At 67.4% G+C, this 48,592-nt stretch carries 45 protein-coding genes; 30 read left to right on the forward strand and 15 right to left on the reverse strand.

The genetic code is table 11. The annotated features are described in order from the left end of the window. Positions 1-441, forward strand: a 441-nt coding sequence (locus FHD68_RS02760; RefSeq protein WP_139085126.1) for a phosphopantetheine-binding protein, incomplete at its 5' end; no start/stop codon positions are given. Between the two features lie 35 nt (positions 442-476). On the opposite strand, the gene FHD68_RS02765 is transcribed toward FHD68_RS02760, so the two are convergent. Next, a complete protein-coding gene (locus FHD68_RS02765) occupies positions 477-1,472 on the reverse strand; it encodes a glycosyltransferase family 2 protein (protein ID WP_127899509.1) in 996 nt (331 codons plus the stop codon). A gap of 58 nt (positions 1,473-1,530) precedes the next feature. On the opposite strand from FHD68_RS02765, the gene FHD68_RS02770 reads away from it, so the two are divergent. Next, positions 1,531-2,214, forward strand: coding sequence for a P-loop NTPase family protein (locus tag FHD68_RS02770; protein ID WP_045983632.1), 684 nt, complete (start codon positions 1,531-1,533; stop codon positions 2,212-2,214). After that, positions 2,215-3,654 (forward strand): GumC domain-containing protein, encoded by a 1,440-nt coding sequence (locus tag FHD68_RS02775; protein ID WP_127899510.1) that lies wholly within the window; start codon positions 2,215-2,217, stop codon positions 3,652-3,654. Between the two features lie 56 nt (positions 3,655-3,710). On the opposite strand, the gene FHD68_RS02780 is transcribed toward FHD68_RS02775, so the two are convergent. Both FHD68_RS02780 and epsE read right to left on the reverse strand, forming a co-directional pair. Next, on the reverse strand, positions 3,711-4,907 hold the full coding sequence (locus tag FHD68_RS02780) for a calcium-binding protein (RefSeq protein WP_164871483.1): 1,197 nt from the start codon (positions 4,905-4,907) through the stop codon (positions 3,711-3,713). A 205-nt stretch (positions 4,908-5,112) separates the two neighbouring features. Further along, on the reverse strand, positions 5,113-6,291 hold the full coding sequence (epsE, locus tag FHD68_RS02785; protein WP_139085129.1) for an exopolysaccharide biosynthesis GT4 family glycosyltransferase EpsE: 1,179 nt from the start codon (positions 6,289-6,291) through the stop codon (positions 5,113-5,115). Between the two features lie 177 nt (positions 6,292-6,468). Between epsE and FHD68_RS02790 the strand changes: the two genes are divergently transcribed. Further along, positions 6,469-7,737 carry a glycosyltransferase family 4 protein gene (locus FHD68_RS02790; protein ID WP_205963225.1) on the forward strand — a complete coding sequence of 423 codons (1,269 nt, stop codon included), beginning with the start codon at positions 6,469-6,471 and terminating at the stop codon, positions 7,735-7,737. A 57-nt stretch (positions 7,738-7,794) separates the two neighbouring features. Here FHD68_RS02790 and FHD68_RS02795 read toward each other — a convergent pair whose 3' ends face one another. Beyond that, the gene (locus FHD68_RS02795) at positions 7,795-8,475 is read right to left on the reverse strand and encodes a sugar transferase (RefSeq protein ID WP_045983629.1); all 681 of its coding nucleotides are present in this window, start codon (positions 8,473-8,475) and stop codon (positions 7,795-7,797) included. A 409-nt stretch (positions 8,476-8,884) separates the two neighbouring features. Next, positions 8,885-9,724, reverse strand: coding sequence for a glycosyltransferase family 2 protein (locus FHD68_RS02800; protein WP_127899513.1), 840 nt, complete (start codon positions 9,722-9,724; stop codon positions 8,885-8,887). Positions 9,725-9,846: 122 nt separating this feature from the next. Here FHD68_RS02800 and FHD68_RS02805 point away from each other — a divergent pair, with 122 nt between their 5' ends. The 5 genes from FHD68_RS02805 (at position 9,847) to FHD68_RS02825 (ending at position 15,542) form a co-directional block, all read left to right on the forward strand. Beyond that, positions 9,847-10,530, forward strand: coding sequence for a 4'-phosphopantetheinyl transferase family protein (locus FHD68_RS02805; protein ID WP_139085132.1), 684 nt, complete (start codon positions 9,847-9,849; stop codon positions 10,528-10,530). 756 nt (positions 10,531-11,286) lie between these two features. After that, positions 11,287-12,360 (forward strand): sensor histidine kinase, encoded by a 1,074-nt coding sequence (locus tag FHD68_RS02810; RefSeq protein ID WP_127899515.1) that lies wholly within the window; start codon positions 11,287-11,289, stop codon positions 12,358-12,360. Positions 12,361-12,409: 49 nt separating this feature from the next. Beyond that, entirely contained in the window at positions 12,410-13,996 is a 1,587-nt protein-coding gene (locus FHD68_RS02815; RefSeq protein WP_127899516.1) for an FAD-NAD(P)-binding protein, read from the forward strand. 77 nt (positions 13,997-14,073) lie between these two features. Further along, positions 14,074-14,499, forward strand: a complete 426-nt coding sequence (locus FHD68_RS02820) for a CopG family transcriptional regulator (protein WP_045999747.1) — start codon at positions 14,074-14,076, stop codon at positions 14,497-14,499. Continuing rightward, complete coding sequence (locus tag FHD68_RS02825; RefSeq protein ID WP_167550352.1) at positions 14,499-15,542, forward strand: extracellular catalytic domain type 1 short-chain-length polyhydroxyalkanoate depolymerase; 1,044 nt, start codon at positions 14,499-14,501, stop codon at positions 15,540-15,542. Before FHD68_RS02820 ends, FHD68_RS02825 begins: the two co-directional genes overlap by 1 nt. Before the next feature lie 40 nt (positions 15,543-15,582). Here FHD68_RS02825 and FHD68_RS02830 read toward each other — a convergent pair whose 3' ends face one another. Continuing rightward, complete coding sequence (locus tag FHD68_RS02830) at positions 15,583-16,248, reverse strand: YciE/YciF ferroxidase family protein (protein WP_127899518.1); 666 nt, start codon at positions 16,246-16,248, stop codon at positions 15,583-15,585. Between the two features lie 88 nt (positions 16,249-16,336). Continuing rightward, complete coding sequence (locus tag FHD68_RS02835) at positions 16,337-16,927, reverse strand: phosphatase PAP2 family protein (RefSeq protein ID WP_127899519.1); 591 nt, start codon at positions 16,925-16,927, stop codon at positions 16,337-16,339. Between the two features lie 207 nt (positions 16,928-17,134). On the opposite strand from FHD68_RS02835, the gene FHD68_RS02840 reads away from it, so the two are divergent. Beyond that, positions 17,135-19,543 (forward strand): AI-2E family transporter, encoded by a 2,409-nt coding sequence (locus FHD68_RS02840; RefSeq protein ID WP_127899520.1) that lies wholly within the window; start codon positions 17,135-17,137, stop codon positions 19,541-19,543. Here FHD68_RS02840 and FHD68_RS02845 read toward each other — a convergent pair. The 4 genes from FHD68_RS02845 to FHD68_RS02860 are packed head-to-tail and all read right to left on the reverse strand — an operon-like array spanning position 19,525 to position 24,815. After that, a complete protein-coding gene (locus FHD68_RS02845) occupies positions 19,525-20,661 on the reverse strand; it encodes a glycosyltransferase (protein WP_240542560.1) in 1,137 nt (378 codons plus the stop codon). The two genes, FHD68_RS02840 and FHD68_RS02845, sit on opposite strands and share 19 nt — an antisense overlap. 26 nt (positions 20,662-20,687) lie before the next feature. Then, the gene (locus tag FHD68_RS02850) at positions 20,688-21,656 is read right to left on the reverse strand and encodes a glycosyltransferase family 2 protein (protein WP_127899521.1); all 969 of its coding nucleotides are present in this window, start codon (positions 21,654-21,656) and stop codon (positions 20,688-20,690) included. After that, complete coding sequence (locus FHD68_RS02855) at positions 21,653-22,813, reverse strand: glycosyltransferase (RefSeq protein ID WP_127899522.1); 1,161 nt, start codon at positions 22,811-22,813, stop codon at positions 21,653-21,655. The genes FHD68_RS02850 and FHD68_RS02855 overlap by 4 nt, the downstream gene beginning before the upstream one ends. Beyond that, complete coding sequence (locus tag FHD68_RS02860) at positions 22,806-24,815, reverse strand: HAD-IIB family hydrolase (protein WP_127899523.1); 2,010 nt, start codon at positions 24,813-24,815, stop codon at positions 22,806-22,808. Before FHD68_RS02860 ends, FHD68_RS02855 begins: the two co-directional genes overlap by 8 nt. Between FHD68_RS02860 and FHD68_RS02865 the strand changes: the two genes are divergently transcribed. From FHD68_RS02865 to FHD68_RS02925, 14 genes are all read left to right on the forward strand, one after another. Then, entirely contained in the window at positions 24,814-25,044 is a 231-nt protein-coding gene (locus tag FHD68_RS02865) for a hypothetical protein (protein ID WP_127899524.1), read from the forward strand. The two genes, FHD68_RS02860 and FHD68_RS02865, sit on opposite strands and share 2 nt — an antisense overlap. Positions 25,045-25,134: 90 nt before the next feature. Next, the gene (locus tag FHD68_RS02870) at positions 25,135-25,380 is read left to right on the forward strand and encodes a BufA1 family periplasmic bufferin-type metallophore (RefSeq protein ID WP_369799420.1); all 246 of its coding nucleotides are present in this window, start codon (positions 25,135-25,137) and stop codon (positions 25,378-25,380) included. 56 nt (positions 25,381-25,436) lie between these two features. Continuing rightward, positions 25,437-26,282 (forward strand): MNIO family bufferin maturase, encoded by an 846-nt coding sequence (bufB, locus tag FHD68_RS02875; protein WP_127899526.1) that lies wholly within the window; start codon positions 25,437-25,439, stop codon positions 26,280-26,282. Continuing rightward, positions 26,272-27,018, forward strand: a complete 747-nt coding sequence (locus FHD68_RS02880) for an HvfC/BufC N-terminal domain-containing protein (RefSeq protein WP_164871484.1) — start codon at positions 26,272-26,274, stop codon at positions 27,016-27,018. The genes bufB and FHD68_RS02880 overlap by 11 nt, the downstream gene beginning before the upstream one ends. Next, positions 27,015-27,419, forward strand: a complete 405-nt coding sequence (locus FHD68_RS02885; RefSeq protein WP_127899528.1) for a DoxX family protein — start codon at positions 27,015-27,017, stop codon at positions 27,417-27,419. Before FHD68_RS02880 ends, FHD68_RS02885 begins: the two co-directional genes overlap by 4 nt. Before the next feature lie 77 nt (positions 27,420-27,496). Next, positions 27,497-27,637 carry a hypothetical protein gene (locus tag FHD68_RS18870; protein WP_164871485.1) on the forward strand — a complete coding sequence of 47 codons (141 nt, stop codon included), beginning with the start codon at positions 27,497-27,499 and terminating at the stop codon, positions 27,635-27,637. A 25-nt stretch (positions 27,638-27,662) separates the two neighbouring features. Continuing rightward, positions 27,663-28,040, forward strand: a complete 378-nt coding sequence (locus FHD68_RS02890; protein WP_164871486.1) for a sigma factor-like helix-turn-helix DNA-binding protein — start codon at positions 27,663-27,665, stop codon at positions 28,038-28,040. Next, positions 28,037-28,681 (forward strand): NrsF family protein, encoded by a 645-nt coding sequence (locus FHD68_RS02895; protein ID WP_127899530.1) that lies wholly within the window; start codon positions 28,037-28,039, stop codon positions 28,679-28,681. The genes FHD68_RS02890 and FHD68_RS02895 overlap by 4 nt, the downstream gene beginning before the upstream one ends. A 1,061-nt stretch (positions 28,682-29,742) precedes the next feature. Next, a complete protein-coding gene (locus FHD68_RS02900) occupies positions 29,743-30,444 on the forward strand; it encodes a FadR/GntR family transcriptional regulator (RefSeq protein ID WP_198143093.1) in 702 nt (233 codons plus the stop codon). A gap of 22 nt (positions 30,445-30,466) precedes the next feature. Beyond that, positions 30,467-31,975 carry an ABC transporter substrate-binding protein gene (locus tag FHD68_RS02905; RefSeq protein ID WP_127899531.1) on the forward strand — a complete coding sequence of 503 codons (1,509 nt, stop codon included), beginning with the start codon at positions 30,467-30,469 and terminating at the stop codon, positions 31,973-31,975. 54 nt (positions 31,976-32,029) lie between these two features. Continuing rightward, the gene (locus FHD68_RS02910) at positions 32,030-32,977 is read left to right on the forward strand and encodes an ABC transporter permease (protein ID WP_045999735.1); all 948 of its coding nucleotides are present in this window, start codon (positions 32,030-32,032) and stop codon (positions 32,975-32,977) included. Then, the gene (locus FHD68_RS02915) at positions 32,974-33,834 is read left to right on the forward strand and encodes an ABC transporter permease (protein WP_045999734.1); all 861 of its coding nucleotides are present in this window, start codon (positions 32,974-32,976) and stop codon (positions 33,832-33,834) included. The genes FHD68_RS02910 and FHD68_RS02915 overlap by 4 nt, the downstream gene beginning before the upstream one ends. Before the next feature lie 17 nt (positions 33,835-33,851). Then, positions 33,852-35,633: a gamma-glutamyltransferase family protein gene (locus tag FHD68_RS02920; protein ID WP_139085135.1), complete on the forward strand. Its 1,782-nt coding sequence runs from the start codon at positions 33,852-33,854 to the stop codon at positions 35,631-35,633. Between the two features lies 1 nt (position 35,634). Further along, complete coding sequence (locus FHD68_RS02925; protein ID WP_208863732.1) at positions 35,635-37,437, forward strand: ABC transporter ATP-binding protein; 1,803 nt, start codon at positions 35,635-35,637, stop codon at positions 37,435-37,437. Here the strand turns inward: FHD68_RS02925 and FHD68_RS02930 are convergent. Both FHD68_RS02930 and FHD68_RS02935 read right to left on the reverse strand, forming a co-directional pair. Continuing rightward, the gene (locus tag FHD68_RS02930) at positions 37,434-38,000 is read right to left on the reverse strand and encodes a pyridoxamine 5'-phosphate oxidase family protein (protein ID WP_127899534.1); all 567 of its coding nucleotides are present in this window, start codon (positions 37,998-38,000) and stop codon (positions 37,434-37,436) included. The two genes, FHD68_RS02925 and FHD68_RS02930, sit on opposite strands and share 4 nt — an antisense overlap. Further along, a complete protein-coding gene (locus FHD68_RS02935; protein WP_127899535.1) occupies positions 37,997-38,956 on the reverse strand; it encodes an acetamidase/formamidase family protein in 960 nt (319 codons plus the stop codon). The genes FHD68_RS02930 and FHD68_RS02935 overlap by 4 nt, the downstream gene beginning before the upstream one ends. Positions 38,957-39,088: 132 nt before the next feature. Between FHD68_RS02935 and FHD68_RS02940 the strand changes: the two genes are divergently transcribed. Together FHD68_RS02940 and FHD68_RS02945 are read left to right on the forward strand one after the other, a co-directional pair. Further along, positions 39,089-40,903 carry a methyl-accepting chemotaxis protein gene (locus tag FHD68_RS02940; protein WP_127899536.1) on the forward strand — a complete coding sequence of 605 codons (1,815 nt, stop codon included), beginning with the start codon at positions 39,089-39,091 and terminating at the stop codon, positions 40,901-40,903. Positions 40,904-40,992: 89 nt separating this feature from the next. Then, positions 40,993-42,282, forward strand: coding sequence for a PQQ-dependent sugar dehydrogenase (locus tag FHD68_RS02945; protein WP_139085138.1), 1,290 nt, complete (start codon positions 40,993-40,995; stop codon positions 42,280-42,282). Positions 42,283-42,369: 87 nt separating this feature from the next. Here the strand turns inward: FHD68_RS02945 and FHD68_RS02950 are convergent, their stop codons facing one another. After that, positions 42,370-43,761: a ferredoxin reductase family protein gene (locus FHD68_RS02950; protein ID WP_164871487.1), complete on the reverse strand. Its 1,392-nt coding sequence runs from the start codon at positions 43,759-43,761 to the stop codon at positions 42,370-42,372. 121 nt (positions 43,762-43,882) lie between these two features. Here FHD68_RS02950 and FHD68_RS02955 point away from each other — a divergent pair, with 121 nt between their 5' ends. Beyond that, positions 43,883-44,611, forward strand: coding sequence for a cytochrome c oxidase assembly protein (locus FHD68_RS02955; protein ID WP_127899538.1), 729 nt, complete (start codon positions 43,883-43,885; stop codon positions 44,609-44,611). Next, positions 44,608-45,120: a CopD family protein gene (locus tag FHD68_RS02960; protein ID WP_198143092.1), complete on the forward strand. Its 513-nt coding sequence runs from the start codon at positions 44,608-44,610 to the stop codon at positions 45,118-45,120. The genes FHD68_RS02955 and FHD68_RS02960 overlap by 4 nt, the downstream gene beginning before the upstream one ends. Positions 45,121-45,128: 8 nt before the next feature. On the opposite strand, the gene FHD68_RS02965 is transcribed toward FHD68_RS02960, so the two are convergent. Further along, positions 45,129-45,653, reverse strand: a complete 525-nt coding sequence (locus FHD68_RS02965; RefSeq protein WP_045983237.1) for a DUF2231 domain-containing protein — start codon at positions 45,651-45,653, stop codon at positions 45,129-45,131. Positions 45,654-45,704: 51 nt separating this feature from the next. Between FHD68_RS02965 and coxB the strand changes: the two genes are divergently transcribed. Both coxB and FHD68_RS02975 read left to right on the forward strand, forming a co-directional pair. Further along, positions 45,705-46,361 carry a cytochrome c oxidase subunit II gene (gene coxB, locus FHD68_RS02970; RefSeq protein WP_240542561.1) on the forward strand — a complete coding sequence of 219 codons (657 nt, stop codon included), beginning with the start codon at positions 45,705-45,707 and terminating at the stop codon, positions 46,359-46,361. A 47-nt stretch (positions 46,362-46,408) separates the two neighbouring features. Beyond that, the coding region (locus FHD68_RS02975) for a cytochrome c oxidase subunit I (protein ID WP_139085142.1) at positions 46,409-48,592 on the forward strand (2,184 nt) is incomplete at its 3' end.

Below are 48,592 nucleotides of genomic sequence, written 5' to 3' on the forward strand. Positions count from 1 at the left end.
CCGCCCGCGGCCCGGGTCGCACCGCCGGCACCACCGCCCGTTGCGGCCGCCACGCCGGTCCCCGCCCCGGCGCCCGAGGTCAACGACCTGCAATCGCGGATCGGCCAGATCATGGCCCGCATCCTGGGCCTGCCCGAGGTTCGCGCGGATGACAACTTCTTCCAACTGGGTGGGCACTCGCTGCTGGCGGTGCAGCTGCACCGGACGATCCGGGACGAGCTGGCAGTAACGCGCAGTTCGATCACGGACATCTTCCGGTTCCCGGTGCTGCGTGATCTGGCCGCGCATCTGGGCGGAACACGGGCCACGCCCGCGACCCCTGCACCGGTGGCCGCTGCCCCCTCGCCCACGCCGGATGCGGTCCAGCCCGCCGCAGCGGGCGACATGATGGCCGCACGCCGCGCTCTGCGCGCGCGCATGCGACCCACGGGCCAAAACTGACACGGCATATGTCGGCCGGGGAACCGGCCGACGACCTACTTGTATTCGATCAGCGCGCCTCGGCGGTTGCGCAGCCGGTTCAGGTGGAACTGGGCCACGCCCATCGCCTCGGGGAACTTGCCCATCAGGGTATAGACCGCCCGCTTGCGTCCCAAGCGCCGCGACAGGCGTATCGCCTGCAACGGATAGACCAGCAGCAGCGCCAGCAACACCGGATGCACCAGCAGCGCGCCAAGAACCGCCACCACCGGCAGGATCAGGCCCCAGATCAGGGCGCGCCGGGTCTCGGCGGTCCAGTGTCGTTCGGGGGGCGCGCCATGCAGGGCCGCACCTTCCGCAAAGGCATGCCCCGCGCGCTTGCTGCGCCGCCACCACTGCCCGAACCGGGTGATGTCCGCGTCATGCAGCGTCATTTCCACCGGCAGCCGGCGAATGCGCCACCCGGCCGCCCGCAGACGGACGCACATCTCTGGCTCCTCTCCGGCGATCAGCGATTCGCGGAAACCCCCGACGGCGGCGATCGCATCATGGCGAATCAGCATGTCGCCGCCCACGGCGCGGGCGTCGCCGACCGGCGTGTCCCATTCCAGGTCGCACAGCCAGTTATAGACCGATCGTTCGGGATAAAGCTCCCTGCGCCGTCCGGCGACAACCGCCAGTTGGATATCTGCCTGCAGGGCCGGGACGGCGGCAGGCAGCCATTCCGGCTGCAGCATGCAATCGCCGTCGATGAACTGGACGAATTCGGTCTGGTCGGCGGCAATGGCTTTCAACCCTGCATTGCGGGCCCGCGCCGCGGTGAATGGCAGGCCCATATCCAGGTGCACGACCTGAACGCCCATCGCCTGCGCAAAATCCGCGCTGCCATCGGTCGATCCCGAATCGACATAGACAATCCGGGACAGCTGCTGCGACAAGGCGCGCAGACAGGCCTGAAGGCGCGCTCCCTCGTTCCGTCCGATGACGATCGCGGTGACGGGATAGTGCGGAAGGGAGCTGTCGGAATGTGCGGACAAGTCGATCTGCTTCATGCAATGTGCCCGATGATATGATACGAAACGGCGTCGAGACGGAAGAAAGAATTTGAGAATGGACGGTACCAGCGCCCGCAGGCACGACCATCTGAAGGCATGGTCGGCATTGCCCCAGATCGAGATGCCGCAAAAGGCCGCACTTCGCGCATTGATCGCGGACGATCACGGGTCGGAACGCAGCAGGTCCTACGACCTGCTGCGGACGCGGATGCTGCCCGAGGTGACCGAACGCGGCTGGACGCGCATCGGCGTCAGCCAGGCCAGTCCGGGCCCGGCATCGTCGCTGACCGCGCTGAACCTGGCCTTGTCCGAGGCACGCCGACCGGACCGCCACGTCCTGTTGATCGATCTGGACATCGCGCATCAACCGGTGCTGGCCCGGTTCGGCCAAGCCGGGGCGCCCGCCGGTCCGCTGTTTCGCGCCTGCACGGTGACGCCGCGGCTTGCCTTTGCCACCGTGCAGGCCGCGCCCGACCTGGCCGCGATCACGTTGCTGTCGCCGCAGTTCCAGCAGGCCCTGTCCGAGATGATCATGGGGATGGCCGCGGATGTCACCATCCTGCACCTGCCCCCTTGCCTGTCCGACGATGCCGGCCTGGCGGCGCTGCCGCTGGTCGACACGGTCTTGCTGACGATCGACGGACGCCGCGACACGGCGGCCGATCTGCGCCGCTGCGAGGCGCATGTCACCCGTCATTGCCCCGTGCTGGGGCTGTTTCTTCATAACGCCGAGGCTTGAATGGGACCGATTGTCGGAATACGCGAATTCATCGGGATGCTGTCGCGCCGGGGACCGGTGATGGCCGCGCTTCTGGTCGTTTGCGTGCTGGTCGCGCTGGCACAGGCGCTGGCGCTGCCCCGGGCGTTTGAATCGATCGCCGTGCTGCAGGTCCAGCCGACCGTCCTGACCGGCGGCGTCGACAGCGGCGACACCGCCACCCGCCTGCGCACCATCGAACAGCGGATCATGGCCCGCAACAACGTGCTGGACATGATCGACCGTTTCAACCTCTACGACGACACGCCGCTGAGCGAGGATGAAAAGGTCGCGCAGTTCCGCCAGGATGTGCGCGTCAACTTCGTCGCGGGCGTCACTGCCTCTGCCGGCGCGATGGAGGAGGTGTCCGCAATCCAGGTGACGGCGCAGACCGGCACCGCCGCCGGTTCCGCCAATCTGGCCAATGACATCGTCGACCAGATCCAGACCGGCAACCTGAGAGAGCGCGACCAGCGATTGAGCGAGCTGATCGGTACGCTGGAGACGCAGGACCGCCGCGCGCTTGAGGCGATTGCCGCGATCGAGGCCGACCTGGCGGCCTTCCGCACGGAAAACACTGACCGGATGCCTGAGAACCTGGAGTTTTTGGCCGCAGAGCAGACCCGCCTGGAAGGCCAGCGGACCGAACTGATCCGCTCCCTGCAGGCGTTGGAACGCGAGCGCCTGGCGCTGGAGGTGGGGACATCCGAACTGGGCCGCCAGGAACCGCTGGCCCAGCAGCTCCGCATCCTGGAGGTCGATCTGGCCCAAGCCCGGCGCACGCTGGCCCCGAACCACCCCGAAGTGCAGCGCTTGGAGGCGCAGATCGACGCCCTGCGCGAAGGCGATGGACAGCAGATGTCGGTCGGCCAAAGCCGCCAGATCGACCTGATCCGGCAGCAGGAGGAGTCGCTACAGCTGGAATTGGCAGCGATCGACCGCCGCCTGCCGATGATCGCCGCGAATGTCGCGGGCATTCCCGAGGTGTCGGAGACGATGGCGGACTATACCCGCCGGCTTGCCGCGCTGGAGGTACCGCGCATGGCCATTGCCGAACGCCTGTCGCAGGCGCGCCTGGACCAGAGCCTTGTGACCAGCGACTATGGTCAGCAGATGATCCTGCTGGAGAGTGCGACCGAGGCGGAATACCCGCTCAGTTCGGGCCGCAAGCGTCTGGCAATGCTGGGTGTCGTCCTGGGGTTGGGTCTGGCGCTGTTGTCCGGCTTCCTGCTGGAGGTGCGACGCCCTGTGCTGCGGACGCAGGCCATGGTGACGAAGTATCTGGGCGTGGCCCCGATCGCGTCTATCCCGTTCCGGCCGACGGCTCGGGAGCAGGTGGTTCAACGGACTCGAAATGCCGCCAGCTTCGTGATCCTGATCGCCGGTGTCGTGGTCGGGGTCATCCTGGTGCTGAACCGCTAGTGTTCTGCGCGCATCGGCCCGGATCGGGGCCGATGCGCGCAGATCGTGTCATGACGTCAGATGAAATCGAAGACGTCGTGCAGCAGGACAGAGTCGCCGCCGCCAAAGTTCAGCAGCGTGCCATCGCGGACCTCCGTCGCGGAATAGCGGCGACCGCCCAGATCCAGGACGTCACGACCCGTCTCGAACCCGTAGACGGTATCGGCATCGTCACCCGCGCGGAAGATCAGCACGTCACGATCGCCATCGCCGTTGTTGCCGTCGCCGATCCAGATGCTGTCATCGCCCTGACCGCCCCGGACCGTGTCCTTGCCCATCGATCCGTCCAGCGTGTCGTCACCGCTGCTGCCGGTCAGACGGTCATGGCCCCACCGGGTGTTGAAGTTCACGCCGTCGCCGCTGTCGGACACTCGCGCCCGCGATGCATCGATGACGTCATTGCCCGAATGGGTCCAGCCCAGTTCGAAATTGACGAAGCGCAGGCTGGCGTCACCGCCAATAGTGGTGCTGGCATTGCCCGAGAATGCGCCGTTCGACAGCACGCGGTCAACGGTGACGGTAACGCCTTCGATGCCGACATCCTCGTTATGGCCCCAGATGTCGCCGCGCTTGATCCAGATGTTGATCAGGTCGTCGCCTGCCCCGCCGTTGATCGTGTCATGGCCGGGGTTGTGATTGGCATCGCCATTGCCCCACCGGATGTTGTCCTGGCCCGCGCCACCGTTGATCCGGTCGTTGCCCGTGCTGGAATGGATGAAGTCGTTGCCGGCGCCGCCGTTGATCGTGTCGTTGCCCGACCCGCCGTCCAGCACGTCGTCATAGCGCGATCCGGCGATGCGGTCGTTCCCCGCCCCGGTGAAGATCGATACGCCATGGCCGGGCTTGCCGCCGCCGACGGTGTTCATGGATGCATTCGCCGCGGAGACGATGTCGTTGCCGGCAGTGCCATGGATGCGCTCTATGCCGGTGAACTCCACCCGTTCGCTCCCGATCCGGGCCACGCCGTCCTCGGTCGACCGAAGGGAGATGCGGGCACCTGCGCTGCCTTCCAGAAACAGCCTGTCGCCCCCGGGATTGCCGGGCGTATAGGGGTTGGCATCAAAGCGTTCGCTGCCGGTACCGCCGTGATAACGGTCATTGCCCATGCCCGGCCGCCAGTAGAACGTATCCAATCCTCCAAGACCCCAGACTTCGTCTGACTGCCCGCTGCCACGCATGGCGTCGTCGCCATTCGATCCTCTGATTGTCGGCATCCCTTGATCCCATTCATGTTGCCCGATGTACGGCAGCATTATGCGATCAAGATTAAGGCTTTATTATCCCCAACTGAAAAGGTTCCCTATCAGCAGCAAGATTTTGCAATTGCCGTATTACCTTGAGCGGATCCCCGCATTTGTGCAGGCGTATCACGTAATTTTTGGGGTTGGCAGCGATTTCCCGCTTGTCTTTCTGCCAATGCTACTTTTGCGCTTCTGCGATCCGACTCAGAAGCAACCGCGCGTTTGTTTGATGGTCGAACGAACCCAGGGCGGACTGGCGGGCCGCTTGGCCCATTGCGCCAGCAAATTCCGGGTCCGACTGCAGCCGGCGCAGCCGGTCGACGATGGCCGCAACATCGCCTTGCGGGACCAGAAATCCATCAACGCCGTCGCGAATCATGTCACCCGTTCCGCCGATTCGCGAACAGATCACCGGCAGGCCGCAGGCCATCGCCTCCATCACCGTGACCGGGGCCGCTTCGCCCTGTCCGATGGATGACAGGGCCAGCGCGTCGACGCTGCGCAGCAGATCCAGCACACGCGATTCGTCCAGCGACCCCATCATCTGGACCTGGTCCTGCAGGCCGAGCCTGTCGATTTCGGCCAGGATCGCGTCCCGTTCAGGGCCGTCCCCTGCGATGCGATAGGCGATGGAAATGCCCTGCTGCCGCAGCTGGGCCATTGCCTGCAGGAAGAACCGGTGGCCCTTCATGTGGTTCAGACGGGCCACCGTTGCGACGGTGAAATCCTGCCCCGGCGCACGATGCGACGGGGTGAAGCGCGCACAATCGACGCCCATCCAGATCACCGGGTTCGGGGTCGCGGGGCTGACCTCTGCAATCTGCTGCGCCAAGGGCCGGGTCACCGCGGCGACAAAGCTGGCACGTGCCATCTTGGCGGCATGGTCCATGCCATAGACCGGCAGATCCCCATGCAGCGTCAGGCTGTAGGTCAGGTCGCCCAGGATCGCAGCCAGTGCACCCAGATGCGCGGCATTGGCGCAGGAATGAATATGCAGGTGCCGCACATCGTGGCGTCGCGCATCCTGGACCAGATCTGCCGCCGAGGGAAGCAGCGCCAGCAGACGCAGCCTGCCGGCGATCGACGTCTGCGACAGGCCCGCCAGATAGGCCACCGCACGCGCGGTACGGACCGGATGCGCCAGCAGACGCTGCACCGCACCGATGCGGGGTGGAAACAGGTAGGTCGTGCGCGCCGCGGCCTGTTCGGCAAAGGCATGGGGGCACGACCCCGCGGGCGGGCGGCGCGTCGAATACAGGCGGACGGGCGTGCCAGCATCCTCGATCGCGCCGATCTCTCTCCAGAAGAACGCATGGGTCTGCGACGGAAATTCGGGAACAACATAGCCCAGTGCCAAGATCGCGTCTCCCTGCTGCCCGCGCGAAGCCCGTTGCCGCTATCCACAGCGCGGGACTGTAAAAATCGGTGCAATCTTTCGATCAGGCCGATGGCCTAGACCGTCCGAGTCGGCTAGTGTTTCCCTGTTGTCGGCCATCGCCCCGGCGCGTTCAAGATCTAGCGAAGAGGCCTCTGGATGTCCCTGTCTCGACCACGGGTCCTGGTGATCGCCGAAGCGGCCAACCCGGAATGGGTCTCGGTCCCGCTGGTCGGCTGGTCGCTGGCCGCGGCGCTGCATCGCCAGACCGACGTGCATATCGTCACCCAGATCCGCAATCGCGACGCTTTCCTGCGCGCCGGCATGGTCGAAGGTCGCGACTTTACCGCCATCGACAGCGAGGCGGTCGCTGCCCCCATGTACCGCGCCGCCGAGGTTCTGCGCATGGGCAAGGGTCGCGGCTGGACTACTGTCACCGCCATCGCCGCCCTGAGCTATCCCTATTTCGAACGCCTTGTCTGGAAGCGTTTCGGAGATGACATCCGTGCCAAGCGGTTCGACATCGTGCATCGCGTCACGCCGCTGTCGCCCACCACGGCCTCAACCCTGGCGCCCAAGGTGGCGGCGGCAGGTGTGCCCTTCGTGCTGGGGCCGCTGAACGGCGGCGTGCCCTGGCCCAGGGGCTTCGATGCGGAACGCCGGCGCGAACGCGAATGGCTTTCCTATGTCCGCGGCATCTACAAGCTGAACCCGCAGCTGCGCCGCACCCATGCGGCCGCGGCACTGATCATTGCCGGATCGCGCCACACCGCCAGCGAGATCCCCGAGCGCTTTCAGGACAAGGTCGTATGGCTGCCCGAAAACGCCATTGATCCCAGGCGCTTCAACCTGATCGCGCCACAGGACACGACGTTGCCCCTGCGCGCCTGCTTTGTCGGTCGGCTGGTGCCGTACAAGGGGCCGCACATCCTGCTGGACGCGATCGCACCCTTTGCGCGGTCAGGTCAGATGGTGCTGGATATCATCGGAGAGGGGCCGATGCTGCCCGAACTGACGGCGCAGGCCGACAGCCTCGGCATTGCCGACACGGTGACATTCCACGGCCACCTTCCCCACCAGCACGTGCAGCAGATCCTGGCCGCCGCAAACCTGCTGACTTTCCCCTCGATCCGCGAATTCGGTGGCGGGGTGGTGCTGGAGGCGATGGCCCTGGGCGTCGTCCCGATGGTCGTCGACTATGCCGGACCCGGAGAGCTGGTGACGGCCGAGACGGGTTTCGCCATCCCCCTCGGGACCCGCCAGCAGATCGCGGCGCGGATGGAACAGGCGCTGGCGGACGTGTTGCACGACCCGACGCGGCTGACCACGATGGCCGCGGCCGCCCGGCGGATGGTGCAGGATCACTATACCTGGGATGCCAAGGCCGCGCAGATTATCGCGATGTACCGGGATGTGCTGAAACCCTGACGAAAGCGCCCACCATCCGGGGGGATGGTGGACCTTCTTGTCACGACGAGGCGGAGATCAGCACCCGGTGCAGCGGGCAACGACCTGGAAGGTGCGGATGATTGTGGACACGTCCAGCGCCAGGCTGATTTCCCGAGAATAGCGTTCGTCGAACACCGCACGGGTCGCAAAGGTCGATCCGTTGCGGACCGAGACCTGCCACAGGCCGGTCAGGCCGGGGCGGTGCGCCGCGTAGTAGACGCCCGGGTACAGGACGCGCTGTTCGGGCATCATCGGACGGGGACCGACCAGGCTCATGTGGCCCAGGATCACGTTGATCAACTGCGGCAGCTCGTCCAGCGAGCTCTTGCGCAGGAACGCACCGATCTTGGTGACGCGCGGATCGTTGCGCAGCTTCTGATCGGCATCCCACTCTGCGCGGGCGGCGGGGTTCGCCGCCAGATGGGCCTCCAGCAGCTGATCTGCCTGGGGCTTCATGGTGCGGAACTTGTACAGGCGGAACGATCTCCACCCGCGGCCAAGACGGTTCTGCGTGTAGATCGGCGACCCGCCGTCCAGCATGACTGCCAGCGCGACCAAGACCATGACCGGGATCAGGAACGGCAGCGCAAGCAGGATCAAGGACAGGTCAAGCAGACGCTTGCCACCGTTATCATACACTTTAGGAAGTTCGATCCCGGCGACCGGGTTGGTGGCCTGCGAGGAGCCGAGCTCGTGGCCGTCATTCGACTGTAGCATCTGCGTATCTCCGCACTCGTGACAAAGAAATCGATAAACTTTTAACTAAAGGTCCCGGCGAACCGTCGCGAAGGCCCATGGGCCGCTTCTATCCAACGCACCAATATAGATACAAGTTGTACAAAAAGATGGTCCGTCGCTGCGGTTTCACCTTTTGATTTAAGGGCCGGTGCGATTTTGCACGCTAAGGTTGTGAATCACGGGTGTTTTCACCCGCATGACAGCATTTGACGCCCAAGTTTTCACGGGTTCCGTTAAAACGGCCCGAATGTTGTCCAAAAAGTCAAATTCTGGATCAATTCAATTTGATCTATTAACCAACATATAAGATCGGCCTTGGGGCACACTCCCTGCGGGTGTGCTCAGGCGGCCATCGCATTCCTGCAACCGGAAGATGCGCAGGGCCGCGTTAGCGGCCGCGATCCCAACCCTGCGATGGGCGGCCAAGGCGGACCGCGACGGTGACCGTCGCGTAAACTGCGAACCCGACCGGATCGGTCAGGCCGAGCCGCAGCATACGACCCAGGGACGGGCGGTCGCCCGATGCGTTCTGCTGCAAGTCGGGATAGCGCTCCGCCAGCTGCGCGGTCCCCGCATCCTGGCGCCGGCGAACGCGGATCAGGCGGCGAAACCCTTCCGTGATGGGCCAAGCGTACGGAACCTCGACCCGCGTCCGTTCGGCCGGGGAAAAGTTCAGCCGTGCGAACCCGTCGTCAGCGATCACAGGCGGAAACTGGTCCCACCGCGCGCGCCCTTCTGCGTTCATTGCGAACAGGCCAGCCCCCGTCACGCCGGTGACCACGAAAGGAAGCTTTTGCCAAAACCCCGCATAGGCCCGCGACAGCAGGTTCCGGGCCGGCGGCACGGTCAGCCTGGCCCCCGCATAGCGCGCAACCGGCCCCGACAGGGCGGTATGCAGCGCCTCGATCATGCCCGGTCCGATCACCACATCGGCATCCAGATAGATGCGCATTCCACCGGTCGCCGCGGCGTCGCCCATGTTCAGTGCGGCGATCTTGTTCCCGATGGCGGTTTCCAGCACCAGGACCTGCCAGCCCGCCGTCGTCAGGGCGGGCGCGGCATCGCGGGCCAGTTGTGCAGTGGCATCTGTACAGCCATTCGCGATCACGACGATCTGATGCGACACGCCGGGCACAAGACGTTGCGCACACAGCCCGCGCAGACAGGCGCCGATCCCGGCTTCCTCCTGATGGGCGGGCAGGATGACGCTGATACCATCATTATCCATCGCAGTGATCCCTACCCATGCCCCGTGCCTTCGCCTTATCGCCCGTGGGTTGCGCTCTGGCAATGCCGACGATGCGGCCGTATCCTATTGCCGCGAACCCCGCCGCGGGCTTAGATCGGACCATGAAGATGGAGGAAAAGACCAGTGTCGCGCAGGCGATCCGGGCGATGCTGCCGCAGCGCGTCGGACTGGCCGTGTGCGATATCGACGTCCCGCAGCCGCCTCTCTGGCCGGAAGAGGCGGCGGCGGTACGGCGCGCGGTCCCCTCGCGCATCCGCGAATTCACTGCGGGCCGCGCGGCCGCACGGCTGGCCATGACCGATATCGGCCTGATACCTGGCGCCGTCACCACGACCGCGGCGCGGGCCCCGGCCTGGCCGCCGGGCCTGTCGGGCAGCATCACCCACACAGCGCGGATCGCCGCGGCCGTCGTGTCGCGGCAAGCGGATTGGCCGGCGATCGGCCTGGATCTGGAGCGGGCGGAGCCGATGTCGGACGACATGGCGGAACTGATCCGCCACCCGTTGGACAGTGTTGATCCAGTGCTTTCCGAACCACTGGCAGCGACACTGCTGTTCAGTGCCAAGGAAGCTGCGTTCAAGGCCCAGTTTCCACTGACCGGGTTGTGGATCGACTATTGCCAGGCGCCGCTGACCATCACGGCCGACGGTTTCACCCTCAGCGTGCAAGGCGTCCCCTTGAGCGGCGGCTGGCGACGTGCAGGCGAACTGTTCGCAACAACGGTCCTGATAGGGAGGGAGCATGCCGACGCATTGAGGCTAGGCGAAGGCATTTGGAGTGTCTGACGCGCAGTCTGAAACTCCAATATTGTTCTATGACATTGAGGGGAAACAGTGATCCAGCAGGGCGATCTGCTAATAAACAATATCTGTAATTTTATCGCATTTTTGTTGACAATTGATGAAAACACATCTTCAGACTATTAGAATTGAAGTTTCTAAATTGCCAAAAACTCTTTGCATGCTGTTCACTTCATCGAGGAAGCCACGCCACGCAATTTCAAACCGCTATTGTATCGCGCTAAGGACTAATTTGTTTTACGACGCTTGGGCGCCTGGATACCGTTACGTCCACTGACATCGCGGCCAACCAAAAAATCGGCTTTTAGTCTCGTCGATGCTGTCGATTTGTGATGATCGGGTCTGGCCCGCGCAGTCGGGCCGTAAGATCTTACGCGTCTGCGAAGGCTGGCCTTTTGGGTTGACCAAGCCGTGGCGGCTGGCGCTCCTCAATCCCGGCAGCGTCGAGATGATATGACGGATTACCCTTTGAATACTTTACCTTAAAAGATTTCGGAGAAATCGCTCTGCTCATGAGAAATGCCGCCAAGCACCCCCCTATGGCGGATCTGATCGACACGTTAACCCCATGCCGTTGAACCGCGGCCTCGCCGCGCTGACCATCCTTACAGCGGCTGCCGTACCGACAATCCAAAAGGTCCGTCAAACATCAGTCATTTCTGCCATTTTCCACCGCATTATTCTTGCTAAGGTGCGGATGCTCCGGCATTGGCCAACCGCGGGGACAAGACGGGAGATGACGTGACGAACGCTGCAGCGCCTGACCGCCGGACGCTGTCCGACAAGCTGATGCAGGGGCTGGGCGCGGCGCTTCTGGCCCGCAGGTCTCTGCGCCATCAGGTGGTGTTCGCCCTGTCGGCGATCGTGCTGTCGACTGCGCTGCGCTTTGCGTTGAACGATGCGCTGCCGCCCGGATTTCCGTTCCTGACCTTCTTTCCCGCCGTCATGCTGACGCTGGTTTTCTCGTCGCTGCGGTCCGGATTGGCCGTGGGCGTGGCCTGCGGGGTCATCGCGTGGTATTTCTTCATCGAACCGGTGCGCAGCCTGGCCATCACGCCGGGAGCTATCGTTGCGCTGCTGCTCTATGCGCTGATCATTGCCACGGACGTGGTGTTCATCACCGCCGCCGGTCGGGCCCTGGAACAGCGCATGGCCGCCGAACAACGCGCCAACGCGTTGGCGACATCACGCAGCCTGATGTTCTCTGAACTGCAGCACCGGATCTCGAACAACCTGTCCACGGTCGCGGCGCTGCTGCGCCTGCAGTCCCAGCTGGTCGCGGACGAGACCGCGCGCCAGGCGCTGGTCGCGTCGCAGACCCGCATCCGGTCGATATCGCTGTTGCAGCGGCGGCTGCATTCACCGGACCTGCAAACGCTGGACGCGGCCGAATACCTGCGCGAGGTGCTGCATGACGTGGTGGAGGTCACGGGCGCAGGCGACGTCGATCTGGACTTCAGCGCCGACAGCCTGCCGCTGCCGCATGACACGGCCGTCCCTTTGGGTCTGATTGCCAGCGAACTGGTGATGAACGCCATCGAACACGGCGCCCCCGAAGGCCGCAACACGGAGATCACCGTCAGGCTGACCGTCGACGCGGCCACCCCTGACGGACGCATCCCCGCGACGCTGCGCATCGTGGACCACGGCCCTGGCCTGCCCGAAGGCTTCGATCTGGAGACGTCGGACAGCCTGGGGCTGATCGTCGCACGCCAGTTCGCGACGGCGCTGAACGGCCAACTGACGCTGGCGAAAGGCAAGGACGGCGGCACGGTGGCGCGGCTGGACTTCCTGATCGACCCGACCAGCATTTGATGCCGGAACGGACGCCCACGGGCGGCGTTTCGAACCCATGGACACACATATGACCGCCAGGACCATCGCGATCGTCGGCACCGGCCCGACCGGCATCTATACGCTGCTGCACCTTCTGGACACTGGCCTGCCGCTGGCGGTCACGCTGTACGAAAAGGGACCGCGTGCCGGGGTCGGCATGCCCTATTCACCCGAGATGTCGAACCGCGCGATGCTGGCCAACATTGCCAGCATCGAGATACCGCCGATTGCGACCACCTATCTGGACTGGCTGCAGGATCAGCCGGATGCGCGGCTGAGATCCTACGGCCTGGACCCCCAGGACGTGGACGAGCGTCAGTTCACGCCGCGCCTGCTGTTGGGCGAATATTTCCGCGATCAGCTGATGGCGCTGGTCGATCGGGCGCGGTCACGGGGCCACCGGATCGACATCCGCGAGGCGACCGAGGTTCTGGACATCCAGTCCGACGAAGCGGGCCTGAGCGTGATGACCGCGGACGGGCGCGACGGGCCCTTCGACCGCGTGATCGTCGCCACAGGCCACGCCTTCCCCGATGAGGACGAGGCCACCCGCAGCTATTTTCCCAGTCCCTGGTCCGGACTGATCGAGGCCGACATTCCTGCTGTGCGGGTCGGCATCATGGGCACCTCTCTCAGTTCGATCGACGCGGCGATGGCGGTGGTGAACCAGCACGGTCGTTTCCGCCGCAAGGGTGATGACCTGCGCTTTGATCTGGACCCGGCATCGGCAGATCTGCGGATCGTGATGATGTCGCGGTCGGGCGTCCTGCCCGAGGCCGACTTCTATTGCCCCATCCCCTATGAACCCCTGACCATCGCCACCGCCCCGGCGCTGGCCGCCTGCCTGTCGACCCCGGCGCCCTTGGATGCGGCCTTCGATCTGGTCCGGGCCGAGATCATGCAGGCCGACCCGGCCTTTGCGCTGAAGATCGGGTTGGGCGGGTTGGATGTGGACAGCTTTGCCGATGCCTATTTCGCCGCGCGCGAGGCCGCCGATCCGTTCAAATGGGCCCGCGCCAATCTGGACGAGGTCGAACACAACAAGGCGCACAAGATCACCGTCGCCTGGCGCTATGCCCTGCTGCGCATGCATGAACAGGTCGAGGAGATCGTGCCGGACCTGTCCGACGACGACCGCGACCGGTTCGACAGGAGTCTGAAGAAGGTGTTTGTCGACAACTATGCCGCAGTCCCGTCGGAATCGATCCGGCGCGTGCTGGCGCTGCGCGATGCCGGCATCTTGTCGATCATGCCCTTGGGCGAGGATTACGACCTGACCCGCGATGGCGCAGAGACCGTCATCGTCCATGACGACCGCACCGAACGCTTTGCCGTGTTTATCGATGCAAGGGGACAAAAGCCCCTCAGCACCGAAGACCTGCCCTTCCCGACCTTGCGGCGCGCGCTGCTGGATGCGGGTCACGAAATTCCCGATGTCGCGCAGGATTACAGCCTGCTGGGCGCAGGTCCGTTCAGTGGCAGGCTGTGTTTGGCGGCGATCCCCTACCTGATGCACGACCGCCCGTTCGTTCAGGGGATCACGGCTTGTGCCGACATCGCAGAGGCCATCGCGCGGGGCATGGCAACCGGACGCCGTCGCAGGCTGGTGTCGTAGGAACTGACTGACAAAGATCAGGTCGCAATCCTTCTCTTGGACATCCATATGGATGGTATAAGGAAGGGATAGCAATCATGGCGACCGCCTCTCCGGCCCGGACGGCCGATACCGAAAAGATCACCATCAATCTGGGCTTCGTCGATCTGGGACGGATCGACCTGCTGGTGCGCGAAGGCTTCTATGCCAGTCGCAGCGACCTGATCCGCACCGCGATCCGGGCGCAGCTTGACCGACACGACGCCTCGGTGGCCCCGGCCATCGTGCGCGACGATTTCGTGATGGGTCTTCGCGATCTGTCCCGGGCCGAACTGGAGGCCCTGCAGGCCGCGAACCAGATGCTGGACCTGCGGGTGATCGGGCTTGCCCGCTTTGCCCGCGACATTCCCCCGGACCTGATCACCGCCACGATCCGCTCGATCGAGGTTCTGGGCACCATCCAGGCGGATGCCGGAGTCAAGGCGGCGCTGGACGCCTGCCGAACGAACAAGGGAACACGATGATGACCGAACAGATGCCGATGAACATGGCCCGCATCACCGAATTGATGCGGTCGGGCGATCTGGCGCAAGCCACGCAGATGATCCAGTCGGGATTGGGCGGGGGCGCGATGCCGCGCATGTCGGCTGGCGGCCTGTCGATGCCGCAGATGCCCCGGATGCCGGCGGGCTTTCCCGCAGGTGCGGCCATGCGCGACAGCACGCCGATGGACATCCCCCAGGGTGCCAGCTGGACCACACACCAGCATCAGGCGGCAGGGCAGTCGCGCGACTATCGCCTGTACCTGCCCGCGTCGCTGGAGGGGCGCCCGGCTGCAGGGCTGTTGCTGCTGCTGCACGGCTGCACACAGGACCCGGATGATTTCGCCCGCGGTACCGGCATCATGGCGGCGGCAGAGCGCCATCGGATGATCGTCGTGGCCCCCGCACAGACGTCACAGGCCAACATGAACCGCTGCTGGAACTGGTTCGAGGCCCGTCATGCCGCCCGCGACGGCGGAGAGGCCGCCTTTCTGGTCGATCTGACCCGCAGCGTCGCCCACGACCACACCGTGGCCCCCGACCGGCGCTTTGCCGCAGGGCTGTCGGCCGGCGGGGCGATGGCGGTGATCCTGGGCGCGGTCTTTGCCGACGATTTCGGTGCCGTGGCCTGTCATTCGGGCCTTCCCAACGGCGCGGCTACGGACATGGCGGGCGCGTTCCAAGCGATGTCGCAGGGCGGATCCGATCGAGGTGAGGGCGTGGGCTGCCGGCTGTTCGTCGTGCATGGCGCGACCGACAAGACCGTGTCGCCGCGCAATGCCGATGCCGTAGTGGCGCAGGCGCTGCGGCGGCAACCCGGCCTGACCCGACGCGCGGCGGATGCACGGCTGAATGACCGTGCCGTGCATATCGGCCGATACCGCGATGACGCGGGCACGTTGCGGATTGAGACATGGCGGGTTCAGGGACTGGGTCACGCCTGGTCCGGTGGTCAACCTACCGGCAGCCACACCGCTCCGGGACCCTTGGCCACTGATGCGATGATGGCGTTCTTTCTGGCGTGACGAAAACGGCCCCCGGATCACCGGGGGCCATCCTATGTGGTCAGGCGTCGTGGTCGTCGTATTCGGCGGCCGCGTCGTTCACCGAATCCTCGGCCAGTTCGGTCAGCTTGGTGTCGGCCGCGCTTTCCTGAGCCAGGATCCCCTCCAGGTGGGTCTTCGCCTCATCCATCCCCAAGGCCTCGGCAAAGGCGCGCATCGAGCCGTAACGCGTGATCTCGTAATGCTCGACCGCCTGACAGCTGAAGATGATCGCGGCGTCGGCGGCAACGCTGTCACCGAAATCCTCCAAAAGGCTTTCGCCCTCTTCCAGGATGCCGTCGATGGCGTCGCATTTCACGGCCTTGGCACGCTTGCCCAACAGCTCGAAAATCGCCTCCAAGGTTTCGATCTGGCCAGCGGTCTCCTCGCGATGCGCGGTCAGGGCGGCGATCAGGTCGGGATGGTCTGCCGCCTTGATCATCTTGGGCAGCGTCTTGTAGATCTTCTTCTCGGCGTAATACATGTCCGCCAAGGCGTGTTCGAACAGATCCGCAAGGCCCTTGTCCGTCGCCGCGGGCTTGGCGGCCTTGGCCTTTGATTTGGCAGCCACGGCCTGCGACCGCTTGGTGCGGGCCTCGGCGGTGGGTTTCGCAGTCTTCTGCCCTGCTGCGCGGGCGGATTTCTTGGTTGCGGTCTTGGTCTTGGTGTCGTCGGAGGCGGTCGCCATGATGTCTCTCCCTGGCCCGGCAGGATCGCGGGGCCGTATGCTGTCGATGAAACGGGCTGTCGTGACGCCACGTTCCGTTGACATAAGTTCAGTCGCGCGCGGCCCTGTCCCACAGCCGGCGCACAACCAGCGCCGAGACCAGCCCCAGAACCGCACCGGCCACGACATCGCCGGGATAGTGCTTGCCCCGTGGCACCTGGATTCCCGCGATCATCGCCGCGACCCCCAGGGCGGGCACGGCCATGTGCGGCAGATCGCGCGCGACGACGACGGCCACCGCCACCGCACCCGCCGTGTGCCCCGAAGGAAAGGACGTCTCGTGCCCGTCCCGGCTTTCGCCCGGCTCGCAGCGATAGTCCTGCCGCTTGATCATCTCGACCGGGCGGGTGCGGCGAAAGCGGTTCTTGATCACCCGCTTGACCGAATTGGCCAGGACATGCGCCGCCATCATCCGCAGGCCGGTGCGCGCGACATGATCCTGCCCGGACAACGCGCCGCCCAGGATCACGCTGCCGCAAACCAGGGACAGGGGCACCTGGTCGGCCACCTCGCTCAGCGTGCCGACGGCCATGACGACCGGATGGTGGCGGTGGCGCGCGGCTTGGGCGGCGGCCTCCTTGTCGGCCTGTTCCAGCGGGCCCGCATCATCGGCGCCGGGGGTGCGGATCGTGGTGTTCATCGGGAAAAACTCTCGTCTGTTCGGGACCGGCCCACCCTTGGGCCGGTCGGCAGCGCAACGGCGCGTGACGCGCCCGGTTCCGGTATCATATGATGCGCGCGGCCGGCCGGATGGCCGTCGGCGGGCATCCGCCCGTAGCGACGGAACCGGGGCCTTCGTGCCGTGTTGACCAGCGCCCCCGTGCAGGGGGCATGTCGGGGGACCATCATGACACTGAACATTTCGGGGCCGCGTCAGGCCCCGCACGACCTGCTGGGGCCGGACGCCAATGCCGCGGTCGCCGCGCCCGACGGTCGGGTCGACATCGTGCGCATGGCCGCGTGGCTGGTCGTGGGCACGGTCATCATCGGCCTGCTGTATTACGGACAGGAGGTGCTGATCCCGCTGGCGATCGCCTTCCTGATCAGCTTTGCCCTGGGACCGCTGGTCAAGGTTCTGGTCCGTCGCGGCATTCCGCAGGTGGCGGCGGTGTCGGTGGTCATGCTGACGGTCATCGCGATGCTGCTGGGGTTGGGCCTGCTGATCACGTCGCAGGTCAGCGTGCTCAGCGCCGAACTGCCCGCCTATCAGTCCACGATCCGCGCCAAGATCCAGGGGCTGGGCCAGCAGATGGAGGGGCCGGGTCTGTTCGACGGCGTGTTCCAGACCATCGCCACCGTCCAGGAACAGCTGGCCACCGCCCTGCAGGATGCCCCCGGCGCCGTGGCCGACCCGCTGGCCGTGACGGTCGTGGGCGACGGTCCGTCCCCCTTTGCCACCGCCAGCGCCTGGCTGGCCCCCGCCCTGGCGCCGCTGGCGACCCTGGGCATCGTGGTCGTCTTCGTGTTCCTTGTCCTTCTGGACCGGGGCGATCTGCGCGACCGTCTGATCCGCCTGCTGGGCGGCAACCTGCACCGCTCGACCGACGCGCTGGAGGAGGCGGGCAAGCGGATCTCGAAATACCTGCTGATGCAGCTGGTGGTGAACGTCACTTATGGCATTCCGATGGCGCTTGGCCTGTGGGCCATCGGCGTTCCGGGCTGGATCCTATGGGGCACGCTGGCTGCGATCATGCGGTTCATTCCCTATGTCGGGCCGATGCTGTCGGCGATCTTTCCGCTGGCCCTGGCCTTCGCCGTCGATCCCGGATGGCAGATGGTGCTGATGGCGCTGGCGCTGATCGTGTTCCTGGAACTGGTCAGCAACAACATCGTCGAGCCGATGCTGTACGGCACCTCGACCGGCCTGTCGGCGCTGTCGCTGATCGCGGCCGCGACCTTCTGGACGGCGCTGTGGGGGCCGCTTGGCCTGATTCTGTCGACGCCCCTGACGGTCTGCCTGCTGGTCGTGGGCCGCAACCTGCCGCAGCTGGCCTTCTTCGACACGCTGCTGGGGTCGACCCCGGCGCTGGACCTGCCCACGCGCATCTATCAGCGTTTGATCGCCAACGATCCCGACGAGGCCTATGAAATCTCGTCCGATGCCATCCGCACGACCGGGATCGCCGCGTTCTACAACACGACGGGGATGGAGGTTCTGCGCCAAGCCAGCGACGATTACCACGCCAATGCACGGGTCGAGCATCGGCTGCGCGTGGTCGACGGCATGGACCAGCTGCTGGAAGACCTGCGCGAGGATCACCCGGCCACCCCCACCGGCACCCCGCGCGTCGCCTGCATCGGCGGCAAGTGGCAGGTCGATGCCATTTCGGCCGAGATGCTGGTTCACGCCCTGGCGCTAGCCGACATTCCTGCGGTCCAGCGCGCGACCGGCACGGTCACCGCGCGCTATGTCGACGGTCTGGACCTGGAGGGGATCGACACCGTCTGCATCGGCTATTTCAGCCGCGATCCGGACGCGGCGGTGCGCGGTTTCGTCCGGCGTCTGCGCCGTCGCTGGCCCGACCTTCGGATCGTCTTGGCCCTGTGGAACGCCCCCGAGGATCAGGCGGGCCCCGACCGGGCCGAGGCGCTTGGCGTCGATCAGATCGTGCTGTCCATGGACGAGGCCGTCCAGTGGCTGACCCCGGCCCACGCACACCGCGCCGCGATGCAGGCCCCCCCGCCCCCCGCGGACGAGGCCGCGCGTCTGGACGCCCTTGCCCAGACCGCGGTCCTGGACGGACGCGCGCGCGAGGATCTGGACGATCTGGCGAAACGTGCGGCGGACGTGTTCGATGTCAGCCTAGCCTTCATCTCCGCGATCGATGCCGATGCGGAATACATCGTCGGGCAAAGCGCGGACCTGCCCGGCCGCCGCACGGAGACCGAGCCGCGCATGAACTGGATGCCGCGGGCCGAGGCGATGTGCAATCACGTCATCGCCGCCGACGACACGCTGGTCGTGCCCGACACCGACCGCGACGTGCGGTTTTCGGACAACCCGGCGGTGCGCCAGTGGCAGGGACGGTTCTATGTCGGAACGCCGCTGCGCACGGCCGACGGCCACGTGCTGGGCGCCCTGTGCCTGATGGACCGCGAACCGCGCCAGATCGAGGATGCGGAACTGGACCTGCTGGACAAGATCGCCGCCGATGTCGTGGCTGTGATGACCGATCAGGATGCCGTTCCGACCGAACCGCGGCGCGAGGAACCGCCCGCCCCCCGCGGCGTCCTGGGTCAGCGCATCCCGGACTGAAGCGCCGGTTCGGCCCCGCGCCCCGCCAGCGACAGCGGCAGTTCGATGGGCAGAAAGTTGACCGGTGGCGCGGGATCGTGCCGCCGGTCGATCGCCTCGACATACAGCGCCTGCAGCGTGTCGATCATGCGGTCCAACCCAAAGTGGCCGGCCACATGGCGGCGCGGCACGTCACGAGGGATCTGCATCGCCTCGATCAGCGCGCGGTCCAGCCCGGCCCCATCGGGGGCGGCGAACCGCCCGGCCGGGCCCAGCACCTCATGGACCGCGCCCATCGCGACGGCGGCCACGGGCGTTCCGCAGGCCATCGCCTCGATCGCGGTCAGGCCGAAGGGCTCGTCCCATTGCGGCGTGAACAGCAGGGCCGATGCACGACCGTATTCCGCGGCCAGATCCGGTCCCGCCAGGTGCCCGCCAAAGCGAATGTCCCCCAACAGTTGCGGCCGGACCTGCGCGTCGAAGTAATCGCCATCCTCAATGCTGCCAAAGATCGTCAGGGCGACGCCCGCGCGGCGCGCGGCGGCGATCGCCAGATGGGGTGCCTTGTTCGGCGTGATGCGTCCCGCCCAGACCGCCTGCCCATTACCCTGCGGCGAATAGGGCCATTGCGCCAGATCGATGCCGTTCGGCACCACCCGCGCCGATGCGGGCGGGCCTTCGGGGAAATAGGCCGCCAGATGCCTGCGCGAACATCCTGTCGTCACATGCCACGGGGCCACGCTGTCGCGCACGGCCCAACGCAGCGCGTCAAAGGGCGGCACGTGCAGCGAGGTGACCATCGGCACACGCGTCGCCCGCGCAAAGCGCGGCGGAAACCGATGAAGCGTGTTATTGTGGATGACGTCGAAATCCATGTCCGCCAGCGTGGCCAGGCTGGCGGCATGGTGACTGTCCAGATGGGCGTTCAGCGGTTCGGTGCCGTGATATTGGTGCCACGGATAATCACGGTCGTAATGCTGCGCCATCAGGGGCAGCAACGGCACGTCCACCCGGCTGTCGCCCGCCGCGACCAGGGTCACGTCATGCCCCCGCGCCCGCAGGGCGTTGACAAGGTGGTGGGCATGACCCTCCATGCCGCCCATGAACGGGGCCGCGATGGGGTGACGGCAATGTGCCATCACCGCGATCCGCAACGGGCGGCCGGTCATTCGGCGGCGGGCATCAACAGGGCGCTTTGTTCGCGTGCGACACGTTCGGACGACATGCGGTCGTCTTCGGCAAGCCTGTGCAGGTGGTCGATGACACGACGGGAATTGGCATAGGGCATGTGCCCCTGCTGTTCGCACAGGGCGAATTCCGTCGGGCCGGGTTCGCGCAGCAGCTGCAACCCCTCGGGCGCGTTGCGGATCAGGCCCATCAGCTGGAACGCGTACAGCCAATGTTCCATCGTGCGGTGACCCCATTTGCGGGCAAAGACCTCGGTGTTGCGCAGGACAGAGTGCAGGTGATGAACCGGGGGCATGCAATGCGGATGGTACTGATGATAGACGCGGCCCCCCGCGATCCACCAGATCGGGGCGCCGCCGTCCGACCACGCGCGGCCGAAATCGGTATCCTCGCCGCCATATCCGGAAAAGCTTTCGTCGAAACGCGGGCCGTCCAACCAATCCTGGCGCCACATCGCAAAGTTCAGCGACCAGAAGCATCGGTAGTCGGCACAGGCCGCCACCCCGGAGGCCGGGGGGCCCTGGCGGTCGGAATGCTTGACGGCGATGTCGGCGAAGCGGTCGAAATCCAGCCCCCCGTCGGTGCCGCCTAGGGGCAGGTACATCACCTCGCCCATGAACAGGCCGCGACGGTCCGCCATGCGGTCCAGATAGCCGCTGATGAAATCGGGCGCCGGGATGCAGTCGACATCGACAAAGACCAGCAGGTCGCCCGTCGCCGCATCGGCCACCGCATTGCGGGCCGCCGACAGCGGCATTTCGGGCGCCGTCACGCGGATCTGGCGGATGGGAAAGTCGGTCCGGGGCAGGTCGGTATAGTCGGCGTCCTGCATCACGCCGATGATCAGTTCCGACGGCTTGTGATGCTGGGCCTGAAAGCCCGCGACGACATTGCGCAAATGCGCCTCGCGGCCCGCAGCGATGGTCAGGGCGGAAACGTGGATCATGCAGGGGCTCCTTCGGGGATGCGTGTCGGGGGGGCGGCGGACCACAGGTCGCGCGCTAGGGTTTCCAGCCATCGGGCCGTGTCGGCCGCGGGATCGGGAGTGACCAGGCGCGCCTGTGCCGCGGGGTCGTGACCATCCATCGCCCGTGCGACTGCCGCGCGCCAGGCGTGTGCGCTGGACGGCAGATGCGGCAGGTGCAGCGCGACGCCCGCGCGGGCCAGGGCCTCGGCCTTCAGGCGCTGTTCGTCGAAATAGCGCCATTCCGGCACCACGATCCACGGCCGCCCGGCGGCCAGAACCTGCGCGCAGGTGGTGTTGCCCGTCGAAGAGATCACCAGATCCGCCGCCGCCACGTGGGTCGCCGGGTCGTCGACCCAGCCCCGGTGGGTCAGGTTGCCGCCCTGCGTCGCGTGCCAGTCGGGCTGGGTCGCGCCGATGGTCATCCAGTGCCAGTCGGGAAAGGCCCGCGCGGCCACGCCCATTGGCGCCTGTGCAAAACCGGTGCCGCCCGCACCCGACACCAACAGCGCCATGGGGCGGTCGGGGTCCAGCCCCAAGGCCCGCCGGGCCGCCGCCCGGTCGGGGGGCGTGATCGCGGGAATGCCCAGGCCGGGGGCATAATGGATGCGGTCTGCAAGTGGCTGCCAATCCGGCTGCGCCAAGGCGGCAGAGAACGGCGCCAGAAGGCCCACGGCCCCTGAATAGGCGGCTTGGTGTCCCTGATCGCCGCGGTCGCCATGCTGCAGGATCTTCACATGGGGGACCGAACAGATGCGCGACAGCTGTGCGATCTCGGCGCTGACATCGCAGATCATCAGTGCGGGATCATCGGTGGCGAACCAGCCAGCGATCCGGCCCATCGCCTGACGGATGCCCGGCCAGCCCAGAGGCGCGCAGTGCAGCGTGTCGGGCGTGGGCACGTGGTCCATGTCGCATTCGGCGCCGGTCCGTTCGAACAGTGATGGGATGGTGACGATGCGCGCCTGTGTCGTCAGCGGCGGAAAGATGTCGTCCCGGGCGCAGAAGATCGTGACGGGCCGGTCGGTGGGAAGCGCATTGACGATGGCCGCGCAGCGTTCCGCGTGGCCCCGTCCCTGGTGGTGGACGAAATAGCCGAAGGGACGCTTTGCCGTATCGTCAGGGACCAGATCACGCATGCTGCGCCAGCCCAAGCTGCGCCAGACCGTCGATGACCCCCGCGGCGTGGTGATAGCGGCTTTGATAGATGCCCCGGCCGCGCAGGTGGGCCAGTTCGGCATAGGCATTCGACGGCAGGATCGACGCCCCACTGGCTGCCAGCATGTCGGCATCGTTGCCGCTGTCGCCTGCGGCGATGCAGTGGCGCAGGTCAAGGCCCCGGCGCGTGGCCTCGAACCGCAGGGCGGCGGCCTTGCCGGCCGCCTGCGGCAGCACGTCGATGAACTCTCCGTGCGAGGCGATGACGCGTGCTGCCAACCCGGCGCGCGCCAGATCGCGTTCGATCCCCGCGGCCTGCGCGGCGGTACCCAGCAGCGACAGCTTCCACCGCCGCTGTTCATAGCCTGCCTGCCAGACGGGGGTGCGGGCCTGCAGCACGGCCTGCACCGCATCGCGGTCCCAGTCCGCATCCAGCAGCGCGGCATAGTCGGTGCAGGGGTGCAGGCGGTCGCCCGCGCCCCACCGCCAGATCTCGGACCCGACCGAGGTGATGAACAGGTCGGGCCGCGGCAGGGCCCAATCGGCCAGCACCCGGCGCGCCTGCGACACGGACCGCCCGGTGGCGACGGCGAACAGCAACCCGTCGTCGCGCTGCGCGTGCCAATCGACGAACCGTGCGGCGGCCACCGGGCAGCCGGTCAGCGTGCCGTCGATGTCGCTGGCCAGAATGCGGCGCACCGCGCGACGTGGCAGGGGGGCGGCGCGCTGCAGGTTCCGGCAGATCGCCACCGACCGTCGCGCCCAGTCCCGCCAGTCAAAGGCCTCCAGCGCGCGGGCCTGCGCGCGGATCGCGCCCTGCGGGTCGTCCATCATGCGCAGGCAGGCTGCGGCGACCTGCGCCGCGTCGCCGGGATCGACCAGCGCGCCGTGGCCCAGCTGTGCCACGATGTCCACGGGGCCGCCGTTCCGGGTCGCAACCACAGGAACGCCAGCCTGCGCCGCCTCGACCAGGGTCAATCCAAAGGGTTCGTGCAGCGCCGGGTTCACGAAGACGCCTCCCTGCGCTGCCCGCGCGTACAGCGCCCGCAGCTGACCCGCATCATGGCGCGGCGGCAGGGCGACCTTGCCCCACAGGCCATGGCGGTCGATCCGGTCGAACAGTCCGCGCAGCACCTGCGCCTGTTCGGCGGGCCCGCCATCGATGCCGTCGCGCAGCCCGGCCAGGATCACCAGGTTGGCGCGGTCCTGCAGCTCGGGCGATGCGGCATAGGCATCGACCAGCCCGGCCAGGTTCTTCTTGGCCACGGGACGGGCCACCGCCAGAACGATGGGACGATCCGGCCTGCGCAGGAACGGCGCCAGCAGCGCATCGGCCGCCGCGGTGCCCGCATACGGCAGCAGCGTCACGCCGGGAGACACGCAATGGCTGCGCCCCTCGGCCGCCTTGCCATAGGGGCGCAGCTGGCGCTCGGCCTCGTCGCGCGAGGACACGATGATCGCGGCGGCACCCTCGACGGCCGACCGCTCGGCCGCGATCCGGTCGCGCAGATCGGGACGGCGGGCGGCGGCAGGGTCCTTTTGCAGGGCCAGCGAATGGGGGGTATAGATCCAGGGAATGCCGAACCGCTTCTGCGCCGTCCGGGCCAGGCGCGCGGCGTCGGCGAAATGTGCGTGAATCACGTCGGGCTTCTGCGACATCCCGCCAAGCATCGCGCAGAACGCCTCGGCCAGGGCGGGCAGCTCCGCCTCCAGGGCCTCCTTGGCCAGATAGGCGCGATTGGCGGTCGACAGGCGCAGGATGCGGCAGCCGGGCGCGACATCCTCCACCGCCTGCGCGTGGATGGGATCCATGCCGTCGAACGCACGGGTGACGATGTCGACCGATGCCACCTGCGGCAGCGCCGCCTGTGCCATGGCAGCACCCAGGACATAGGCGATGTGGCCGCCGGTATCCTCGGTCACGCCATAGCGCACGGGGGCAGCCTTCAGGCAGCCGCCCAAGGCAAGGTGAAGAATGTGCATGATTGCACCTTTCGGCAAACTGACTGCAGACCGTGCAATGCGGCCATTGCACAGCGAACAACGTCACGCCGCCGCGGGTTCACCGGAAAGCGACCAAGTAAAGAAAGATGAACTCTCCCCTTCCCGGCGGTGCCTTGCCGATGGGCAGCATGTCGGTGCGAAAAAAGCACCGTGGCGCTGTAACGCGCGCCCCATCCGCCGCGATCTGATCTGCATGAAGGCGGGCTGACGCGCCTTCGACATCAGAACGGAGATGATCATGACCGCATTCACGACCCGCCTTTCGCTTGGCGCCTCGCTGGCCTGTGCGCTTGGTGCGATGGCCGCCACCCCCGTCATGGCGCAGGAGATGGAGAAATGCTTCGGCGTCGCCCTGGCCGGGCAGAACGACTGCGCCGCGGGGCCGGGCACGACCTGCGCCGGCACCTCGACCGTCGACTATCAGGGGAACGCCTGGACGCTGGTCCCCGCCGGCACCTGCACCACGATGGAGCTGCCCGCGCAGGCCGACGGCACCGCCCGCATGGGCATGCTGGAGGAACAGATGCGCGACCTGCCCGCCTGATCCGATACGGACCGCGCGGGGATCGTCCCGCGCGGCCATTCCCAAAGGGTGATGCCATGTCCCGCCTTCCCGCCACCCCCGGCGTCGGTTTCAAGCCCCAGCATTTCGCGGCGATCCGCCAGGACGCCCGCCCGGTCGGCTTCTTCGAGGTCCATGCCGAGAACTATCTGGGCGCGGGCGGCCTGCCCCACGCGCAGCTGACCGCGCTGCGTGCCGATTTCCCGCTGTCGCTGCACGGTGTGGGCCTGTCGATCGGCAGCCCGCATGGGCTGGACCGGGATCACCTGGCGCGGCTGCGCGCGCTGTGCGACCGGTATCAGCCGGACAGCTTTTCCGAACACCTGGCATGGTCCAGCCACGGGGCCGAATACCTGAACGACCTGCTGCCCCTGCCCTATACGCCCCAGACCCTGGCGCTGATCATCGATCATGTCGACCAGGTCCAGACCGCGCTGGCGCGTCCCATCCTGCTGGAGAACCCCGCCACCTACCTGCTGTTCCAGCAGTCCGAGATCCCCGAAACCCAGTTCCTGCAGGCCATCGCCCAGGCCACCGGCTGCGGGCTGCTGCTGGACGTCAACAACCTCTATGTCTCGGCGGTGAACCATCGGCGCGATCCCTGGGCATGGCTGGACGCCTTTCCTCTGGACCTGGTGCAGGAGATCCACCTGGGCGGCCACGCGACCGAGGACCTGCCCTCGGGCCCGCTGCTGATCGACGATCACGGCAGTGCCGTCGCCGACCCGGTCTGGGCGCTTTATGCTGAGGTCATCGCGCGCCAGGGCCCGCTGCCGACGCTGGTCGAATGGGACAACGACCTGCCCGACTGGCCGATCCTCGCGGCCGAGGCCGCGCGGGCCGACGCCATCCTGCGCCATGCGGGGCTGGCCCATGCCGTCTGAGCACGCCCATTTCACCACGGCCTTCGACGTCGCGCTGCGCGGCGGGCCGCTGCCCCCCGGCGTGACCGGCCCCGAGGCCGAGCGCCGTTTCGCCGTCTATCGCAACAATGTGGCGGTAGGCCTGTCCGCCGCGCTGGCACAGCGTTTTCCCGTCATCCGCCGGCTGGTTGGGGCCGACTATTTCGCCGCGCTGGCCGCAAGCTTCGTCGCGGCCGACCGCCCCCGGTCGCCGGTGATGGCCGAATGGGGCGCGGGGTTCGCGGCCTTTCTGGCCGATTTCCCGCCGCTGGCCGGCTGGCCCTGGATGGCCGACGTCGCGCGGATCGAACATGCTCGTGGGCTGGCCTTTCACGCGGCCGACGCCGTCCCGGTCCGCCCGGACCGCCTGACCCGCGCCGACCCGGACTTGCTGAGGCTGGGCCTGCACCCGTCGGTCATCGTGCTGCCGCTGCACCATGCGGGCGTCGCGGTCTGGGCGATGAACCAGCCCGGCGCCACCCCCGGCCCTGTCCCCGCGGGACCCCAGATCGCGCTGATCCTGCGCGATCCGTCCTGGGGCGTTCCGGTCACCGCGATCAGCCCCGCCGACGCCGCGATGATCGCGGCCCTGACTGCGGGAACGCTGACGCAGGCCGCCCGGGCCGCCCGGGCGGTGCAGGCTGACCACGACCCTCAACCGCTGCTGCTGCACCTGATGCGGTCCGGCAGCCTGACCGACCAGGAGACCGTGCCATGACCCCCATCCTGACCGACCTTGCCGGGCTGGCCCTGCGCGTGTTTCCGGCGGCGGTCTTCTGGCAGTCGGGCCGCACCAAGGTCGACGGCCTGTCCATCAAGGACGGCACCTGGTTCCTGTTCGAACACGAATACGCCCTGCCCGTGATCCCGTCGGACTGGGCAGCGGTGGCCGCGACCCTGGCCGAACACCTGCTGCCGGTGCTGCTGATCCTGGGGCTGATGACGCGGCTGTCGGCGCTGGCGCTTCTGGCGATGACGGCGACGATCCAGATCTTCGTCTATCCCTCGGCCTGGATGACGCACGGGCTGTGGGCCGCCGCCTTCCTGGCGCTGATCGCGCATGGACCGGGGCGGTGGTCGCTGGACCACGTCCTGCAGACCCGCCGGGTGCCGGCATGATCGCCGTTCCCGCCATCGTGCCTTGCGGGGTGGGCATCCCTGCGGCTAGCCTGAGGACAGGCGCGCGGAGGCGGGGCATGCAGCAGGACGGCACCGAATGGGCGGCACTTCTGGCGGCGGCGCAGGCCGGCGACAGCCGCGCCATGGCCCGGTTCCTGACCCAGGTCACGCCGCTGATCCGCGCCGTGGTGCGAGCCCGCGGGCAGCCTGCCCCGTGACCTGCACGAGGATGTCGTCCAGGAGGTGCTGCTGGCCATTCACCTGAAACGCGACAGCTGGCAGCCGGACACGCCCCTGCGTCCCTGGCTGTACGCGGTCACCCGCTACAAGGTGATCGACGCGTTCCGCAGGCGGGGCAGCCGCGTCCACCTGCCCATCCACGACTTTGCCGAGATCATGGCCGACAGCCGCACCGACGACCCCACCGCCGCCCGCGACCTGGGGGTGCTGCTGGCGCGCATCGACGCGCGGTCCGCAGGCATCGTCCGCGCCATAGGCATCGAGGGGGACAGTGCCGACGACGTCGCTGCCCGCCTTGGCATGACCGACAGCGCGGTCCGGGTCGCCCTGCACCGCGCCATGAAGAAGCTGTCCGCCATCGGACTGGGAACACGCGAATGACACAACCCTCCTCGACCGAGGCGCTGATTGCGCGACTGGCGGCCGAACCCCTGCCCTCGACCCGGTTCTCTCCGGCGCGGATGATCGCCACGATGGCCGGGACGGCGCTGCTGGGCCTTGCGCTGCAGATGGCGCTGTCCGGGCCGCGCCCCGATCTGGCTGCGTCACTGGCCGCGCCGGTAACCCTGGCCAAGCCGCTGCTGCCGCTGATGGTGCTGATGCTGGCCTGGCCCATGGCGGTGCGGCTGGCACGGCCCGGCGCGCGTATCGGGCTGTGGCCGCTGGCGGTCCCCGCCGCCTTGGCGATGGCCCTGGCGATCTGGGCACTGGTCGCGACGCCCGTCGACCGGCTGGCCCATGACTGGCTGGGCCATTCGGCCGATACCTGCGTGCCTGCGGTGCTGGCCCTGTCGGCGGCGCCCCTGTTTGCAGGCGTGCGGCTGATGCGTCGCGGCGCCAGCACGCATCCCGTCCTGGCCGGCGCGCTGATCGGACTTGCGGCAGGCGCCGGTGCGGCGACCGGCTATGCCCTGTCCTGCACCGAAGATTCGCCGCTGTTCTATGTGTTCTGGTACGGCGCGGCGATCGTGCTGGCATCCGTGGCCGGGGCCGTGGCGGGTCACAAGCTGCTGCGCTGGTGATCCAGGTTATCCACAATTTCCGGGGACAGTTCCGGGGGTAACCGTAAAAAATCGCTTTGTTGCAGGACCTTGACCGCTGCACCTGTCACGCCACCAAGTAGCGGCACAGTGGTACCAACCTACGCCGGTGCCCTGAGGAATCTCCGTTTGCACCCAACGCTACGCGCCGATGCTGCCCACCAATCCCCGCGTTCATGGTGGCAAGTCCGAAGGTGAGAGTGCCGCAGCAGGATGGCCAATAACGGTGGCGCCGCGGGTTTGCATGACCATCGTCTTTGAGGGAGTGAGATCGGTGACACCCGGCATCCGATGGTTGCCTAGTGGACTGCACGGGTTCGTCGCGGGCCGCGGGCCGTCGAGATGCATGTTTGAACCGTTTGGCGAACCGACTGCGGCGGCCACGCACCGTCCCGCTGATGAAGAAGCACTGCACCAGACAGTCCTTCGCGATGCGCTGCGATAGTCGCCCAGCAGGCAGGCGCTGCTGCCATACTTCCTGCGTGACCTCTGACGCAAATAAATCGCTTGGCCGCCGGAGATCGACGCGATGGGTCGGTCGGACGATGCCAGTAGGGCATTTGCATCCGCGAGGACGTGCGAGATCATCCAGCACATGACCCCTGCATGCCGAACATTCAGGGTCAACGTCTTGGTTAACGTGATGGCGCGGGGACAAGTCACAACGACGCCACGCTCTATCCTTGGGGAGAGGCCCATCGCACCTGATTCCCGGACGTCCAGCCTTCCAGACAGGCAGGTCGGCGAATTCGCCTCATCATAAGGTTGCATTTTAACCGAATGCTTAAACTTCGGGCAGTCGACGTCATTGATGGGGCACGGGCAAACCATTGCACTGTAATGGTTCGCATTTCTGAGCCACCGAACAAAGGCGCGGGGACAGGTATCCGCTGTGCAGCCGCTCAATCACAGTCGATCACGCGTCATCGCGCTTGCGTGACGGCAGATTTGTGACAGCATGAACCAATAACGGATTGGTTCGCTTCATGGACATGCCTGATCTTCCTTTTGCCGATGACGGTCCCGCCAGGGGTCAGGGAAACATGACCTCTGCCTATGCGCTGGAACAGCTGCGCGCTTGGGTGGACGATCCGGGTCATCCGAACGGCACCCGCCTGCCGACCGAACGGCAGCTGTCCGAGCAGATGGGCATCGGCCGCCGCGCGATCCGCCGCGCGCTGGAGGTGCTGGAGGCCGAGGGCCGCATCACCCGCCGCCAGGGCGCCGGAACCTTCGTCGGTGGTCAGATCGACAGCGCCGCCCCCGCGACTGACTTTTTCGAGATCATGGAGGTGCGCCTGCGCCTGGAGCCGCAACTGGCGGCCCTTGCCGCGCTGCGCGCCAAGCCGGTGCAGATCGCCCGCATGCACGAATTGTCGGACCGCATCGCGCAATGCGTCGACGCCGACGAAGGAGAGCTGTGGGACGGCACCCTGCACCGCCAGATCGCCGAGGCCGCCGGCAATGCGCTGTTCCTGTCGCTGTTCGACGTGGTCAACCGCATCCGCCAGGACCCCGCCTGGCAGGCGGTGCGCGAACGCGCGCGGGGTGGCCTGGCCGGTCACGCGCTGCCCGTGGCCCAGCACCGCGCCATCGTCGACGCCATTGCTGCCCGCGACCCGCAGGCGGCCGCCGAACAGATGCGCCTGCATCTGCTGATGCTTCAGGAAAAGCTGATCCGCCTTGGATCGGCCGACCTCCCCGCAACCGATACCGGAAGGCCGGACCAACCGGCCCATGCTTGACCCCCATCAGGAAGGACATCCCATGACCCGCCATCTGCTGACCGCCACCGCGCTTGCCGCCCTGCTGACCGCCCTGCCCGCCGCCGCACAGGAGATGCGCATCGGCCTGGGCGACGACGCGGACATCCTGGACCCCGACCAGTCGCGCACCTTCGTGGGCCGCATCGTCTATGCGGGCCTGTGCGACAAGCTGGTCGACCTGGACGCCGACGCACAGATCATCCCGATGCTGGCGACGGACTGGACCTATTCCGACGACGGGCTGCAGCTGGTCATGAACCTGCGCGACGACGTGGTATTCCACGACGGAACGGCGTTCGATGCCGATGCGGTGGTGGCCAACATCACCCGGTCGATGACCCTGCCGGAATCGCGGCGCAAGTCCGAGCTGTCCTCGGTCGCCTCGGTCGAGGCGACGGGACCGCTGCAGGTGACCTTCACGCTGACCGCGCCGGACGCGTCGCTGATCGCGCAGCTGTCGGACCGGGCGGGAATGATGATCTCTCCGACCGCGGCCGAGGCGGCCGGCGCTGATTTCGGCCAGAACCCGGTCTGTTCGGGTCCGTTCAAGTTCGTCGAACGCATCCAGCAGGACCGCATCGTGCTGGAGAAGTTCGCGGATTACTATGACGCGGACCGCATCAAGATCGAACGCGTCACCTATCGCCCGATTCCCGACACCACCGTGCGCCTGGCCAACCTGCAGTCTGGAGAGCTGGACATGGTCGAACGGATCGCCGCCACCGACGTGGGCACCGTCAACCAGACCGACGGGTTGAGCCTGCAGGAGGTCGTGGGCCTGGGCTACATGGCGATCTATGCCAACATCGGCAACGGCGACCGCGCCCTGACCCCGATAGGAGAGGACGCGCGCGTCCGCCAGGCCTTCTCGCTGGCCATCGACCGCGAGGCGCTGAACCAGGTCGTGTTCGACGGCACGGCGCGCGCGGGCAACCAGCCCTTCCCGCCGACCTCGCAATGGTACAACCAGGATCTGCCCGTCCCCGCCCGCGACGTCGAGGCCGCCAAGGCCCTGCTGGCCGAGGCCGGACAGGAGCGCGTCGCGGTCGAGATCCAGCATGCCAACAATCCCGTCGTCACCCAGATGATGCAGGTCGTCCAGGCGATGGTGGCCGAGGCGGGCTTTGACGTCACCCTGCGCGCGACCGAATTCGCGACGCTTCTGTCGGAGCAGACGGCGGGCAACTTCCAGCTGTCGCGGTCGGACTGGTCGGGGCGTCCCGACCCGGACGGCAACCTGCACCAGTTCGTCACCTGCGAGGGCGGGATCAACGACCCGAAATACTGCAACCCCGAGGTCGACCGCTTGCTTAATGAGGCGCGCGCCGTCACCGACCCCGCCGCCCGCAAGGCGCTGTACGACGAGGCCGGCGTGATCCTGAACCAGGACCTGCCTGTGATCTATCTGGGCCACCAGACCTACATCTTTGCGCTGGACGACAAGGTCCAGGGCTTCAAGGCGCTGCCCGACGGGATGATCCGCCTGCAGGACGTCACCCTGGCCGAGTGACCATGACCGGGGGCGCGCCAGCCGCGCCCCCGCACCGATGGTGAAAGGACCCCCATGCTGATCTATATCGCCAAGCGGCTGATGGTCGCCCTGCCGACGCTGCTGATCGTGTCGATGCTGGTCTTCGGGCTGCAGATGCTGCTGCCGGGCGATCCCGTCCTGGCCATGGCCGGAGAGGAGCGCGACCCCGAGACCCTGGCCCGCATCCGCGAACAGCTGCACCTGGACGACCCCGTGCCGGTCCAGTACCTGCGCTGGCTGGGGGGCGTGGTGACGGGCGATCTGGGCACCTCGCTGCGGACCGGGGAACCCGTGTCGCAGCTGATCGTGCAGAAGCTGCCGGTGACCATCCAGCTGGCGGTCATGTCGATGATCTTCGCGATGCTGATCGGCATTCCCGCAGGCATCATCGCGGCGGTGCGCAAGGGCAGCGTGACCGACTGGCTGGCCAATTTCGTGGCGTTGTCGGGTCTGTCCATCCCGAACTTCTGGCTGGGGATCATGCTGATCCTGCTGGTCTCGGTCAATCTGGGCTGGCTGCCGGCATCGGGATATGAATCGATCTTCGTCGATCCGGTCCGCTCGCTGCAGACGATGATCATGCCGGCCTTCGTGCTGGGTACGGGGCTGGCCGCGACGCTGATGCGCCACACCCGGTCATCCATGCTGGGCGTGCTGTCGGCGGACTATATCCGCACGGCGCGGGCCAAGGGCCTGACCGGCCGCCAGGTGGTGCTGAAGCACAGCTTCAGGAACGCGCTTTTGCCGGTCATCACGCTGACCGCGCTGCTGTTCGGCGAATTGCTGGCGGGCGCGGTGCTGACCGAACAGATCTTCACCATTCCGGGTTTCGGCAAGCTGATCGTCGATGCGGTGTTCAACCGCGACTATGCCGTGGTGCAGGGGGTCGTGCTGTGCACCGCCGTCGGTTTCCTGCTGATGAACCTGGTCGCGGACGTGCTGTCCGTGATGCTGAACCCCCGGATGAGGGCCGCCCTATGACCGCCATCGACATGCCCGCCCCCCGCGCCAAAAGCCGCTTCTGGCGCAAGTTCCGGCGCAACCGCGCGGCCTTGGTCGGTGGCATCATCGTGGCCTTCTTCGTCCTTCTGGCCTTGGCCGCGCCGATCCTGCCCATCGCCGACCCGCTGGCCACCAGCTGGACCGCGATCCGGCTGCCGCCCTCGGCCGAATACTGGCTGGGCTCGGACGAGATCGGTCGCGACATCCTGTCCCGGATGATCTGGGGCGCGCAGGCGTCGCTGATGGCGGGGGTGATCTCTGTGGCGATCGCCGTCGTCACCGGCGTGCCTATCGGGCTGATCGCGGGCTATTTCGGCGGTTGGACCGACACGATCATCTCTCGCTTCACCGATGCGCTCTTGGCGATGCCCTTCCTGATCATGGCGATCGCGCTGGCCGCCTTCCTGGGGCCCAGCCTGACCAATGCCATGATCGCCATCGGCCTGTCGGCCATGCCGATCTTCATCCGCCTGACCCGCGCCCAGGTCATGTCCGTCAAGACCGAGGATTACGTCGAGGGCGCCCGCGCCATCGGCCTGGGTCACATGGCGATCATGGGCCGCTACATCCTGCCGAACATTGTGCCGCCGATCATCGTGCAGGCCACGCTGACCATCGCCACCGCCATCATCGCCGAGGCGTCGCTGTCCTTCCTGGGCCTGGGCCAGCAGGCCCCCGCGCCAAGCTGGGGGTCGATGCTGAACGTGGCCAAGAACTTCCTGACGCAGGCGCCCTGGATGGCCTGGTGGCCGGGGGCCGCGATCTTTCTGGTCGTCATCGGCTTCAACCTGATCGGCGACGGGCTGCGCGATGCGCTGGACCCGCGCGAACACTGACATTGCAAGGAGTCGTCATGACCCAATTCACCACCCGCCCCGAGATCACCGGCACCTTCGGCGTCGTCACCTCGACCCATTGGATCGCGACCGCCGTGGGCATGGCGATTTTGGAAAAGGGCGGCAACGCCTTCGACGCCGCCGTCGCGACGGGCTTTGTCCTCCAGATCGTCGAGCCGCATCTGAACGGCCCAGCGGGCGACCTACCCGCGATCATCCATTCGGCCAAGACCGGCAAGACCCAGGTGATCTGCGCCCAGGGCCCTGCCCCGGCCCGCGCCACCATCGAGCATTACCGCGCCGAGGGGATCGACCTGATCCCCGGCAACGGGCTGCTGGCCACCGTCATCCCCGGCGCCTTCGACGGCTGGATGCTGATGCTGCAGGAACACGGCACGATGACCGTCTCCGAGGTCCTGGCCCCCGCCATCCACTATGCCCGCCACGGCCATCCGATGCTGCCCCGCGTGGCCGACAGCATCGCCGGTCTGGCCGATTTCTTCGCCGCCGAATGGCCCACATCGCACGCGACCTGGCTGCCCGGCGGGCAGGCCCCGCAGGCGGGCGCGCTGTTCAAGAACGACGCGCTGGCAGACACTTACAGCCGCATTGTCGAAGCCTCGGAGGGTGCGCCCACGCGCGAGGCGGGCGTGCAGGCCGCGCGCGACGCCTTCTATCGCGGCTTCGTGGCCGAGGCGATCGACCGGTTCTGCCGCACGACCGAAGTGATGGACGGCAGCGGGGCGAAACATCGCGGCGTCCTCAGCGCCGACGACATGGCAGGCTATGCCGCCACGAGCGAGGAGCCGACCTGGGCCGACTATCACGGCTGGTCCATCGCCAAGACCGGGCCCTGGGGTCAGGGGCCGGTGCTGCTGCAGGGGCTGAAGATCCTGGAGGGCATCGACATCGCCGCGATGGACCCGAACGGTCCCGATTTCGTCCATACCGTGATCGAGACGATGAAGCTGTCCTATGCCGACCGCGAGGTCTATTACGGCGACCCCCTGATGCACGACGTGCCGATGGAGACGCTGCTGTCGGACGCCTACGCCGCCGACCGCCGCGCCCTGATCGGCGACCGCGCGTCGCTGGACCTGCGCCCCGGCACCGTGCCGGGGTTCGAGGATCAGCGCGCCCGCACCCTGTCGCTGCTGGACGGCCTGGGCAAGGGCGCGGTCTATGAGCCGACCATGGCGCACCTGTCGGAAAAGCGCGGCGATACCGTGCATATCGACGTGATCGACCGGTGGGGCAACATGGTGTCCACCACGCCCTCGGGCGGCTGGCTGCAGTCGTCGCCGATCATCCCTGATCTGGGCTTCTGCCTGAACAGCCGGGCGCAGATGTTCTGGCTGCAGCCCGGCCTGCCCACGTCGCTGGCGCCGGGGCGGCGGCCGCGCACCACGCTGACGCCGTCGCTGGCGCTGCGCGACGGGGTGCCGCATCTGTCCTTCGGCACGCCCGGCGGCGATCAGCAGGACCAGTGGCAGCTGGTCTTCTTCCTGCGCCATGTCCATTTCGAGCCGAACCTGCAGGCGGCCATCGACGCGCCGCTGTTCCATTCGACGCATTTCCCGGCCTCGTTCCACCCGCGCACCGCGGCACCGGGCGGAATGCTGATCGAGGATCGCGTGGGCCAGGCCACCATCGACGAACTGCGCCGTCGCGGCCATGACGTGACCGTCACCGGCCCTTGGGACATCGGCCGCCTGACCGCGGCCAGCCGCGATGCGCAGGGCCTTCTGCGCGCGGCCGCGACGCCGCGGCTGATGCAGGCCTATGCGGCGGGGCGGTAGGATGACGGATCCTATCCTAAGCCTGCGCGGCCTGTCCGTCTCCTTCCCCACCGATGACGGGATGAAGGAGGTCGTGCGCAACATCAGCTTCGACGTGGCACCCGGAGAGACCGTGGCCATCGTCGGCGAAAGCGGATCGGGCAAAAGCGTCACGTCGCTGGCGATCATGGGCCTGCTGGACAAGCGCGCGCGCGTCACCGGACAGGTCCTCTTGGGCGGGCGCGACCTGACGCGCCTGTCCGAACAGGAGATGCGCCGGGTCCGCGGCAACGACATCGCGATGATCTTTCAGGAACCGATGTCCTCGCTGAACCCGGTCTTTCCGGTGGGCGACCAGATCGCGGAGTTGCTGATCCGCCATGGCCAGGTGCCCCGCGACCAGGTCGGGGCCGAGGTGCTGCGCCTGATGGACCGCGTGCGCATCCCCAATGCGGCGGCGCGCATCAGGGACTATCCGCATCAGTTTTCCGGCGGCATGCGCCAGCGGGTGATGATCGCGATGGCCCTGGCCGCGCGCCCGCGCCTGCTGATCGCCGATGAGCCGACGACGGCGCTGGACGTGACCATCCAGGGCCAGATCCTGGACCTGATCAAGGAGATCCAGGAGGAGCAGGGCATGGCCGTCCTGTTCATCACCCATGACATGGGCGTGGTCGCCGAGATCGCCGACCGCACCGTGGTCATGTTCCGCGGCGATCACGTCGAGACCGGCACTACCGCGGGCCTGTTCCAGGATGCGGGCCACCCCTATACCCGCGCGCTGCTGGCCGCGGTGCCGCGGCTTGGGCAGATGGCGGGCCAGCGCTGGCCGCTGCGCTTTCCCAAGGTCGACATGGCCAGCGGCGCGATCGCGGCCCAGCCCGCGGTGGTCGACACCGTGGACCGCAGCGCGACACCGGTCCTGTCGGTCCGGAACCTGGTGACGCGCTTTGCCGCGGGGTCGGACCTTCTTGGCCGCCCGACGGGCAAGGTCCACGCGGTCGAGGATCTGAGCTTCGATCTATGGCAGGGAGAGACGCTGTCGCTGGTGGGCGAATCCGGCTGCGGGAAATCGACCACGGGTCGGTCGATCCTGCGGCTGGTGCAACCGGAATCGGGGCAGGTGACGCTGGACGGGTTCGATGTGCTCAAGGCCGGCCCGGCCGATCTGCGCCGAATGCGTCGGTCGGGGCAGATGATCTTTCAGGACCCGTTCTCCAGCCTGAACCCGCGCATGACGGTGGGCCAGACCGTGGCAGAGCCGATCCTGGCGCACAAGCTGGCCGGCCGGGCCGAGGCGCGCGACCGCGCCGCCGAACTGCTGGCCCAGGTCGGCCTGGACGGGTCCATGCTGGACCGCTATCCGCACGAATTCAGCGGCGGGCAGCGCCAGCGCGTGGCGATCGCGCGCGTTCTAGGCCTGAACCCCAAGGTGATCGTGGCCGATGAGAGCGTGTCCGCGCTGGACGTGTCGATCAAGGCGCAGGTCTGCAACCTGCTGATGGACCTGCAGGAGCGTCTGAGCATCGCCTATCTGTTCATCAGCCACGACATGGCGGTGGTCGAACGCGTCAGCCACCGCGTCGCGGTGATGTATCTGGGCGAGATCGTCGAGATCGGCCCGCGCGAGGCGATCTTTGCCGACCCGCAGCATCCCTACACGAAGAAGCTGATCGCCGCCGTGCCGGTCCCGGACCCCGCGCGCCGGGGCCTGCGCCGCGCTATGCAGGTCGATGAGCTGAAAAGCCCCGTCCGTCCGATGGGGTTCGAACCGCCCAAGCGCGACTGGCGCCAGGTGTCGGATCGCCATTTCGTGATGGTCTAGGGCGCCAGCCACTGTCCGCGCCAGCTCGTCTCGCGCGTGTATCGCGCGCGGCGGTGCTGCGGGCCCAGATGCACCGCGTCGATGGCCAGCACCGTCAGGCGCACCAACGCGAAACAGGCGGCGTCTGGACGTTTCGCATAGGCCAGCGCATCGTCGATGGGCGTGCCGGGCGGCGGCTGAGAGCCATAGCTCTGTCGCGACGGGTCGGGCACGCGCGCCCAGTCCTGCGCGACCGCCGCGCCCGTCAGGATGGCGGCACGCGCCTCGATCCGGGTCTGCAGATGCGCGCCAGCGTCCCAGACATGCAGTGCCGCCATCGGGTTGACGCGCAGATCACCCACCTTCGCGGACAGAAGGTCGGTGTGAACCTCCAGCACGGCTTCGTCGGGGTCGGCCCCGCGCAGCACGACCGTGCGCGCCTGCGGCATGCCGCCCGGCGTGACGGTGGCCAGCACCGGGTGGCGGGCGGGCGCATGGCGGTCGGCCACGCCGCGGTGCAACCGCAGCCAGACCTGGTCGTGCAGGCTGTCCAGCCCCGCGGCCCAGGGATGCAGGTCGGTCATTCGAAGACCGAGCGCGGGAAATAGAACGACACGACCCAGTTCGGCATGTCGACGATCTCCGAGATCCGCAGATCGCCGCAGGTGGACACCAGCATGTAGGCCTCGACCGCGGGCATGCCGTGGCGCGCGCACAGCAGATCGACCATCTGTTCGACCGCCTGCCGCGCGCCGGTCATCAGGTCGGGGCCGATGCCGGTCGTGACCTCGTACCCCTTGGCGTCCAGGTGCGGCGTGACCGGTCCTGGCGTGGTGAACCGCGGCATCGCCAGGTTCGCGCCCTTGACCAGGTCCAGCGTCAGCGTGACGTCCATCGGGCTTTCGATGGCGGTGCCGCAGACCTCTCCGTCGCCCTGCGCGGCATGGGTGTCGCCCACCGAGAACAACGCGCCCGTCACCTCGACCGGCAGATACAGTTCGGCCCCGCGCGACAGGTCGCGGATGTCCAGATTGCCGCCCGTGCGCCGCGGCGGGACGATGGAATGGGCACCCGGCTCTGCCAAGGCCACGCCGATTGTCCCGGCAAAGGGCTTCAGCCCGACCCGGCCGTGACTGCCCCAAAGCGCCGGCGCCAGCGTCGCCGCATCATAGCGCCACAGCGTAAGGGCGGGGTCGGGGAACTGGTCCGCCAGCAGACCGAACCCCGGAATGTTCGCGGTCCAGCCCCAACTCTGCCCGTCCTGCGCCTGCGGGGCGAAATCGACCAGCGTGATCTTCAGCGCGTCACCGGGTTCGGCCCCGTCGACATGGATCGGCCCGTTGACCGGGTTGATGCGCCCGAAATCCAGCGTGGCGATGTCGTCCGCGGTGCTGGACAGGTTCAGCTGCCCGCCCGACGCCTCCATGCAGGCAAAGTGGATCGTCGATCCCGGCGCCACGGTCTGGACCGGGGCGATCGCGTTGTCCCAGCCCAGGTGATGCTGCGCCGCATGGATGGTATAGTTGCACTGTCTGCACATCGTCTGGTCCCCCGTGTCGGTCTGCCGCCACTGTCGGCGTAATTCGCACGACGTGCAATTCCCTGCCGGCGTCAACGATCCGTTCATGTGTCGCCGCTATGTCTTGTCGGATCATACCGGGAAGGCCGCTGCATGACCTTTGGAATCTCACGTAAACTGACCCTGCTGACCGGGGTTGCCGTCGCGCTCAGCATCCTTGCGATGTCGCTGCAGCTGTCCTCGCTGCACCACCTTCTGTGGAAGGACCGCAAGGAGCTGATCGCGACCCAGGTCGAAAGCACGGTCAGCATGCTGACCCATTTCGCAGCCCAGGCCCAGTCCGGCGCGATGACCCTGGACGAGGCCCAGCACCGCGCCAAGGAGGCCGCCCGCGCCATCCGCTATGGCGACGACGACTATGTCTTCATCTACGACCCCCAGGGTCTGCGGGTCATGCATCCCGATACCGAACGCGAGGGCACGAATGCCTGGGAGGCCACCGATGCCAACGGCAAGCTGCACATCCGCGAGATGATCGTGACCGCGCGCGCGGGGGGTGGTTTCACCGAGTATTTCGTCGCGCGTCTGTCGGGGGGCGATCCGCTGCCCAAGCTGTCCTATTCCACGCTGTTCGCGCCCTGGGGCTGGACGGTCGGCGCGGGTCTTTACGTTGACGACATCACCGCCGACTTCATGGCCGAGATGCGGCGCAGCGGGCTGTGGTCGGGGCTGCTGCTTCTGGCGCTTATCGCCTGCGCCATCCCGCTGTCGCGCAGCATCAGCAAGCCCATCAAGGCGCTGACCGCGATGATGGGGCGCCTGGCCCAGGGCCAGACCGACGACACCGTCCCCGGCGCCGCCCGCAGGGACGAGATCGGCGCCATGGCCCGCGCGGTCGAGACGTTCCGCGCCGCCACCATCGACCGCGACCGCCTGGCGCGCGACGCCGATGCCGTGAACGCGCGGCAGGCCGAAATGGTCGAACAGACCAACCTGCGCGCCGCCCAGCTGCAGCATTTCGTGGGGGCGATCAGCACCGGCTTCGACCGGCTAAGCCGAGGCGATCTGACGGTGCGCATCACCGATCCGGTCGCGCCCGAGTTCGATGCCGTCAAGGATCAGTTCAACACCTCGCTCGGTCAGCTGGACGAGGCCCTGGGGCTGGTGGTCGACGGCGTGGCCGTCATCCGCGGCGGCCTGGCCGAGATCAGCGCCGCCGCCCATGACCTGGCCCATCGCACCGAACAGCAGGCTGCCAACCTAGAGGAGACCGTGGCCGCCCTGAACGAGGTGTCGCGCGGCGTCGATCAGGCGGCCGAGGGCGTGTCCACCGCCCAGACCAGCGCCGAGACTGCGCAGCGCAACGCGCAAGGCGGCGGAGAGATCGTCCAGAAGGCCGTGGGTGCCGTGGGCGAGATCGAGGAATCGACCCGCCAGATCGGCACCATCATCACCGTCATCGACGAGATCGCGTTCCAGACCAACCTGCTGGCGTTGAACGCGGGTATCGAGGCCGCGCGCGCCGGAGAGGCCGGGCGTGGTTTTGCCGTCGTCGCCCACGAGGTCCGCGCCCTGGCCCACAAGACCGCCGAGGCCGCGCATCAGATCAAGGACCTGATCGGCGCCTCGACCGTCCATGTCCGCGAGGGGGCGGGCCTGGTGCGCAGCTCGGGCGCATCGCTGGTCACGATCGTCGAGGAGGTGTCGGCGGTGCGCACGATCATCACCATGATCGCCTCCAGCGCGCGCGAACAGTCGCAAAGCCTGCGCGCGCTGTCGGCGGGGGCCGACCAGATGGACAAGGTCACCCAGCAGAACGCCGCCATGGTCGAGGAGACGACCGCCGCCGCCCGCGCGCTTGAGGAGCAGACCGATCAGCTGGCAAGCAAGGCGCGCCAGTTCCGCACCACGCCTCAGCAGGCCCTGCGTCCCGCAGCCGTCGAACCCCGACGTACCGCAGGCTGGTAGGGCATCTCCGCCGGGGTTGCGACACCATCAGCGTTTGACGCCCCGGCAGGGGTCGCTAAGGTGCGGCTTCGACAGCAAGGGGGCGGATGATGGATTTTCTGGCACGGGCGACCGCGGTCGTGGGCGGCACGATGGTGGCAATCAGGCGGTTCGGCGCGCCCAAGGTTCAGGCGGTAGGCACCGCACCGACCATTCCCGACGCCAAGCGGCAGGGAATCATGACGCTGAAGATGCCGACCGCCAAGGGCTGGGCGCCGGGCCATGTCCCCGACACGGCACCGGGTCTGGCGGTCAACGCCTTCGCCTCGGGGCTGGACCATCCCCGCTGGATCGAGGTGCTGCCGAACGGCGACGTGATGGTGGCCGAATCCAAGGAGCAGCCCAATCCGCCCAAGACGCTGATGGACCACGCGGCCCAGGCCACCATGCGCCGCGCCCGCGCCATCGGCACCAGCGCGAACCGCATCACGCTGTGGCGCGATACCGACGGCGACGGCGTGGCCGAGACACGCGAAGTGTTCCTGGAGCGGCAGAACCAGCCCTTCGGCATGGCACTGGTGGGTGACACCTTCTATGTCGGCAACACGGACGGAATCGTGGCCTTCCCCTATCAGGAGGGCCAGACGACGATCACCGCGGCGGGACGCAGGCTGGTCACGTTCAAGCCGAACGGCCACTGGACGCGCAGCCTGATCGTGTCGCCCGACGGAACCAGTCTTTATGCCGGCGTCGGATCGCTGAGCAACATCGGCGATCAGGGCATGGAAGCCGAGGAGGGCCGCGCCGCCATCTGGCGTCTGGACCTGGAGACCGAACAGGCCGGCATCTTCGCCTCGGGGCTGCGCAACGCGGTCGGCATGGCGTGGGAGCCGTCGACAGGCACCCTGTGGACGGTGGTCAACGAACGCGACGGCCTGGGCGACGAGACGCCGCCCGATTACCTGACATCCGTGCGCGAGGGCGGGTTCTATGGCTGGCCCTACTGCTATTGGGGCCAGACCGTCGACGACCGCGTGCCGCAGGATCCGGCGCTGGTCGCCCGCGCCATCACGCCGGACTATGCCCTGGGCGGGCATACCGCCTCCCTGGGTCTGTGCTGGATGCCCGCGGGCACCCTGCCCGGCTTTCCCGACGGAATGGTCATCGGCCAGCACGGGTCGTGGAACCGCTCGACCCTCAGCGGGTACCGGGTGATCTTCGTGCCGTTCGCAGGCGGCAAGCCGTCGGGCCCGCCGCGCGACATCCTGTCAGGCTTCCTGTCGGATGACGAAAAGACCGCCTATGGCCGTCCCGTGGGCGTCGCCATCGGCGCTGACGGAAAGTCGCTTCTGGTGGCCGACGACGTGGGCGACATCATCTGGCGCGTCACCGCCGCGTGACGTCAGGCTGGCCATGACGATTGCGCAAGCCACCGTCACGGCGATCAGCAGGATGGCCGAGGCCAAGGCAAGACGCGGGCGCATCGGTCACACCATCTCGAAGATTTCGGCGTGGATCGCGGACAGGGGCGTGCCTCTGCCCGCCAGCCCCGCACGAATTGCCGAAAGCATCGGCGCAGGCCCGCACATCATGTGCGGCCAGTGACGCGTCCGGTCGGGCAGCACCTGGTCCAGCATCGCGGCGTCGATCCGCCCCTTGACCGCCACGTGGCCGCCCGTGTCCCAAGGTTCGGGCGGCTCCTCGATCATATGGGTCACGCGCAGGTCGATGTCCTGGGCGATGCGGGCCAGCTGATCGCGGAACGGCACGTCGTCCCAGTCCTTGTTCGCATAAAGTAGGTGGATGGTGCGCGGATCGCGGCGGGCCTGCAGCGCGTGAAGGTTGGCCAGGATGGGCGTGATGCCCACCCCGCCCGCGATCATCACGAACCCTTCGGCATCGGCCTCGCGGTCGATGGTGAAGACGCCATAGGGCCCGTCGATCCAGGCCACGCTGTCCACCGGCGTCTGCGACAGGCGGCGGCTGTCGTCCCCCAGGGGCTTGATCGAGAAGCTGATGTCCGGCCCCTTGTCCGGCGCGGTCGAGATCGAGAACGGATGTTCGCGCAGAGAATAGGGCGTGCCGCCAACGGCCAGCCATGCGAACTGTCCCGGCCGCCAGTTGCGCAGCGCACGCCCCTCGGGGCGCAGGACCAGGGTGCGGATGCCGTCACCCTCGTCACGGTTCTCGATCACGCGCCAGGGGTTGCGCGACTGTCGCCAGGGGCGCAGCACGCGCGTGTAGGCGATCAGCCCGCCCCAAGCCAGCGTGATCGCCAGCCACAGCCCCCGCGTCCCGTCGGCCCCGGTGAAATGCCCGGCCCCCAGCACATGCCAGATCGCCGCCGCAAACCCGGTCAGCGCCAGGCCGACATGCAGATACCTCCACCACAGATAGTCCAGCCGCAGCCGCTTGCGGAATTCCGACGTGATCACCATCGCCCCGAAGCAGACCAGCGCAACCCGACCCGCCGTCATGTAGGGATCGGCCTTCAGCGGATTCAGGACGCCCATGTCGTCCTTGTGCCAGATGTACATCATCGCGAAATGCCCCAGCATCAGCGCCACCGCCCCCCAGCTGAGGAGCCGGTGAAAGACCGGGATGATGTCGGCACCGAACGGACGCAGCAGCGGCTTCAGCCGTCCGGTCAACGCGAATTGCAGCCCGACCAGCGCCAACGCCCCGAAGCCAAGCCCAAAGGCCATCGTCTGCGTGAAGGCCGCATCCCGCGGTGGATCGCCGGCCAGGATCACCGCAAAGGGCAGGATCAGGGCCGCCAGCGCCAGCAGGATCCAGCCCGCGGCCTGCAACCGCACGGCCCCTGTGCGGTCGCCGGGGCGGATATGGGCGTCAGGATTCTGGCTTGGGACGACGGTCATGGGGGGCAAACGCGACCGCTTGCACGCAGTTCCGAATGCTTGCATGGAACCCGGGGCGCAGGCCATTGTTGGGGAACGACATTGCGCGCGCCCGCCCGCAATCCGCAACCAAGGAGACACGATGACACAGGCGCTGATGCCCTATTGCGGCCCGGCACCGGCGCCGGACCACCTGTGGTCCAGCTGGAACCTTGACCCTTGGGTGCTGATCGGCATCGCGGCACTGGCGATGGTCCTGGCGCGCAAGGCGGTGCCTGACCGTCGCGGTCCCGCGGCCCTGGCGGTGGGGGCGCTGGTCGTGGCCTTCGTGTCGCCCCTTTGTGCCCTGACGGTGGCGCTGTTCTCGGCGCGGGCGGCGCATCACCTGGTGCTGATCACGCTGGCCGCACCGGCGCTGGCCGTGGCGCTGCCGCTGGTGCCGCGACTGCCGGCCGGGCTGTCGCTGGCGGCGGTCAGCGCGGCGATGATCGCATGGCACCTGCCGGGGGTCTATGACGCGATCTGGGCGTCTGACGAGCTGTACTGGCTGATGCAGGCGGCGATGCTGCTGCCGGCCTGGGCGTTCTGGTCGGCGGTCCTTGCCCCCGGTTTCGGGGCCGAGGAGGCGATGCGCCGCGCCGTGCTGATCGGCGGGCTGGCCGGCATCATGGGCTTTCTAGGCGCGATCCTGACCTTTGCCCCCGACATCCTGTATTTCCCGCATGTGGGCGGCGCGATGGCCTGGGGCATGTCGCCCCTGACGGACCAGCAGTTGGCGGGCCTGATCATGTGGGTGCCGGGCTTTGTCCCCGTGGCGGCCATCGCGGGTCGCATGGTCTGGCATGCCTGGCGGCGGGGATTCGCCGCATGATGGTCGCGGGGCTGAAGTACCTGCACCTGGCGGCCATGCTGTGCTGGTGCGCGTCGCTGGTGGCGCTGCCGCTGCTTCTGCATTTCTATGGCCAGATCTGGCGCGGCAAGGCCGACAGCAGCCAGACCCAGGCCCGCTATGCCGAATTCCGGCTGATCACGCATTTCGGCTATGTCGGCTTTGCGACGCCGGCGGCGGTCATCGCCATCGCGGCCGGGACCGGCCTGATCTTTGCCGATCAGGTGTTCGACCTGTGGTTTGTGGCCAAGCTGACGCTGGTGGCGGGCATGGCGCTGGTCCATGCCTGGATCGGTCACCTGATCCTGACGTCGGGGGAACATCGCGGGCTGCAGAACATGCCGTCGGCCCTCTGGGCGCTGGTTTTGGGGCTACCGCTGATGATGGGCGTGCTGTGGCTGGTGCTGGCCAAGCCGGATCTGGCCTGGGTCGCGGACTGGATGCCCGATTTCATGCTGGCCCCCCGCGGTCAGTCGGTGGACCAGCCATGACGGCCCGCCTAGCCGCCCGCCCCGTCGCTTTTCGTGCCGATCTGATAGTCGAAGACCAGCTTGCCCCCATGCCAGCCGGTGATCCCGGTCATGGCCGCCGTCAGCGCCGACAGCAGGATGCCCCAGGGCAGCACCACGTCCTGCGGATCGGGCAGGCGGAACCCCCAGTTCAGTCCCAGCAGGGACAACAGCATCACCGCGAGGATGAAATGCGTCCAGCTTGCCGCCCGGATGCGGATGCCGGGCACCATCAGCAACTCGATCGTGCCGGTGATCCCGGCCAGGACCCCCAGGCCGAAGGCCGCGCCTGTCGCCCACAGCGCGACGCGCGGCCAGAATTCGTCGGCGGTCAGCCAGTACATCGCGTCGGCCCCGAAGGTGGAGAAGGCCAGCGCGATGGGAAAGGCCACCATCATCGCGTGCAGCGGATGGCCGGACAGGGCAATCTTGGTCTCGGTGTCGTTGAAGGCGACATGTTCCTCGATCGGGTCGGCAAGGCGGCGTCGCTGTTTCCAGGTGCGTCTCTGGCGCATGGGCACTCTCGTTGGGTCAGGGGCTTCTGGCACAAGGCATTGGCGGGGGCCGTGGTTCCGCTGCTGGCCGCATGCGGCGGCGGGCACAGCACGCTGAGCCCCGCGGGCCCCGCGGCGCGCGACATCGCGCTGTTGTGGTGGATCATGCTGGCGGGCTCGGCGCTGATCTGCGTCCTGGTCTTCGGGCTGCTGGTCCTGGCGGTGCGCAACAACGGCGCGCGGCGGTCGGAACGGACGTGGATCTGGGGCTGGGGCCTCGGGTTCTCGATGTCGGTGCTGGTCGTCCTTTTGGGGTTTTCGCTGTGGCTGGGAGAGGGGTTGCTGGCGCGCGCCGACGACGTCCCCCGCGTCCAGGCCCATGCCGCGCAATGGGAATGGCGGTTCGACCAGCCCGGCTTCGACGGCGCCATCGTGCAGACCCGCGATACGCTCTATGTGCCGGCGGGACAGGATTTCGACGTGGTCATCACCGCCCAGGACGTCATCCACAGCTTCTGGGTGCCGCAACTGGGCGGCAAGATGGACGCCATCCCGGGCCACCAGAACATCCACCGCCTGCGCGCCGACCAGCCCGGCACCTACGAGGGCCTGTGCGCCGAATTCTGCGGCACCGGGCACAGCTTCATGCGCTTCACCGTCGTGGCCTATGACCCGAACGGCCCGATGCCCGACATGTCGGGCGCCCTGATCCCGGAGACCCGCCCATGACCGATCCGCAGCCGCAGGGCGGCCGGACCATCGCCCCGATGGACCCGATGTTCGACCCCGCCAGCGACGTGGCAGCCAACGCGCCACAGCGCGCGCTGGCCCTGCACCGCCAGCTGGACCGCACCTGGTCGGACGAGCCGGGATGGCGGGGGTTCTTCACCTCGGTCAACCACGGCACGATCGGCCTGCGCTTCATGGCGACGTCCTTCGCGTTCTTCGCCATCGGCGGCGTGCTGGCGATGCTGATCCGCGCGCAGCTGGCGACCCGCGACGGCGCCTTCCTGGATGTCGAGCTGTACAACCAGATCTTCACGATGCACGGCAGCATCATGATGTTCCTGTTCGCCATCCCCATGCTGGAGGGGCTGGCCCTGTGGCTGCTGCCCAAGATCCTGGGCGCACGCGACATGGCGTTCCCGCGCCTGTCGGCCCTGGGCTACTGGTGCTATCTGTTCGGGGGCACGGTGATCGTGCTGTCGCTGGTGGCGGGCGTGGCCCCCGATGGCGGGTGGTTCATGTACGTGCCGCTGGCCGACAGCACCCACACCCCGGGCATCAACGCCGATGTCTGGCTGTTGGGCGTAACCTTCGTCGAGATCAGCGCCATGGCCGCCGCGGTGGAGATCACCGTGACCATCCTGCGCTGCCGTGCGGCGCATATGCCGCTGACCCGGATGCCGCTGATGGGCTGGTACCTGCTGGGCACGGCTGTGATGATGCTGGTGGGCTTTCCGCCGCTGATCCTGGGATCGATCCTGCTGGAGGTACAGCGCGCCTTCGACTGGCCGTTCTTCGACATCGCGCGGGGCGGCGACCCGCTGCTGTGGCAGCACCTGTTCTGGCTGTTCGGCCACCCCGAGGTCTATATCATCTTCCTGCCCGCCGCGGGCGCGCTGTCCACGATCATCCCGATCATGTCGCGCACCACGATCCTAGGATACGGCGCGATCGTCGCGGCCATCGCGGGGCTGGTGTTCCTCTCCTTTGGCCTGTGGGTCCACCACATGTTCACTGTGGGCATCCCGCACATGGCGCTGGCCTTCTTCAGCGCGGCATCGGCGCTGGTGGCGGTTCCCACGGCGATCCAGGTCTTTGCCTGGATCGGCACACTGTGGGACGGCAAGGTCAGCTTCCGCCTGCCCATGCTGTACGTCATGGGGTTCTTCTTGACCTTCGTCTTGGGCGGGCTGACCGGCGTGATGCTGGCCATGGTGCCGTTCAACTGGCAGGCGCATGACACCGCCTTCGTCACTGCGCACCTGCATTACGTGCTGGTCGGCGGCTTCGTCTTTCCGATGCTGGCCGCGGTCAGCTACTGGATGCCGCTGATCTGCGGGCGCTGGCGGGTGCGGGGCCTGGGGGAATCGGCGTTCTGGCTGATCCTCATCGGATTTCACGGCACGTTCTTCCTGATGCACCTGACAGGCCTTCTGGGCATGCCACGCCGCGTCGCGGTCTATCCCAACAACCCGGAATGGGAATGGCTGAACCTGATCTCGTCGATCTTCGGCATGATCATGTCGGCGGGCTTTGCGCTGTTCGCCTTCGACGTGGTGATGCAGTGGCTGTTCGGGCGGCGCAGCTGGCGCAACCCCTGGGGCGCGCCCACGCTGGACTGGGCGATGCCCGTGCCCGCCCCGTCCTACAACTTCGCCTCGCTGCCCGGACCGCGCCAGCCCGATTCCTCGGCCCTATTGCCCCTGGCGCGGGGCGAGGGGTTGCTGCCCGGCGCGCCGCGCGACCTGCGAGAGACTCTGGCCCTGGACGCGGGCAGCGGTCGGCCCGACCACGTCGCCGTCCTGGCCAAAAGCACCATGCTGCCGCTGTTCACCTCTGCCGCCATCGGCAGCTTTTTCGGGGCGGTGCTGGCCGGGCTCTACTGGCTGGCGCCCGTGGGCATCGTGCTGACCCTGATCGCTGCATGGAAATGGGGCGACATCATGGGATCGACGACCGATCATCCCGACGTTCGGGTGGCACCGGGCCTGACCCTGCCGCTGCATTGGCAGACGCGCAACACACTGGCCCGCACGGGGACGGTGGCGCTGCTTCTGGCGGACGGGACGCTGTACGCATCGTTGCTGTTCGGGGTGGGCTTCCTGTCGGTCGTGGCCCCCGCATGGCCGGCCCCGGCCAGCGGCCTGTCGACCCTGCCGATGGCGGTCACGGCGGCGCTGGCCCTGGCGGCGATGGCGGTCGGCCTGATCGCGGCCCACCGGGCCGAGGCGCTG

The organism is Paracoccus marcusii, assembly GCF_006151785.1.
In the GTDB taxonomy this organism is placed as follows: Bacteria; Pseudomonadota; Alphaproteobacteria; order Rhodobacterales; family Rhodobacteraceae; genus Paracoccus; species Paracoccus marcusii.

What these genes read in the sequence shown, in the direction of transcription:
- FHD68_RS02780 (WP_164871483.1), bottom strand. Translation starts at nt 4,907, where the DNA reads ATGCCGACAATCAGAGGATCGAATGGCGACGACGCCATGCGTGGCAGC.
- FHD68_RS02940 (WP_127899536.1), top strand. Translation starts at nt 39,089, where the DNA reads ATGACCTTTGGAATCTCACGTAAACTGACCCTGCTGACCGGGGTTGCC.
- FHD68_RS02950 (WP_164871487.1), bottom strand. Translation starts at nt 43,761, where the DNA reads ATGACCGTCGTCCCAAGCCAGAATCCTGACGCCCATATCCGCCCCGGC.
- FHD68_RS02865 (WP_127899524.1), top strand. Translation starts at nt 24,814, where the DNA reads ATGATTGCACCTTTCGGCAAACTGACTGCAGACCGTGCAATGCGGCCA.
- FHD68_RS02835 (WP_127899519.1), bottom strand. Translation starts at nt 16,927, where the DNA reads ATGAACACCACGATCCGCACCCCCGGCGCCGATGATGCGGGCCCGCTG.
- FHD68_RS02920 (WP_139085135.1), top strand. Translation starts at nt 33,852, where the DNA reads ATGACCCAATTCACCACCCGCCCCGAGATCACCGGCACCTTCGGCGTC.
- FHD68_RS02815 (WP_127899516.1), top strand. Translation starts at nt 12,410, where the DNA reads ATGACCGCCAGGACCATCGCGATCGTCGGCACCGGCCCGACCGGCATC.
- FHD68_RS02910 (WP_045999735.1), top strand. Translation starts at nt 32,030, where the DNA reads ATGCTGATCTATATCGCCAAGCGGCTGATGGTCGCCCTGCCGACGCTG.
- FHD68_RS02880 (WP_164871484.1), top strand. Translation starts at nt 26,272, where the DNA reads ATGCCGTCTGAGCACGCCCATTTCACCACGGCCTTCGACGTCGCGCTG.
- FHD68_RS02820 (WP_045999747.1), top strand. Translation starts at nt 14,074, where the DNA reads ATGGCGACCGCCTCTCCGGCCCGGACGGCCGATACCGAAAAGATCACC.
- FHD68_RS02775 (WP_127899510.1), top strand. Translation starts at nt 2,215, where the DNA reads ATGGGACCGATTGTCGGAATACGCGAATTCATCGGGATGCTGTCGCGC.
- FHD68_RS02895 (WP_127899530.1), top strand. Translation starts at nt 28,037, where the DNA reads ATGACACAACCCTCCTCGACCGAGGCGCTGATTGCGCGACTGGCGGCC.
- FHD68_RS18870 (WP_164871485.1), top strand. Translation starts at nt 27,497, where the DNA reads ATGCAGCAGGACGGCACCGAATGGGCGGCACTTCTGGCGGCGGCGCAG.
- FHD68_RS02870 (WP_369799420.1), top strand. Translation starts at nt 25,135, where the DNA reads ATGGCCGCCACCCCCGTCATGGCGCAGGAGATGGAGAAATGCTTCGGC.
- FHD68_RS02850 (WP_127899521.1), bottom strand. Translation starts at nt 21,656, where the DNA reads ATGATCCACGTTTCCGCCCTGACCATCGCTGCGGGCCGCGAGGCGCAT.
- FHD68_RS02955 (WP_127899538.1), top strand. Translation starts at nt 43,883, where the DNA reads ATGACACAGGCGCTGATGCCCTATTGCGGCCCGGCACCGGCGCCGGAC.
- FHD68_RS02925 (WP_208863732.1), top strand. Translation starts at nt 35,635, where the DNA reads ATGACGGATCCTATCCTAAGCCTGCGCGGCCTGTCCGTCTCCTTCCCC.
- FHD68_RS02945 (WP_139085138.1), top strand. Translation starts at nt 40,993, where the DNA reads ATGGATTTTCTGGCACGGGCGACCGCGGTCGTGGGCGGCACGATGGTG.
- FHD68_RS02905 (WP_127899531.1), top strand. Translation starts at nt 30,467, where the DNA reads ATGACCCGCCATCTGCTGACCGCCACCGCGCTTGCCGCCCTGCTGACC.
- FHD68_RS02830 (WP_127899518.1), bottom strand. Translation starts at nt 16,248, where the DNA reads ATGGCGACCGCCTCCGACGACACCAAGACCAAGACCGCAACCAAGAAA.
- FHD68_RS02965 (WP_045983237.1), bottom strand. Translation starts at nt 45,653, where the DNA reads ATGCGCCAGAGACGCACCTGGAAACAGCGACGCCGCCTTGCCGACCCG.
- bufB (WP_127899526.1), top strand. Translation starts at nt 25,437, where the DNA reads ATGTCCCGCCTTCCCGCCACCCCCGGCGTCGGTTTCAAGCCCCAGCAT.
- FHD68_RS02790 (WP_205963225.1), top strand. Translation starts at nt 6,469, where the DNA reads ATGTCCCTGTCTCGACCACGGGTCCTGGTGATCGCCGAAGCGGCCAAC.
- FHD68_RS02960 (WP_198143092.1), top strand. Translation starts at nt 44,608, where the DNA reads ATGATGGTCGCGGGGCTGAAGTACCTGCACCTGGCGGCCATGCTGTGC.
- FHD68_RS02860 (WP_127899523.1), bottom strand. Translation starts at nt 24,815, where the DNA reads ATGCACATTCTTCACCTTGCCTTGGGCGGCTGCCTGAAGGCTGCCCCC.
- FHD68_RS02840 (WP_127899520.1), top strand. Translation starts at nt 17,135, where the DNA reads ATGACACTGAACATTTCGGGGCCGCGTCAGGCCCCGCACGACCTGCTG.
- FHD68_RS02805 (WP_139085132.1), top strand. Translation starts at nt 9,847, where the DNA reads ATGAAGATGGAGGAAAAGACCAGTGTCGCGCAGGCGATCCGGGCGATG.
- FHD68_RS02845 (WP_240542560.1), bottom strand. Translation starts at nt 20,661, where the DNA reads ATGGCACATTGCCGTCACCCCATCGCGGCCCCGTTCATGGGCGGCATG.
- FHD68_RS02825 (WP_167550352.1), top strand. Translation starts at nt 14,499, where the DNA reads ATGACCGAACAGATGCCGATGAACATGGCCCGCATCACCGAATTGATG.
- FHD68_RS02795 (WP_045983629.1), bottom strand. Translation starts at nt 8,475, where the DNA reads ATGCTACAGTCGAATGACGGCCACGAGCTCGGCTCCTCGCAGGCCACC.
- FHD68_RS02915 (WP_045999734.1), top strand. Translation starts at nt 32,974, where the DNA reads ATGACCGCCATCGACATGCCCGCCCCCCGCGCCAAAAGCCGCTTCTGG.
- FHD68_RS02770 (WP_045983632.1), top strand. Translation starts at nt 1,531, where the DNA reads ATGGACGGTACCAGCGCCCGCAGGCACGACCATCTGAAGGCATGGTCG.
- FHD68_RS02885 (WP_127899528.1), top strand. Translation starts at nt 27,015, where the DNA reads ATGACCCCCATCCTGACCGACCTTGCCGGGCTGGCCCTGCGCGTGTTT.
- FHD68_RS02930 (WP_127899534.1), bottom strand. Translation starts at nt 38,000, where the DNA reads ATGACCGACCTGCATCCCTGGGCCGCGGGGCTGGACAGCCTGCACGAC.
- FHD68_RS02855 (WP_127899522.1), bottom strand. Translation starts at nt 22,813, where the DNA reads ATGCGTGATCTGGTCCCTGACGATACGGCAAAGCGTCCCTTCGGCTAT.
- FHD68_RS02900 (WP_198143093.1), top strand. Translation starts at nt 29,743, where the DNA reads ATGACCTCTGCCTATGCGCTGGAACAGCTGCGCGCTTGGGTGGACGAT.
- FHD68_RS02935 (WP_127899535.1), bottom strand. Translation starts at nt 38,956, where the DNA reads ATGTGCAGACAGTGCAACTATACCATCCATGCGGCGCAGCATCACCTG.
- FHD68_RS02765 (WP_127899509.1), bottom strand. Translation starts at nt 1,472, where the DNA reads ATGAAGCAGATCGACTTGTCCGCACATTCCGACAGCTCCCTTCCGCAC.
- FHD68_RS02800 (WP_127899513.1), bottom strand. Translation starts at nt 9,724, where the DNA reads ATGGATAATGATGGTATCAGCGTCATCCTGCCCGCCCATCAGGAGGAA.